The sequence below is a fragment of the Endozoicomonas sp. ALE010 genome, assembly GCF_049310165.1.
Taxonomy (GTDB): domain Bacteria; phylum Pseudomonadota; class Gammaproteobacteria; order Pseudomonadales; family Endozoicomonadaceae; genus Endozoicomonas.
The window spans coordinates 1-57,671 of sequence record NZ_JBLYNV010000023.1 but is presented as its reverse complement, the minus strand read 5'-3'; the positions used below and the strand labels follow the sequence as shown (position 1 = coordinate 57,671).

Below are 57,671 nucleotides of genomic sequence, written 5' to 3'. Positions count from 1 at the left end.
TGTTCAACTGACTTTTCTTCCACTTCAGTCGAATATAAAAATCGTCTCTTTCAGCCAACCAGCCGCCACGTTCAAAGTCCCTGCCAACCTCATCTGCACAGATCGCCTGGCGATTTAATGGCAGGCCGTTCAGGCAGCATTCCGCTTTGAAACGCACCAGCGCCAGCATTGCTTTCGCTGCCGTATAATCCTTGACCACATCATCCGGTGTGATCTCTTGGCCAGTCAACGGCGGTTGCCTCAGGCAACATGCCGCTTTGAAGTGCGCCATCTCAAGTTTGCCTCTCGCGCTATTCGGAAAAGCACTAAGCACATCGCCCGTTCTGAGCTGTTGGCCTCTGAACGGCATACGCCTCAGGCAACATTGCCCTATGAAGCGCGCTATCTCCAGTTGGCTTCCCGGACTATTCTGGAAAGCCCTGGTCACCATGTGTGGTAAGACCGGATTACCCAATGGCAGGCCTCTTAAGCAACATCCTTGCTTAAAGAACGCTATCTCCAGTTTGCCTTCCGGGCTATCCGGGAAAGTCTCAAGCACCTCTTTCAGTGAGATCCGCCGGCCGTGAGGCGGCGGTTCCCTCAGGTAACACTGTGCCTTGAAGATGGCCATCTCAAGTTTGCCTTCCGGACTATCCGGGAAAGCCTCGATCACAGCTTCCGGTGAAACCTGTCGGCCATGCAGCAGCAGTTCCTTCAGGCAACATTGAGCTTTGAAGAGCGCCATCTCAAGTCTGCCTTTCGGAGTATTCGGGAAAGCTTCGACCACAGCTTCCGTTGAGACCTTCTGGCCATGCAGCGGCATTTTTTTCAGGCAACAACGCGCTTTGAAGAACGCTAACCTCTCTTTGCCTTCCGTGCTATCCGGGAACGCCTCGACCACAGCTTCCGTTGAGACCTTCTGGCCATTCAGCGGCATGCCCCTGATGCAACAATTCGCTTTGAAGCGCGCTATCCCCAGTTTGCTTTCCGGCCTGTCCGGGAAAGCATTAACCACTTCATCTGGTGTGAGCTGAAGGTCATTCCATAGCAGGCCCCTCAGGTAACATTTCGCTTTGTTGTCCGCTCTTTCAAAAAGCAACAATGACATGCTTTTATCGCTGACCAACATTTTTTTAATAACATAGTCTGATCGAAGGCACGACACATGACGTGTATGAGTCGCACTGAAATGAACAAAATCAAAAAAAGATAAATTACTGGCAATGAGAACCAGTAGTTCATCAGGAAGTTTGTTCAAATAACAGCTATCAGGTTGGCAATGTACTTCTTTTACGGTTCTGATACCAAAAAACGCAAATGGAATTGACGAGTCAGGGGTTTGGGGATCAAGAATGTACGACTGTACTCGGGGTGATACAGCAGGGGCTGGAAACATAATATAGATCCTTGTTCACCTTTTTTTCTATGAGCCCGGAGTCTGAAAAAAGTTCCACTCATGACCGGCTTGATCCAGCCCTGAAACGTTTCAAGGCAGGGCTGGATCAAGCCGGTTGTGGATGGTTCGGATAAATAACCGGGCATCTGTAAGCTCAAGATCTGCAAGGGACAACGCCAGGTGGTTTTTGCTGCCATCGGTTATCAATCGCAGGCCGTCAAAGTTCAGCTCACCAAGCGTGCTTGGGATCCGCAGTCGAATCAGGCCATTGTGCCTGAATTCAATCGTTGACAAATCAGGGTTGAATTCAAGTGTGTCAGCGGAGCCTGCTATCAGCAGAGGCTTGAGCAGAGTTTCCAGCGTGCTATCAACCGGCTCCGCATGTTCTTTCGCAAGCAGTGGGTAAACCGGAGTGAGCAGAGCCATTGACAGGGAGGCGGATAAACGCAGCTGGCTCTGGCTGGAAAGTGCCCTGCGCAGTTGCCATCGTGACAGCATGCGCTGTTCTATCAGGTACTCTCCAAGCAGCTGCTCATGGCTTGCTGACTGGTGAATGGCGGCATCAAGCTGCTCTGGAGAGATATATCCTTTTTTTATCAGGATCTGGCCCAGCATTGAGTTGTGGTAAACTGCCTGCCGTTTTTGTTCTTCCATCATTAAAGTCCATGATCTTGCCGGGGCATTGCTTTCAATATCGGCCAACGGGATAATGGTTTGATCATTGCGGATGGTCGAAAGCGGTTGGTCAAACCAGTGCGAAAATCGTTTTCGCCAACTATTCTCGTCATGGCTCGTTGATAACGTGCCATGAATGTTTTCTTCAACAGGCTCATTCATGTCAAAAAATACCGTGGATACTGAGAGCTTTGCCTTTGAGCAGTCTTTGGTGGAGCTGGAGACATTGGTCCAGAAAATGGAGTCCGGCGACTTGAGCCTGGAAGAATCTCTGAAAGCCTTTGAACAGGGCATTAAACTGACCCGTGGCTGCCAGAAAGCATTGACCGATGCCGAGCAGAAAGTTCAGCAGCTGCTTGTGCAAAATGGTGAACTGACCACAGAGCCATTTGCTGCTGACGGTGCAGAGCCTTCAGCAGATAGAGGGCTGTGAAGATGGCAAGCCCTGTGCCGCTTTCAAAATTTATCGAGCAGTGTCGTTTACAGGTGGATCAGGCGCTCACTGAAGTCCTGCCTGATGACAGTAAGGTCAGCCCCCTGCTGCTGGAAGCGATGCGATACAGTGTTTTTAATGGTGGCAAAAGAGTGCGACCAACGCTGGTCTATGCTGCCTGTCATGCTTTGGGTGGGGATGTTAAGCAGGCCAACCCTGCCGCCTGTGCTGTGGAATTAATCCATGCCTACTCACTGGTTCATGATGATTTGCCGGCAATGGATGATGATGACCTGCGCAGGGGCAAGCCAACCTGTCACAAGGCATACGATGAGGCAACTGCGATTCTGGTAGGCGATACGCTGCAGAGTCAGGCCTTTGAGGTGTTGGGCAATGCCCGTTTATGTCCTGATTCAACCCTGACTGACAGTGTTCGATTGCAGCTGGTGACGATCCTCAGCCAGGCGTCGGGACTGGCTGGCATGGCCGGTGGTCAGGCGATGGACCAGTGCGCCGCAGGGACGGAGCTGAACCAGCAGCAGCTTGAGTTGATGCATACCCATAAAACCGGTGCTCTGATTCGGGCCGGTGTCCGTATGGGAGCATTGTGTGCCAGGCCGTTGCAGGGTGAGGAGTTGCAGTCACTGGATCATTATGCAAGAGCCATCGGTCTTGCCTTCCAGGTTCGGGACGATATTCTGGACGTTATTGCTGATACGGAGACGCTGGGCAAGCTTCAGGGAGCAGATATGGCTCTGGACAAACCAACGTATGTTTCCCTGATGGGGCTGGAGGCAGCGAAAGCTTATGCCAGAGAGCTTCACCATGCTGCGATCAGCGCCCTTTCCGGATTCGACCATCGTGCTGATTTTCTTCGCCAGATTGCCGATTACATCATTCGAAGAAGCTATTAGTGTTGTAGGTGGCTTCAGGAATCCAACCTATCTGATTTGTCAATTCTACGGGCTAGGCTGCACAACAAGATTGTGCGATGCTATTCCAGTCAGGTTGGGTGTACAATGCCAGCCAGCGGATCATCCCAGACGTTATTACGAGCACATGTTTCACGAGATACCCAAGACACTGCCTGATACTCCTTTACTGGATCAGGTAAATAACCCGGAACAGCTTCGCGCACTTGAAGAATCCCGTCTGCCACAACTGGCCCGGGAGCTGCGGGAGTTTTTATTGTATTCCGTTGGGCGGACAGGGGGGCATTTTGGTGCCGGGCTTGGTGTAGTGGAGCTGACCATTGCGCTGCACTATATGTTTAACACTCCGGAAGATCGTTTGGTCTGGGATGTGGGTCACCAGGCTTATCCGCATAAAATTCTGACGGGGCGCAGGGACAGAATGTCATCCCTGAGACAAAAGGATGGCCTCGCCGCTTTCCCGAAAAGAGATGAAAGTGAGTTCGATACGTTTGGTGTCGGGCATTCCAGTACGTCTATCAGTGCGGCGCTTGGCATGGCCATTGCCGCCCGGGCTAAAGGTGAAAAGAGGCGCGCTGTTGCAGTGATTGGCGATGGCTCCATGACGGCGGGTATGGCCTATGAAGCCATGAATCACGCAGCGGATGTAAAGGCCAATATGCTGGTGATTCTTAATGATAACGATATGTCCATTTCCAGAAGTGTTGGCGGGCTCTCCAACTATCTGGCCAAAATACTTGCCAGCCGGACTTACCACCATATTCGTGAAGGCAGTAAAAAGGTTCTGAATGTTATTCCCCATGCCTGGGAGCTGGCAAGACGAACCGAAGAACACGTCAAGGGAATGGTGGTTCCCGGAACGTTGTTTGAAGAGATGGGGTTCAACTATATCGGCCCTATTGATGGTCATGACCTGCCCATGCTGGTTCATACCCTGAGAAATATGAGAGACCTGGAGGGCCCTCAGTTTTTGCATGTGGTGACTCAGAAGGGGAAAGGGTTTAATCCGGCCGAGCAGGATCCGATTGGTTACCATGCCATTACCAAGCTGGAGCCACAGGCAACAGAGAATCTGAAGACGGTTGCCCCCAGAAAGCCCAAATACGCCAATGTTTTTGGACAGTGGTTGTATGATATGGCCGCAGCGGATGAGCGGTTGATGGGTATTACGCCGGCAATGAAAGAAGGCTCTGACCTGATTCGTTTTGCGGATCACTTTCCGGAGCGTTACTTCGATGCGGCGATTGCTGAACAGCACTGTGTCACCCTGGCGGCAGGCATGGCCTGTGAAGGCCTCAAGCCCGTTGTTGCGATCTACTCGACATTCCTGCAGCGTGCTTATGATCAGCTGATTCATGATGTCGCAGTGCAGAATCTGGATGTGCTGTTTGCCATCGATCGTGCCGGCATGGTGGGGGAAGATGGCCCAACCCACGGTGGCTGCTACGACATTGCCTATCTGCGTTGTATCCCCGATATGCTGGTGATGACGCCGGGTGATGAAAATGAAACCCGGCAGCTGTTGTCTACAGGTTTTCTTTATAAAGGGCCGGCATCGGTTCGTTATCCCCGGGGAACAGGACCAGGTGCTGAGATTTGCCTTGATCTTGCGCCTTTGCCTGTTGGTAAGGGGGAAATTCGTCGTAAAGGAAGCCGGGTAGCGCTGCTGGTGTTTGGCACCTTACTGGGGAATGCCCTGGCAGCTGCTGAGTCGCTGGATGCCACGGTTGCCAATATGCGGTTTGTTAAACCTCTGGATGAAGCGCTGGTCAAAGAGCTTGCTGCTAACCATGAGTTGTTGGTGACCCTGGAAGAAGGGTGTATTGCCGGTGGTGCGGGCTCAGGCGTGATGGAATATCTGCAGAAGCAGGAAATTACTGTGCCGGTGCTGAACCTTGGTATTCCTGATACTTACATTGAAGCGGCGAGCCATAAGGAGCAGTTGGCTCAGTGCGGGCTGGATCAGGAGGGCATTATTCGTTCGGTTCGTGACCGGATGGAGCGGATAGAGCGGAAGTCATTTCACCTTGGCAAAACGGCTACTCCGGCTTAGGAGCTGTCCTGAAATAATTTCCACATTTCTGGGTTTCAAAACTACGTTCGTCCTGAGCCTGTCGAAGGGCGTGAACTCCGGCCTCATGTATTGTGCCAATCACCCTTCGACAAGCTTGTATGTTTAACCTGTCTCTGATTACTTGTATAAGTGCAGAGACGGGGTGAGGGGCATCGACTGCTTACTGCCTTCAGGACAGACTGACTCAGGATGAACGGAGATCGAGTTCAAAATGTGGAAATTATTTCGGGGCATTCCTTAGGGGGGTTACCCTGAACAACTGTCTTTCACACGACAAAGTCGAGATGAAAAAAAGGGAGCCAGCTGGCTCCCTTTTTGATGTTATTGGATTTGTTCAGGCCATGTTATACATGTGCCCCAGCTTCCACACTTTAGTGGCCAGATAACGCTCGTTGTGAGGGTTTTGACCGGTCTGGTGCGGGATTCTTTCGGCAACCTGAATGCCCAGGTTGGTAAGGGATTCAACTTTGCGTGGATTGTTGGTCATCAGTTTCAGGCTGGAAACGCCAAGATGATCAAGCATGGTTTTGCACATGTCATACTTGCGCATATCCGGCTCAAAACCCAGTTCTTCGTTTGCCTGAACCGTATCCATGCCGCTGTCCTGAAGGTGATAGGCGCGAACCTTGTTCAGCAGACCAATGCCACGGCCTTCCTGGCGGAGATAAAGCAATACTCCCCGGCCTTCTTCAGCAATGCGCTCCAGGGCCGCCTGAAGCTGCGGGCCGCAGTCGCAGCGCATGCTGAACAGTGCATCACCCGTCAGACATTCGGAATGAACCCTGGCAAGTACCGGTCCCCCCTGACTGACATTCCCCATGGTTAATGCCAGATGCTCCTTGCCCGTACCACTGTCTTCGAAGCCATACATGATGAATTCGCCATAGGGCGTGGGTAAGCGAGACTCTGCAACAAAACTAACAGACACTCACTGCTCCTTATGTAGTTCGTGACCGGATTGTATCAGTCTGTGAGGCGTCAGGCGAGTATGGTAATAAGGCAGAAAAATAGAGAGAACTACCGGCTGACCCGGAACAATGGGTTAGTAATTTGCCTCAATCTGCATGACTCCACGATGCTCTGACAGTTTGACGTGTTTAAGAAAGCTCATGCCCAGTAATACGATATCAGGGTAGGAGCCTTCGATAACGGTTGCTTCTACGTGATTTACCCGAATGTTGCCTAGAATCACGCTCGATAAATTTACCTGGTAACCATCAACAAGATCGCTGGCGGTTGCTACTTTAATTGGGTTTCCTGCCTGATAATCGATGCCCAGACGTTTGGCGTCCAGTGAGTTAATGGCTAAAACATTAGCACCAGTGTCCACCAGAACATCAATGGCGCGGTCATTAATCCGTCCCCGGGTGATGTATTGTCCCCGGTTATTTCGGGATATTTTGATGATGGCTTGCTCAGGCTGTTGAATGCCACCGTTCATATCCCGGCTCATCTGGTAGGTTGCAGCTTTGCCATTGACTTCCAGGGTGGCACTGGTGCTGGTCGCTTTCAGCAGTTTTACGCCTGCCACCGATTTTCCATCTGTAGCCAGTAAATGCCGCTGACCGTCGATGATAACCAGTGCTTTATTGGAAAAAAGACCAACAACGTTGATATTGCTGGCATAGCTGTGGGTGCTTATGGCCAGGGCCAGAAGAAAGGTTGACAGTCTCATGATGTATTCTTTTCTTATACTTATTGCTTTTGATGATATCAGAGGCTTAAGCCAGGTTAACAATCTCTATGTAGGGTTATGTGAGAACTTCCTTCAGATAGACATAGTGAATGGCCTGCAGGCATAAAAATGCAAAGACGCCTGCCACCAGGTCATCAACCATAATGCCCATACCGCCGTGAACTTTTTTATCCAGCCAGCTGATCGGCCAGGGCTTCCAGATATCAAACAGCCTGAACAGGACAAAGCCCAGAAGAATCCAGGGCCATCCTGCCGGGGCAGCAATCATGGTTATCCAGAAGCCGCAGAATTCATCCCAGACGATCGCTGGATGGTCATGCACCCCCAGATCTTTTGCGGTCCGCCCGCAGAGCCAGAAACCCACCACGGAAGCGACAACTATAACCCCAAGGTATGTCCAGAGACTTAATCCCTGCAGTAGCAGGTAAAAGAACATGGCGGCAATGGTGCCGAAGGTACCGGGCGCTTTAGGAGCCAGCCCGCTGCCGCAGCCAAAGGCAAGAAAGTGAACAGGATTTTTCCAGCAGGTTTCTCTTGGTGCTATGCCTTGTCTGGTAGAGAGCGTCATGGGCTTTATATTCTTTCAGAAATCAAAAATGAGTGTAGGCTTTTTTGCTGAGCAGGTTGCCCTGTGGGTCTCTGATTATTCCAGACTCATCATTAATCTGGCCAATACAGGTAATGCGACAGCCATCTGAGAGTTTTGCTGGCAGCGTCTGAGCCAGGTGGCGGGGAATCGTGAAACAGAGTTCGTAATCGTCACCACCGGTCATGGCCAGGGTGAGGGCGGTATCCTGGTCATGGCAACGGCCAAGGGCCGCAGACCTGGGAACCAGATCGGGCTCGATTTCTGCGCCCACGTTGCTGGCTTCGAGGATATGGCCAAGATCACCCAGCAGCCCATCGGAAATATCCAGGGCCGAGGTAGCACCTGCCTGGCGCAGCCATTGCCCGGCGAATAGACGGGGGGATGGATACCAATAGCGATGTAACAGGTATTTCAGGCTTTCATCACCGCAGGTTTCCGGTGTCTCGCCGCTCAACACAGAAGGCAGAGCCCCGGCTGCATCACCCAGGGTGCCGGTAATACAGATAAGATCACCGGGCCGGGCACCACTGCGTAACAGGGCCTGTCCTTTGGGGACCAGCCCCTGGACCTGTAGCGAGAGGGTCAGTGGTCCTTTTGTGGTATCTCCACCAATCAGCGGGATTTTAAATCGCTGGGCAAGCTGGGCAAGACCTTCAGAGAACTCTTTCAGCCAGAGCTCGGAAACTCTGGGCAGGGTCAGGCCGAGGGTAAAACTGTGCGGATCTGCCCCCATGGCGGCAAGATCACTGAGGCTGACGGCCAGGGCACGGTAACCAAGGGCGAAAGGATCGCACTCACCGGGAAAGTGAACCCCTTCCACCAGAGTGTCCAGTGACTGGGCAAGCTGCATATCCGGGGGGATGTCAAAGAGCGCACAGTCATCACCAATGCCAAGAATGCTGCTGGTATATTGCCCTTGAATCTGTGCGATCTCAGGGCGAGCAAAATAGCGTTTGATCAGCTCGAATTCACCCATTACACCAGTGGCCATAAATCCCCGTTACATGGTCAAGTCGTCTTCTGTGCCTGACATCCGTCACGGCGTAAGCAGCTTATAATCAGCCTATTTTTTCCGGTAGGCTTGCACTTCCTCAGAACGCAGGCGTGGTGCCAGCTTGTCGAGGATGCCGTTAATATAGCGATGGGAGTCCTGGGCACCAAAGCGCTTGACCAGTTCAATGGCTTCATTGATCACCACCCGGTAAGGAACATCCTTCCGGTTGATCAGTTCAAAGCAGCCGATGCGCAGGGCTGACAGCTCCACCGGGTCAAGCTGGCTCAATGGGCGGTCCAGTACGGCGGTCATCGCTTCATCAAGCTGGTTGGTTTGATTGGGCACACCATGAATGATGGCACTGAAATAGTCGGCATCCACTTTGCTGAAATCGTTGTCCGTGCGGAATTGCGCTTCAATCTGGTTCAGTGGTGATTTGGCAATTTGCCACTGATACAGTGCCTGAAGGGCCAGCTGTCGTGCTCTTCTGCGAGCCGACGGGTTAAGCCGGTCTGCGCTCTTCTTTTGAACGGGGTTGCCTTGTGGGTTATTCATTGGCGAGGTGCTCACCTCAAGCCTCCAGATTCTATAAAAGGGATATCATTTGAAAGGCACAGGCCTTTCCGCCCTTGCTGCCAGATTTTGTCGGCCACCAGGTTTGTTACCGTCAGAGCATCAAGGGGAAGCACTTCATCTTCCAGATTAACCTGAGACGGCTTTTAAACACATTCGTTAGCAACGCAATCAAAGTGCGGTGTACCACCAGAAGGTGAACCAACCAAATAGTAATAGCAAAGGCAACTTCTGTATTAGGGCCTGTTGACGTTTCGTTGCGTGCTCAGGCTCAGAAAGGCGTCAGATGCGCGAAAGACTTGTGCAGCGCGTAGTTATCCTACGCCAAGCAAGTCTGACAAAGCAGATGGCGCCTTTCTGAGCCACCCTTCGGGCGTATCAGGGCGCCCCTATGACTTCGTTGCGGCATTTTGAAAGGCAACCAGCCTTCCTGCAATGCCGCGCCTCGTCATAGGAGCGCCCTGATACGCTGAGCACGCAACGAAACGTCAACAGGCCCTAAATACAGATGAACGATATCCGATCAGTTTACATGATCGGGTAACGTTCATTGTGATTTTTTTACGCTATTGAGGGGCTATTTCCTTCGGATGAGTTACTCACCAAATGGCAGATACTCCACAACTTCCAGGTCAAACCCGGAAAGAGCCGCAAAGCGGATGGGCGAGCTTAACAGGCGCATCTTGCCAACGCCCAGGTCGCGCAAAATCTGTGAGCCGGTGCCAATGGCCTGGTAGGCTCTGGACATCCCATCGGAAGACGAACGCTCATTGGCATCAACAAAGCGCTCCAAGGCCATTCCCAAGTCCTGGTGGCTGCCGGAATCCAGCAGTACCACAACCCCGCAGCCTTCTTCGGCGACCCTGGCCATGGCTTTATGCAGAGACCAGCTGGTGCGGGTAGCGTCACTGTGGGCTGCCAGCAGGTCACGGAACGGTTCCATGGCATGAACACGAACCATGGTTGGTGAGTCCGGCGTGATATAGCCTTTGCTGAGCGCCAGGTGTTTGCAGTCGCTGATGCTGTCCTGGTAAACCGAAAGATCAAACTGGCCAAAGTCGGTATTAATGACCCGTTGCTCAACCTTTTCTACGGTTTTTTCATGGACAATCCGGTAGTGGATCAGGTCGGCAATAGTACCGATTCTCAGGTCGTGCTTTTCTGCAAACGCTTCCAGGTCAGGGCGACGGGCCATTGAGCCATCTTCATTCATGATCTCAATAATGGCGGCTGCCGGTGTCAGTCCTGCCAGACGGGCAAGATCACAACCGGCTTCGGTGTGGCCAGCGCGGCTCAATACCCCGCCGGGTCTGGCACGAAGTGGGAAAATATGACCTGGCTGGACAATGTCGGCCGGGCGTGAAAGTGGGTCAACCGCCGTTAAAATGGTTCTGGCCCGGTCCTGAGCGGAAATACCCGTGGTCACCCCTTCTGCCGCTTCAATGGATACGGTGAATGGTGTGCCATAGCCAGACTGGTTGTCCGAAACCCCCACCATTGGTGGAAGGCCAAGGAAATCACAACGATCGCCGGTCAGTGTCAGGCACAGCAGCCCCCTGGCCTCACGGGTCATAAAGTTAACAATTTCCGGGGTGATTTTCTCCGCAGCGATGATCAGATCACCTTCGTTTTCACGGTCTTCATCATCCATCAGTATGACCGGCTTACCGAGGCGAATGTCCTCTAGAAGTTCTTCGATGGAGTTCAGCTGCATAATGTCCCTCTGATAACCGGTGGTTTCCGGTACGATTTCTTATCAGCTATAAGCGAAAAAATGTGTGGCGGCTATTTTACTCTTTTCGTCAGGGGTTAAAAGCGGTTTGTGGGGAATCTGTGCTTTGTTGTGATTTGCCTGTAATGTTTCTGGACGTATTAATGCTGTTTATCTGGCTGGTCACTATTCAATGGAATGATAAAGGGACTAATTATAATGTTTGGAAATGCATCGGATGTATTAAAGTCTTCTGCTGACGTTCTTGAAAATTGGAACAGTGAAGGTAACCACAGCCGCTGGCGATCCCTGGATATGCAAAAGGTGAATACGTCAGATGGACGACTGGTTTATAAGCTGGAGGTCAAGGAAGGTTTTTTTTCTTATCTGGTCAATCATGTCAAATGTTTCCTCCTCGCACCCCATTACAGGAAAACCATGGAGGAAGCGCTCCAGGCACCCACCATAGAGAAAAGCATAAAGGAGCGGTATGTTGCAGGGGTTAACAAGGGGGGGGGTGCCCTTTGTGAGTCACATACCATATCAGCAATCATTGCCAGCAATCGAGGGTGGCCAGAATGCAAATCGTCAGACAACCGGATCGACAGAGTCAGGCGATGATTCAGGTTATGAAACGGCCAGTAATCTGAGTGACATTCCTGACCCATTGGATGTAGATGACACGGAGCGTGTATATAGGCTTCCTGATGAAGCGCAGGATGAAGGTTATTCTGAGAGCCCTGTGAGCCATAACCATGCTGACGTATTTAATGATGATCTCCAGCAAGCAATAGAGCAGAGCATGGTGACTGAGGTCACGGATCAGTTGAGACGTGCTGACCGAGACCGGGAGGCCAGTGAGCTGTCAGAAGCTATACGTCGTAGCCTGGCTACTGCAACTGATGAGAATGATCCCGCTTTGGCCCGGGCGTTAGCGCTCAGCAGAAAGTCGCAGATACAGGATGAGCAAATGCGTAGTGACAGAGAGCGAGCAGATGTGGCAAAGGCTATTCAGCGTAGCCTGGACTCAGGCACTTCAAAGATTACTGAAAGTGATCCCGCTATGACGCAGGGTCTCGCTTCAAGTAAAGAATCGGACGCCGTTCGACGAGCAAAAGCTATCCGGAAAGAGCGAAAGGCGGCAGCCATACTCGAGAAATACCACCGGAAGTTTGTTAAGACGGTTCGCGATGGCAATTGTTTTTATGATGGTATGTCCAAAATTAGACGTGATGCCAGCATCACGGAATTAAGACAAAAATCCTACGATGAGGGAAAAAGGTGCCTGGATGGTAATGGTAAGCTGGAGTTTCACCCGGCACTCACTTCTTTATTTAAAAAACAAATTGAAAATTTAAAGGAGTCTTATAATTATGCCAAACAGATTGATCTTCGTCTGATGGCGTGTACACAAAATTGCAGGATCATTGTTTGCGATCTTGATGAAACGGTAATCAACGTTCTTGGCTCTAAAGGTGAGCTTGAAGAGTATCCAAAAAAAACATTGTCTGAAGTCATGGGGCAATACCCTGAGGCAGAATTATTTGTGTACGATGAAGAAGGCAAGCACTACATGACAGGCGAGAGATAGCTGTGTTGTGACGGCAGGCTTGCTTTTCATCTTTTGTTGGGAGCAGCTCATCAAGACAATGGTCGCGCTGTGATTTTCCAGTCATTACCTATTGCCCGGATATCCTTGATGACCAGCTCTTTTTTTTCAGACATGCTTTGCAGTGGTATGTTCAATAGGGGTCTTGCTGCTGAGCCCATCAGAATCGGAGCCATGAATACCACCAGCTCATCAATCAGGTTTTCAGCCATCATACTGCCAGCCAGTTGAGCGCCGGTTTCCAGTAGCACCTCGTTACACTCCCTGCGTCCCAGTTCTGCTAACACTGCCGGGAGGTTTACTCTGCCAGCCGTTTGGTCTTCGGCATTATCTAAAACCAGCACTTCTGCACCCGCTTGCTCCAGCTGGGCTTTTTTCTCAGGGCAGCATGGTGAGGTGGTAACGATCAGGCAATGCCCGGGGCCTGAAATAACTTTGGCATCAACGGGCGTTTGCAGTGTGGAGTCCAGAACCACCCGCAGAGGCTGGCGTTTGCAGATCGCTTCTGCATTGGCCAAACCCAGTTCATCGGGGCGAACCGTCAGTGACGAGTTGTCGTGAAGGATCGAACCTACCCCGGTGATAATTGCACAACTCTGTGCCCTGAGTTTTTGCACTTCACTGCGTGCCTTGGGGCCGGTAATCCATTGGGATTCACCGCTGGCCATGGCGGTTCTGCCATCCAGGCTCATGGCCAGTTTTGCTCTGACCAGTGGCATGCCCGTCGACATGCGCTTGAGAAAACCTTCATTCAGGGCCCGGGCATCATCGGCAAGAACACCGGATTGGATTTCTATCCCTGCTTGCTGAAGCAGGGCCATGCCTTTACCGGATACGGCCGGGTTGTCATCCTTTATTGCCGCAACCACCCGTGCGACACCGGCAGCCTTGAGGGCTTCTGCACAGGGCGGTGTTTTGCCAAAATGGCTGCAAGGCTCCAGGGTTACATAGGCTGTGGCACCTTTGGCCTTTGTGCCAGCCATGCGTAGTGCATGCACTTCGGCGTGAGGTTCTCCTGCCTTTTCGTGCCAGCCTTCTCCAACAATATGACCGTTGACGTCTACAATTAAACAGCCAACTCTCGGGTTGGGCATGGTTGTATACCAACCTGAGCGAGCCAGCTCGATAGCCTTAGCCATAAAGCCACTGTCTATCGCTTCTTGGGTCATTGGAACCTCGGTTATTACTTTTTCTTATCGATAACAATATGGCTGAAAGAGCCATCCGCATTGATTTTGAAAGCTTTGCCAAAACCAACGGTATACTGGCCATTTTCAGGCGTCAGGGCAAAGAGGTGAAAGTCCGGCAGATTGCGCAAGACTTCCACCGTATTGCCAAATTTTTCCTGAATCAGGTCCAGCCAGTGGTCACAGCGTTCGGTGCCTCTTGCCAGCTCATCGGCCTGGCAGTGGAAAAAGGCGCGCTCGCGGGCAAACAGGTTTTTGGTTTCTGACTCAGGGGCTGCAAACAGGATTGAGCACACAGGGTTAGCCAGCAGATTGGGAGTGTGGTGAGTCAGCTCGCTGACGAATATATAAAAAGTACCGTCTTCCCCCCGCAGGTAGGGAGTGTAGCTGATTTCCGGTCTCCCTTGTGGAGAAAGTGTGGAAAGCGTTAACGTTTGATGGCTGTTTACCAGCTTCTCGCAGCGTTCAGCGATGGCCGCAAGTTCTTCACCTTCTATAACTGCTACTTTCTTGCTCATGACTACCTTGGATGAGAATCAGCATCATTAGCGGAGTAATATAACCTATTGCGAGCTTTATTGTCTCTTCGTATAGATGGCGTGCCCAAAGGAGTAGGATAATGGCATCATTGATGCCGGATTATCGATTCAAACAGGCTTTTTCGTAGGGGTGTGACTAACCGATGTGTCCCAGTAGGCTACTTTCTCTTTTCTCTGATTGGTTGCTACAACGATTCTGGTGATTTGACCAGTTCGGGCAAATACTTTTCAAGAAAAATTTGTAATCTGACCCGTATTCATAATCATTATTTCCAAAGTTTTATGAATTAAATTTAATGGATTTGGAGTGAATCCATTTTCAGGAATCAGAACTTAGAATATCCGTAAGGTTAAAAAGTTCAGTTTTAAAGTATCTGTGCTTCCCGAATCATCACAGAGAGGGTTTTCACAATGACCATGGCCATAAACAGCCTTGGAGCCCAATGCATCTCCCGAACGTCTTGCACAAACTGTCTGATCATCATTGCACCTGTAACTTTCACGAAGTGGGGGCAGGTTATCGTTTTTTCCTTAAAAAATAAAAGCCGGATTGCTGTTTTTCCTGCCCTGCTTGCTGTTTGTGGGTAGTCCGATAGACTACGAGGGATTTTTGCAACCGATTAAAATGCCAGAGGGAGTGTGACGTGACCAGAGTTGCCATTGTAGGTGCCGCTGGAAGAATGGGGCGAATGCTGGTGGAGGCCGTTGCCGCTGATCAGCAGTGCCAGCTGGGAGCAGCAATTATCAAGCCTGGCGACAGTCTGTTGGGGGTGGATGCAGGAGACCTGGCAGGGGTTGGCTCACTGAGTGTGCCATTAACAGATAGCCTGTTGGCAGCTGTTAATGACTTTGATGTTTTGATTGATTTTACCACCCCGGAATTGACCATGCAGAATGTTGCCCTGTGCCAGCAGTATGGTAAAGGCATTGTGATTGGCACCACTGGCTTAAGCAATGATCAGAAGGCAGAGCTCGCCAAAGCGGCAGAGGATACCGCCATCGTTTTTGCGCCTAATATGAGTATCGGGGTCAATCTGGTGTTCAAGCTGCTGGAGATGGCTGCCAGGGTACTGGGTGATGATGCAGATATTGAAGTTATTGAGGCGCACCATCGTCATAAGGTGGACTCACCCTCCGGAACGGCGCTGAAAATGGGTGAAGTGGTGGCAGATACCCTGGGGCGTGATCTGCAAAAGTGCGCTGTTTACGGTCGCGAAGGGTATACCGGGCCAAGAGATCGGGAAACCATTGGCTTTGCCACTGTTCGAGCCGGAGATGTGGTTGGTGACCATACGGTGCTGTTTGCCTGTGAAGGTGAGCGCGTGGAGGTAACCCATAAAGCCAGCAGCCGGTTGATCTATGCCCGGGGCTCATTGCGGGCGGTTCGATTTATTTCTGATAAAAAGTCCGGCCTGTTCGATATGCAGGATGTTTTGGGGCTGAAAACCTGAATCCACTGGATTTCAATGAATGATTGCAGTTCAAGGGGCTCTCATGCTTGACCTGTCATCATCATTACAATTCCCTGGGGTATAACAATACCCTTCGTTTTTGCACAGATGGCGTTGTAGTAACTGATTAAACGGGAAGTGATGAACCTGAGATCAACTGTCTGGCTGCATGGTTGATTACTGAAGAGAGCTTAAATCACTGCCCGGTGCGCTGATAATGCGGAAAATGGGTGAAAAAGGAGGTTGATAGTGATGATAGTATCCGGCGTTGTTACCCCTCAGGGGTGGGGGGATTGGTTGGCGAATGAGAGTCTTGATGCCATTCTTGATGGCATTGAAGGTTTCCCGAGGACAGCTGAAGGACAGAAAAAAATGCTTCCGGGCAGTAATACAGCTTGCGACAGAACTGCCCACAGCCTTTGTTCCCGTCATATTGCGCCTTATAATGGCTCTGTTCCAGCGGGAAGCATGGGTAAATCGATGAAAAGGCCGTTGCCTGCATGCACGGACCTTGAAGTGGTGTCTCAGAAATTAGCAAGAAATGAGCTACCCACTTTGAGTAAAAACAACGCGCCCGGGTCAGCAAATAACCACAGGGAGAGCCGTAACTCTGATTTATTCAGGATATGCTTTGAGCATCGGATGGAGGGAATCATCAAAAAAAACAGATTACAGCTCTTGATCGAAACACAGAAAAAAAAGAGTGAGCTGAAAAGCAAAGAAAACAAGGCGAAGAGAGTTTTGGAAAATCTAGGTTTCTGCAGACGCAGTCTGGGTAATTTAATGCATCCTATGGAGTATGCATTCAAGGTACTTTTACACGATGAATCTTCAAGAAAACTGATTAAATTGGAAATAGAGATTCAACAACTGACGCTTGAACTTAAGCAGGAGGAGTTGCAGAAGAAGTTTAGGGCGTGTGTGTATAATCAGGCGATTCGGGAGATGTCCAATTGTGCAGGGTTGGCCGGAGGGGCGGGAAGAGCGGTTAAAGAATATATGAATAAACAAGACTGGGTTGAGTTGCTGCCTCTTGATGCTCTGAATCAAAAATCACCTGGCGACCAAAAAAGTAGTGGACAAGTTAGCTGATTTATAGTCTAATAGCTGAAATTTGCCTTGAATTTATGGTGTTTGCGACAGGGTGCAAGATCAAAAGCGAGATAGTTTTTTAAAACATCTCGCTTTTTTTGGGTCTTCAAACTGGAGGACTTAAAGCATCATAGCGTTCGGGCTTAAGGCGCTCAGGTTCAAGTTCGGGAGGATCCTTTGACTAAGACGGCTGTTTTAGCTCTGGAAGATGGCAGTATTTTCCGGGGAATTGCCATCGGTATTGATGGTGAGACCAGTGGTGAGGTGGTTTTTAACACGGCAATGACCGGTTATCAGGAAATTCTCACCGACCCTTCCTATTCCCGCCAAATCGTTACGCTCACCTATCCCCATATTGGTAATACCGGTATTACTCCGGAAGACGAAGAATCCCCACAAATCCAGGCCGCCGGTCTGATCATCAAGGACCTGCCACTGCTGGCCAGCAACTGGCGCAGCAAAATGTCTCTGGATGATTATCTGAAATCCCGCAATATTGTCGCCATCGCTGGTATTGATACCCGCCGCCTGACTCGAATTCTCCGGGAAAAAGGTGCGCAGAACGGCTGTATCCTGGCGGGAGACGCCCTGACCGGAAAAGCGGCTGAAGCCAAAGCACTGGCCAGGGCCCGTGAATTTCCGGGCCTGAAAGGGATGGACCTGGCAAAAGAAGTCACCACTGACCAGCCCTACACCTGGACAGAAGGCGTCTGGAATCTGGAGACCGACAGTCATGCCGACGTGACGGACCTGCCGTTTCACGTCGTGGCTTACGATTTTGGTGTTAAAAGAAACATTCTGCGCATGCTGGCTCAGCGAGGCTGTCGTCTTACCGTTGTGCCAGCCAAAACACCGGCCGAAGAGGTTCTGGCCATGAATCCGGATGGTATTTTCCTCTCTAACGGCCCCGGTGATCCTGAGCCCTGTGATTACGCCATCGCCGCCATTAAAGAAATTCTGGACACTTCTCTGCCGGTGTTTGGTATCTGTCTGGGACATCAGCTGCTGGCTCTGGCCAGTGGTGCCAGGACCGAGAAGATGAAGTTTGGTCACCACGGTGGCAATCACCCGGTTCAGGATCTCAAGACCGGACAGGTCATGATCACCAGCCAGAACCATGGTTTTGCAGTAGCGGAAGACTCGTTGCCAGAGCACCTGCAGGCAACCCATAAGTCACTGTTTGATGGCAGCCTCCAGGGTATTGAGCGGACTGATCGTCCTGCTTTCAGCTTTCAGGGGCACCCTGAAGCAAGCCCTGGCCCACACGATGTGGCCGGGCTGTTTGACCGTTTTGTTGAGATGCTGAAGGCAGCAAAGTAACCAACCCCGTTTTGATGTGAGAACAAGATGCCAAAACGTACTGATATTGAAAGTATTCTGATACTCGGGGCTGGTCCAATTATTATCGGCCAGGCCTGTGAGTTTGACTATTCCGGAGCGCAGGCCTGTAAGGCGCTGAAGGAAGAGGGGTTTCGGGTCATCCTGGTCAACTCCAACCCGGCGACCATTATGACCGACCCGGCCATGGCGGACTCAACCTATATTGAGCCAATCCGCTGGGAGACCGTCGAGAAGATTATCGAAAAAGAGCGCCCGGATGCGATTCTTCCCACCATGGGCGGTCAGACCGCGCTGAACTGTGCCCTGGATCTGTTCCATAAAGGTGTGCTGGAAAAGTACGGCGTGGCCATGATTGGTGCCAACCAGCAGGCCATCGACAAAGCCGAAGATCGCCAGCTGTTTGACCAGGCCATGAAAAATATCGGTCTGGCAACGCCGCGCTCCGGTATTGCCCATACCATGGAAGAAGCCCGTGCCGTTCTCGATCAGGTTGGCTTCCCCTGTATTATTCGTCCGTCGTTTACCATGGGCGGCACCGGGGGGGGTATTGCCTATAACAAAGCTGAGTTTGAAGAGATCTGCTTCCGTGGCCTCGACCTTTCGCCCACCAATGAGCTGCTGATTGATGAGTCGCTGATTGGCTGGAAAGAGTACGAGATGGAAGTGGTTCGTGACCGCAATGATAACTGCATCATTGTCTGCGCCATCGAAAACTTTGATCCCATGGGGGTTCACACCGGAGATTCCATTACCGTCGCGCCAGCCCAGACGCTGACCGATAAGGAATACCAGATCATGCGTAACGCCTCCATTGCGGTACTGCGTGAGATTGGTGTGGAAACCGGCGGTTCCAACGTGCAGTTTGGTATCTGCCCGGACACCGGTCGTATGGTGGTCATTGAGATGAACCCCCGGGTATCCCGTTCTTCTGCCCTGGCTTCCAAGGCCACCGGTTTCCCCATTGCCCGTGTTGCTGCCAAGCTGGCGGTGGGTTACACCCTGGATGAGTTGAGCAATGAGATCACCGGTGGTGTGGTTCCCGCCTCTTTTGAACCATCCATTGATTACGTGGTGACCAAAATCCCCCGCTTTGCCTTTGAGAAGTTCCCTCAGGCAGATGACCGTCTGACCACTCAGATGAAATCGGTGGGTGAGGTAATGGCCATTGGTCGTTCATTCCAGGAGTCTGTGCAGAAAGCACTGCGTGGCCTGGAAACCGGTGCCACGGGCTTTAACTCCATGTTTGATATCAAACTGGATGCCTGCTCTGATGCAGAACGTGAAGATGCACTGGCCAGAATCCGTCGTGAACTGGTGACACCGAAAGCTGACCGTATCTACTACGTTGCTGATGCCTTCCGTGCCGGTATGACCCTGGAAGCGATCTTTGCTGAGTGCATGATTGATCCATGGTTCCTGGTGCAGATCCAGGATCTGGTGAATGAGGAAGCGTTACTGGCTAATGACGCGGTTAATGACAAAGGTCTGACCTCTCTGTCGAAAGAGCGCCTGTTCCGTCTGAAGCAGAAAGGCTTCAGCGATGCCCGTATGGCTGAGCTGCTGGGTATTCAAGAAGCCGAAGTACGCAACTATCGTCGTAAACAACAGGTCAAGCCCGTCTACAAGCGCGTGGATACCTGTGCAGCTGAATTCCGGTCTACGACAGCGTACATGTACTCTTCCTATGACGAGGAGTGTGAAGCCGAGCCTTCTGGCAGTGAAAAAATCATGGTGATTGGCGGTGGGCCAAACCGTATCGGTCAGGGGATCGAGTTTGACTACTGCTGTGTCCATGCGGCACTGGCGGCGCGGGAAGATGGTTACGAAACCATTATGGTTAACTGTAATCCGGAGACCGTTTCTACCGATTACGACACCTCTGACCGACTCTACTTTGAGCCGGTAACCCTGGAGGACGTGCTGGCCATCATCGATGTTGAGAAACCCACCGGGGTTATTGTTCAGTACGGTGGCCAGACGCCGCTGAAACTGGCCCGTGCCCTTGAAGCCGAAGGTGTGCCGATTATCGGTACCAGCCCTGAAGCCATTGACCGTGCCGAAGACCGTGAGCGCTTCCAGCAGATGATCCAGAAACTGGGTCTGTTGCAGCCCGCTAATGCCACGGTTCGCAGTGAGCAGGAAGCGGTGGCCAAAGCGGCGGAGATTGGCTATCCACTGGTGGTTCGTCCCTCCTATGTTCTGGGTGGCCGTGCCATGGAAATTGTCGCCGGCGAAGATGAGCTGGTGCGTTATATGAAAGACGCTGTTCAGGTATCGAACGACAGCCCGGTGCTATTGGACTACTTCCTGAACCGTGCGGTAGAAGTGGACGTCGATGCGGTGTGTGATGGTGAGCGTGTGGTGATTGGCGCGATCATGCAGCACATCGAGCAGGCGGGTATTCACTCCGGTGACTCCAGCTGCTCGCTGCCGCCTTACAGCCTGAACCGTCGTCATCAGGATGAAATCCGTGAGCAGGTTCGTGCCATGGCGCTGGAATTGGGTGTTGTGGGTCTGATGAACGTGCAGCTGGCCATTCAGGATGACCAGATCTACGTGATTGAGGTGAACCCCAGGGCTTCCCGTACCGTGCCATTTGTCTCCAAGTGCATTGGCCACTCCCTGGCCAAGATTGCGGCACGGGTGATGATGGGCAAAACCCTGGATGAGCTGAACTTTACTGCTGAGATTGTGCCCCCATACTACAGTGTCAAAGAGGCGGTTTTCCCATTCAATAAGTTCCCCGGCGTGGATCCGATTCTTGGCCCGGAGATGAAATCCACCGGCGAAGTGATGGGCGTTGGGGCTACCTTCCCGGAAGCCTTCCACAAGGCGCAGCTGGCTGAGAACATGCAGCTGCCACAGGGGGGTAAGGTCATTCTCTCTGTCCGGGACTTTGACAAACCGGAAGTGCCAATGGTGGCTCGTCTGCTGATGGATATCGGCTTTGAGTTGCTGGCCACATCCGGCACGGCGAAAGTGATTGAAGAAGCCGGTTTGCCGGTCATCACTATCAACAAAGTGCATCAGGGAAGACCGCATTTGGTGGACATGATCGTCAATGGTGATATAGCCTTCGTCATCAATACGACTGAAGGTCGTCAGGCAATTGCTGATTCTTACCTGATCCGTCGCTCTGCATTGACCAATAAGGTGCTATATACAACCACCATGGCGGGAGCAGAAGCGATTGCACGTTCGATCGCCTTTGGATCTGAAAGATTGGTCAGACGGCTTCAGGATCTACACGAAGGTAACGTTGGATGAAAAGAATTCCCATGACGGTGGAGGGTGAAAAAGCCCTCCGTGAGGAACTGGCTCATTTGAAGGGGGTGGAACGTCCTCGTATTTCTGCGGCTATTGCTGAAGCACGTGAGCTCGGAGACCTTAAGGAGAATGCTGAATACCATGCCGCCCGTGAGCAGCAGAGCTTTGCCGAAGGTCGCATCAACGAGATTGAAGCCAAGCTCTCCAATGCCCAGGTAATTGATATTACCACCATCACCAAGACCGGCAAGGTGCTGTTCGGTACCACGATTGTACTGATCAACCTGGATGATGACCGGAAAGTCACTTACAAGATTGTGGGTGATGATGAAGCGGATATCAAAGTGAACAAGATCTCTGTCAACTCACCCATTGCCCGGGCCCTGATCGGCAAGGAAGAAGGGGATGTGGTTGTGGTTAACACGCCTTCTGGCGGTGTTGAATATGAGATCGATGAAGTGCAGCATATTTGATTAACGCATCACTGAGCGCGGTATCTTTTTCCATACTTATTGAAGCCCTGTGTTGTCTGAGGCAGCACAGGGCTTTATTTTTGCTAACGAATTTGTACTGCACTCTTTTTGCGCTTTGAGTAATTGGGATCTTTTCCTGCGATCCATAACGAGTCTCCTTTTTCTCGCTCCAGGTAAGCAGGATCCTGGCGACGATTCCTCTGCCACTCACGGCTGAGCGCCTTTTGGCAGTTTGCGTAATCAGGATTTTTGTAACGTTGTCTGCCAAGCGCCCTTTCGCGCTCAGAGAATGCGGGGTCTTTACGGAGCTCCCTTTGGCGCAGTTTGAGGTACTCCAGGTAAGCAGGATCTTTGCGACGCTCCCTTTGATACTCCCTTTGATACTTCTTCAGGTGCTCTGCGAAATCGGGATCATTCATGTAACGCTTCTTTTTGTACACCCTTTGGCGCATCCTTTGGCGCTCTGCGTATGAAGAATCATTCTTGTGGCACTTCCTTTGGAGCCCCCTTTGGTTCCCCGGGCAAGCAGGATTATTTTGAAGCGCCTTCTTGTGCTTAACGATTGAAGAGTTACCATCAACTATTCCTTGTGCCCGGGTTGTTTGGTTCAGGCTGAGTGGGTTAGCTACAGCAGTTGGTTGTAAATCCTCTGGATTGTCGGGTATGACAGGAAAATGAGTTAACTTATTATCTGGATTCAAATAGCTTACTGATGCTGGTTCCCTGATCTCAGGCTCGCTTCCCGATAAGCATAATTGCTGAATAAAGGGAATATCTGATGTCGATGGCAACGTATAATGAAACTGTTGGTCATCAGAATTCCAGGGTACATATTGGTCAAGAGCTGATTGAGGTATCTCGGGAATATCATTTGCGAAAGTGTTTGCTGAAGCGGCAAGGGTTGAAGAATTAATAGTATATTTATTCAATGAATTAATAGAACCAGCAAAATTTTTATGTGTATCTGACGGATTATGGTAAACCGGAAAAGGAGCGTTCAGTGTCTGAACAGACATGCCCTGGTATTCAGGCTGTTGTCCACTGACACTGAATTTATACGTTTGCTCTGGCAAATCTAACGAGCCGCAATAAAGGCCGGTAAAATAAGAATCGAATGAAGGTATGTTATTAAGGTGATTCATTGAATTGTATTATTACTGACTTACAGCTAGAGATTACTCTTTCTTATAAAAGTTCCTTTCTGACACGGTTTCAATGTAATTGATGGGTTCCTTCTATCATGCAATTCGTTTAATTGCTCATTCCAAGAGGTTGTTACTATGCAGGCTTCAGGTGTAAACCAGGTTCAACAAGGTGCCCACGATGCAGTTGACAATCTGCCATCGGCTGGTGTTTCACGCCATATAAGGAAAAAAGCAACAGATTTTGGCCGATGCGTTGCCATTATTACTGCGGCAGTACCTTTTTGTGTAGGCTGTATCGGACATCATTACCTGTTGTCCAGTACCGAGCTAGGACGTCGGTTAATAGCACGTGAATCAGAAACTGCGATGAAGGTGGTAACTGTTCTAGAGGCATTTTGTATATCTCCTGTGATTGTGACCGTTACGAAAATTGCCGAACAGGTATGTATGCGCCCTGGTGGCTTTATTTTCGAGCGAGTCTGTACTTTGTTGGATGCGTGTGAGCGACAAGCAGCCGGGGATGACGTACCAGATCGACCAGAATGAAGTAGATAGGGATGCTCTTCTCAATAGGTGCAGATTTGGCTTCTTTTCTGCACCTTAAGATAGTCGCGTGTCAAGCAAGCATTGGTTTCAGGAAGCGGCCGGTATGAGACTCTGGAACATCCGATACGGCTTCCGGGGTGCCAGTGGCAATAATCTGCCCGCCGCCATCACCACCCTCCGGGCCCAGGTCAATAATCCAGTCTGCCGTTTTAATCACATCCAGATTGTGCTCAATGACGACCACGCTGTTGCCATGATCCCGCAAACGATGAAGGACAGTGAGTAGCTGTTCAATGTCATGAAAATGGAGCCCGGTGGTGGGCTCGTCCAGTATATAGAGTGTTTTACCGGTATCCCGTTTGGACAGCTCTTTCGCCAGTTTCACCCGCTGGGCTTCACCACCCGACAAGGTGGTAGCGTTCTGCCCGAGATGAATATAGGAAAGCCCTACATCCATCAGGGTTTGCAGTTTGCGCTTGATCGCGGGTATTGGATCGAAATATTGCAGTGCTTCTTCCACGGTCATTTCAAGTACTTCGTGGATGTTCTTGCCTTTGTATTTTACTTCCAGTGTTTCGCGGTTATAACGTTTGCCCTTACAGACATCGCAGGCAACGTAGATATCTGGCAGAAAGTGCATTTCTACTTTGATAACACCGTCTCCCTGGCAGGCCTCGCATCGGCCACCCTTGACATTGAAGCTGAATCGGCCGGGTTTATAGCCCCGTGAACGAGCCTCCTGAGTGCCGGCGAAGAGTTCACGAATGGCGGTAAAAATCCCGGTGTAGGTGGCCGGGTTAGAGCGTGGTGTCCGGCCAATGGGACTCTGGTCAATATCAATGCATTTATCAAAGTGTTGAATGCCAGTCAGCTTTTTATAGGGCGCAGCGGTTAATGTCGTTGCTTTATTGAGCGCTGTGGCGGCCAGTGGATACAGTGTGCCATTGATTAAGGTGGACTTGCCAGAGCCCGAAACGCCGGTAACACAGGTCATTAAACCCACTGGAATTTCCAGTGTGACATGTTTCAGGTTATTGCCGCTGCAACCACTGAGTTTCAGGGTTTTCTTTGCGTCTGCGGATGTTCTGTTGGATGGCACATTGATCCTGCGAATACCTGAGAGGTATTGACCCGTTAAAGAATCCGGGGAGTCCATGATCTGTCCGGGGGTTCCCTGGGCAACGATGGCGCCACCATGAACACCGGCACCGGGGCCAATATCGATCACATGATCTGCGCTGCGAATGGCATCTTCATCATGTTCAACGACGATCACCGTATTACCCAGGTCTCGCAAACGGGTCAGCGTATTCAGAAGACGTTCATTGTCCCGTTGATGCAGCCCGATACTGGGTTCATCAAGAATATACATTACCCCAACCAGACCTGCGCCAATCTGGCTGGCCAGTCGTATTCTCTGGGCCTCACCACCGGAAAGGGTATCCGCACTGCGCTCCAGGGTAAGATAGTTCAGGCCGACATTGACCAGAAAGCTCAGTCGATCGCAGATTTCCTTAAGTACTTTTCTGGCAATCTCGCCACGGCGACCGGGCAGGTCAAGATCCTGAAAATAGACCAGCGCTTTTTCAACGGGTAATTTAACCAGGTCCGGCAGGGTTTCATTCTGGACAAATACATTCCGGGCTTCTTTGCGTAAACGGGTGCCTTTACAGGATGGGCATGGCTGGGTACTGAGGTATTTGGCCAGCTCTTCCCGGACGGACTGGGAGTCGGTGTCCCTGAAACGTCGCTCAAAGTTGGGAATAATGCCTTCAAAAATATGTCGTTTTTTATAGACATCCCCCCGGTCATTGACGTAACTGAAATTGACCTCTTCATCACCGGACCCATGAAGAATAATGGTCTGCTGTTCCGGGCTTAAGTCATCAAACGGGGTGTCAATACTGAAGCCGTAGTGAGTGGCCAGTGATTTCAGCAGGTGAAAGTAGTAAACGCTGCGCCGGTCCCAGCCACGGATTGCGCCTTCTGCCAGGGTCAATTCAGGGTGCTGTACTATACGATCCTGGTCGAAGAACTGTTTAACGCCCAGCCCATCACAAGTGGCGCATGCTCCGGCCGGATTGTTAAAGGAAAAAAGCCGTGGTTCCAGCTCATTGAGGCTGTAACCACATTCCGGGCAGGCAAACCTGGAAGAAAAGACAATGTCGTCTTTAGCGTCATCATCCATGTAGCTGACAGTAGCAAGACCATCGGTCAACTCAAGGGCCGTTTCAAACGACTCGGAGAGGCGCAGTTGTAAATCATCACGCACCTTGAAGCGGTCTATGACCACTTCGATGGTGTGCTTCTTCTTTTTATCCAGTTTTGGTGGTGTATCAAGATCCGTAACAATCCCGTTGATTCTGGCACGGATAAAACCGTTGCTTCTCAGTTCGTTGAATACATGGAGGTGTTCACCCTTGCGCCCCCTGACCACCGGGGCCAGCAGCATCAGTTTGGTGCCTTCGGGCAGTGCCAGAACCTGGTCTACCATCTGACTGACGGTTTGAGCTTCCAGGTGCAGGTGGTGTGTCGGGCAGTGTGGAATGCCGACGCGGGCAAACAGCAAGCGGAGATAGTCATAGATTTCTGTGATCGTACCGACGGTGGAGCGCGGGTTATGGCTGGTGGATTTCTGCTCAATGGAGATAGCCGGCGAGAGTCCTTCGATATGGTCTACATCGGGCTTTTCCATCATGGATAGAAACTGGCGGGCATAGGCTGACAGGGACTCAACATAACGACGCTGGCCTTCTGCATACAGCGTGTCAAAGGCCAGGGAAGATTTACCGGAACCCGATAGGCCGGTGATTACTATCAGGCTGTCACGGGGCATCTCCAGGTTGATGTTTTTCAGATTGTGTGTACGTGCGCCCTGTACGGTAATCTTTTCCACAGCCTTTTCTCCGTGCCAGTGAGAGAGCCTGTTGGTGGCCTTTCTGCAAGCTGAAAAAGGTCACCAACAGGCTCTGAGAGCAAACGGAGTATTATAAGTAGTCGATCGCCAAGTCTGTAGTAAAAATTGCGACATTCAGCAAAAGCATCCAGAGGTGGCCGTTGAAGTAAAGGCCACCTTTGCTGTTGGTAAAATAGCCGGGGCATCGACAGTCCCATTTCAGTGCGGCTGAATCCAGAGCCAAGGTCAGAATTTGACCGGCATAAGGGTACTCTGAAACTCTGGATATGACGTTGTTCAGTGTGTCGGACCATGCAGTTTCATCATTCTTGAACTCAGATGTTTTGTTGTCAGGGGCTGCGGCACCAGGATTTATATAGGATTGAATATAACGCCAGCCATGATATCCGAGGCTCAGGAGGTAGTAGGTAAAAAAGAAACCTTTGGTCATTAACCTGTCCGGTTTATTGCTGATATCCATTAATTTCCCGCTGCAGGGGCAGGCTTCCTGCTGAGTCCAGAGGATATTTCCCGAGTCCAGGAGTTTGTAGACGTGCACTGCCATATAGGACCACATCAGCAGGTTGCGGGTAGTGAGTAATATCTGCCTGGTTTCATGGTAGGGGCTATGGGAGATCAGAATGACTGACTGATCATTAGGGGCATTTGACATGGGGAGCTTACAGTCTGTGCTTTTCAACGCTTGCAATTTTTCAATGTGGTCGATACTTGAGATTGTGCAAAGGGTTTCTTTTCCGTGTTCATTAATTGTCATGTAGCTGGCTGACATCGAGAAGCCTGTGGTTTCTTCTTTGATAGTGTCGGACAGACATGGGAGAGAAATGGTAAGCAGCATGGCCGGGATGCATTGAAACCAAAAATTAAACAAATGCCGTGTTATTTTGATAGTTTTATTATTCTTGGCAACGGTGTAGGTGCTTTTTGACATGGATAACGTTTATCCCTCTGGTTTACTCTCCAACCAACGTGCTGGTTTTGAATAGCGTTCTAAAAGGGTACCAACCAAAAGATTAATTTATTTGATTTTGCAGGCTCCTGCGTCAGTCAGGCACTTTAAGTAGTTAACCAAATGAAATCATATTTTCTGACTAAGTGGACAGTCACTCTGCGGCGTTACAACTCCGGTCACATAGCTACGGCTATGCTCCCTGCGTTGTGCCTTGCATAGTAACTGTCCACTTAGCCAGAAATATACGATTCCATTTGGCCAACTACTTATAGAAAATGCCTTGTCCGGTTTAAATTGCCATATCAAGGGCAAAGTGAAATAAATCCAGACCGAGCATCAGACTGTTTATGTTAAAGCCAAAGTTAGGGGCCTCCAGCCACCACATAATAAGATCTGCGCTGATGACCAGGATGTGGCCTCCAAGGCCAAGGCTTTCAGGTTCATCGTTATTACGGTTATCCCGGCCATCAGGATAAAAGTAAGATGAGAGGTGTTTACCAAGGAATGGGTAGAGTGTCTGGTTGGCATTACGGGACAAGCCTACATTATATAGTGCCGAAAAACCCAGGTATTTCAGTGCTTCACCAGGATGAAAAACCACCAGATTGAGGACAGCAAAAGGTAAGGTGCGAGAGATATTGACGGCATGGAGGCCGCTGTTTAACCACATTAAATAGTATTTGGATGTCATCAGGATCGATCTGGGACCAGTGTTTGTTTTTAATGTGACCTCAACATCAATATCAGGGTTATTTCGAAGTGTTTCCAGAGTACAGCCAGCTTTGTGCAGTCTTTCTCGTTCTTCTTGAGTTTCATTCCCGGTCACAATGCAGCTGGTTTCTGTGCCATCACTATTTTGCTTTTTGTAATGTGCCGAAATAGGGGGTTCTGAAACTGATGTATCAGCAGGAAATGCTGTAGTTGCAGCAAGTAAGGGAAAACAAATGACCAATATAAGAAAGATGTTTTTTTTTAAAATATCACTCATTAATTAATCTACTCACGTGAGGATAGCGTACTTATTCCTGATAGTTTCGATGTCAGGCTGCTGCCGCCAGCGGTAAACCAGATCCTGATACGTGTGCTCGGCTGTTGTTTTTGATGATTTTGATGTTTTTGATAGGCACACAACGAATTTTCAAGAGGCTTTGACTTGTATTTATAGTCAGCATGTTAAGGTAGCAACAGTGACATTTTGTCGCAGACGCAAGAGAGTGTTTTTGCCTGACCACCTGACCTGGCGACGATTGCCTGAGTGCCGGGTAAAGCATCAACGGGTCTCATCATCACTGATGATGATTACCCCTGGGCTATAATCCGTGAGCATGCTTTCTGCATAGCATCCGGGATCTGAATCCTGATAGACTTGCGGCGACACTGTTTATCAGTAATTTTATCAGTTATAACCACCAAAAAAATTCAGGACTTTGCTGTTATCCCATGTCATTTGTTGAATTAAAAGCGGCTGTATCCCTTACCCTGGTCTTTGTCTTTCGGATGCTTGGACTGTTTATGGTACTGCCTGTTCTGGCTCTTTTTGCTGACGATCTTCAGGGAGCTTCGCCCAGTTTGATCGGGGTGGCCATTGGTGCCTATGGGTTCAGCCAGGCCATATTACAGATTCCGTTTGGCTGGCTCTCTGATCGCTGGGGCAGGAAGCCCGTTATTCTGCTGGGACTGTTTATTTTTCTGTTGGGAAGCCTGCTGGCGGCACAGGCTACCACCATCGAGGGGGTGATTGCCGGGCGTATTTTACAGGGGTGTGGTGCCATTGCCGGTGCGGTGACAGCGTTGATGGCTGACCTTACCCGGGATCAGCATCGAACCAAGGCCATGGCCATGATTGGCATGGGCATTGGCCTTGCCTTTGCCATTGCCATGGTACTGGGGCCGGTGGTCAGTGATATCTGGGGGCTGTCCGGACTCTTTATCGCTAATGCCCTGATGGCGGTGGCAGCGATGCTGGTGATTATCCTGCTGGTGCCAACGCCGGTCATTAAACGGCGGGACTTAAACAGTTCTGTTGATCGTCAGGTGTTGCATCAGGTCTTCACTAACCCGGAGTTGCTGAGGCACATTATTGGCATTTTTACCCTCCATTTTGTGTTGATGGCTTTATTTATTTTTATTCCCGAGCTGTTGAGCAAAGATTTTGATCGCTCTGCCCATGGCGGTATTTATCTGGCCGTCCTGGGCCTGTCATTTGTTATGATGATCCCCCTTATTATTTTCAGTGAGCGTCAGCGACTGCTCAAGCAGTGCTACAGCTTCAGCATTGTCATTCTGTTCGTGGCTTTTGCGCTGTTTTATCAAGGCATGCTCAGTGCCACGATGTTGTTGGCTGGCTTATTGATTTTCTTTTTTGGTTTTAATTTTCTGGAAGCCACGCTGCCATCCCTGGTCAGCAAACTCGCACCTGTGGGAACCCGTGGCACTGTCATGGGAGGCTACTCAACCAGTCAGTTTCTGGGGGCTGCCCTGGGCGGCAGCCTTGGGGGCGTTGCCATGGAGTATGGCGGTGTTCCCGCTGTCATAATGCTTTGTACAATTCCCACTGCCCTGTGGTGCTGGTTGTCTGTTACTATGAAGCAACCACCTTATGTGAGTACTATGGTAATGGCCCTGAATCCTGAGCTTGGTGATGTCAGTTCGGTGGGAGAGCGACTTGCTGGTATTGACGGTGTTCAGGAAGTGACTGTGCTTGCCGCTGAGAAAACAGCTTATCTGAAAGTTGATAAGCAGGTACTGAACTGGTCCGAGTTAAGGCAGTTTGGGCAGTGCTAGGAGGCTGACCAAGAATAGCGCCCGTAGCGAGGATGGCAGAAAATTGAGGATAAAAAGTCGGAAATTTTTAGTGAATAGTGGTTCTATTTGCTAAAAATTTCCGACTTTTTAGACCAATTTGCTGCCACCGCAGTAGGGCAGTCTATTCTCGGTCAGCCTCCTAGGTTCAGATATTAAACCTGCGGGTTGATACAGAATAAAAACGGGGAACCAGATACAGGGCCTTTGTTTTAATAGAGAATTTTTAATATGGAGTGGTCCTGTAAGGTCACTCCATGGTGTCTTCAATGAATGGACTCTGTTCTTGGAGGCTGTTTGAGTTTGAGTGAATATGGCGGAGAAGCTAAATGGCTCGAGGCGTTAATAAAGTAATACTGATTGGTAATCTGGGTAACGATCCGGATGTACGTTTTACTCCCAATGGCAGTGCCGTTGCCAACCTGAGTCTGGCAACCAGTGAGTCCTGGAAAGATCGTAATACCGGTCAGCAACAGGAGAAAACGGAGTGGCACCGGGTGGTTATTTTCGGCAAGCTGGCTGAGATCGCCCAGCAGTACCTTCGTAAGGGATCAAAAGTCTATATCGAAGGTAAGCTGCAGACACGCAAGTGGCAGGGTCAGGACGGTCAGGATCGGTATACTACCGAGATTGTTGTTGATGGATTCAGTGGCCAGCTGCAGATGCTGGATGGCCGCCAGGAAGGCGCTATGGGTGCTCCGATGGGAGGTGGCTACCAGCAGCAGGCACCGCAACAGCAGCAGTCTTATGCTCCGCAGCAGCCTCAGCAATACGGATCACCACCACAACAACAGCAACAGCATCAACCAGCGCAGTCGCAGCAACCGCAATCAACTCCCCAGCCACAGCCCGCTGGTGGTTTTGACGATTTTGATGATGATATCCCGTTCTGAGTTAAGAACCTCTCTCCGCGAACGCCGCCGGGCATTAAGCGCTGACCAGCAGGTCAGCGCTGGTGTAATGTTGTGTGATATTCTCAGTGCCCGGCCTGAGCTTGCAGATAGCCAGCACATTGCAATTTATATAGCCAGTGATGGCGAAATAAATCCGGACGTTCTCCGTGATTTTCTCTGGAGTTCTGGCAAACAATGTTATCTGCCAGTGATTGGGAGCAATAACAACCTTCTGTTTATTGAATACCTGCCCAACACTCATCTGGTTTTGAATCGTTTTGGAATCCCTGAGCCTTCCTTGCAGGAGGTAGAACCGATTTCACCGGAAAAGCTGGATGTTGTCCTTGTACCTTTAACCGGTTTTGATGAAGCTGGCAGAAGGCTAGGCATGGGAGGAGGCTTCTATGACAGAACGTTTGCTTTTACCCGGACTGCGAAAAAGCCGATACTTATTGGTCTGGCCCATGAGTGTCAGAAAGTTGAATCGATCCCTGTAGAACATTGGGATATAGACATGTCTGGTATTGCAACGGACAGTCGCTATTATCCGGTATAATTTGTTCAGGTAAAAACCACCCTGTTTTACTCAGAGGGTGGTGCTGTTTGAATATTGTCAGAGATTAACATTAATCATTTAGAATATCGCGGACTAATAGCTTTCGCAGGCTTCCCCGGGAATACGCATAAGAGCTGGTTTGCCGTAGGCAGATGTTAGTGCAGTAATCGTTGATACTTTTGAGTCGGTTCCAGAATTTGTCAGACAGAAAGATACATCATCACCCTTTATGATAGAGGCTTGAGCTTTTCCATAACTGTACAATGTGCATGAGCTTTTCTGGACATTGATAGTAGACGTTTGTCGACCATCAGAAACAGTGACGAATAAGTCAATTGGGTTTTCAGTGATGTATGCGCTTCCTGCCGTTGACCACCCGGTCATCTGCTTAACTAATAACAGGTTGGTGATACCTCTGTTTTTTGGCACAAAAAGATTGTCGCCAATATGCTCAAATTGTGAGTCGTTCTGTATTGATCCCTGATTTACCAGAACGCTGTCGATATAATAGCCATCCTCGGTCGTCAGTGTCATCATGCCACAGACGTAGTCGTTGGCAACGGGCAGTAATCTTAATAGCTGGCTCAGGAAGACGTTGTGGGCAACACGGTTGGAAAGAACGTTGGTAGCACCGAAGTCATAAACCTTTTGCGGGATGTATGACAATACTTTTGTAAAGGGGCTTTCCGGAGCATAGTTTCCGCCACCTATAAGAATGGTCGCATGAGCAGCCAGTTCAAGGAAAGAGAAAGTACCGCTACTGAGAATGGCTGACAAAGAACTCCCGCCTGAATACCCATCCTCAACCCCGACTCTGGTATCGGAAGGGGCTCCCCATGTTGCCGATGTGATTGATAACAATAAAACGATGAATAAACACTTTCCTCTAAACATGCTAACCCCTTATCCGGATGGCTGTTTTTAATTAAGAAAAACGGTTCTCTCTAAATAAAGATCAGAACCGAACGGTTGGACAGTAAGCGAGCCTTATTATTCCTAGCTTTAAATATATTTTTTTGAAATATTTCATGACTGTTTATTAATTTAAGCTCGGTAATGGAACTCGCTTACTGCATGGAGAGATACTAAAAGGGATTCTAGAGTAATATTTTATTTCCGCAAAATGGTATGGCTATATAAAAAAATAGATAAATGTTTTTTTTTCATATAAGGGGGTTTTCATAATCAATATATATAAAGCAGTAGTTGTTATATTTCTTGTCAGGTTGTTTTTAATTAGTACTATGGTTTTTATCTTGTGGTTAATAAATGGTTTTTCTGCGAATCGTTATATAATTTTGCAAATAATCTTTGAGTGATTTTTAATTTATGCGATTTAACCATTATGCAAAAGCAGGCGTGCTTTCTGTTGATGTGGCAAGGCATGCGTTCATGGATCGTCCCGGACTGTTGGCATTGATTCGCCATGTAGCTGGTGGCTTCTTTTATTCCATGGATGAAATTGTCCTGATGGAACACCAGATTAAAGATGCAGCCATGGCAGGTGCCGATGCTATGGAAACGTCAGCTCTGTGAAGGTTGGTCAGATGAAGTCTAAGTAGTTGGCCAAATGGAATCGTATATTTCTGGCTAAGTGGGCAGTTGCTATGCAAGGCGCAACGTAGGGAGCATAGCCGTAGCTATGTGACCGGAGTTGCAACGCCGCAGAGTGACTGACAACTTAGTCAGAAATATATGATTTCATTTGGTTAACTACTTATGATGGCACCAACATAAGATCTACCCCTGTTCTTAATCGCTAACCTTCGTTATCTTAAAGATATTGTCAGGGTGATCGTTCGTTCTTTGGGGCAATTCAGGAGTTGTTGCATTTGAAGAACCGTTGGTTTTGGGATTGCCCTCTGCTCGCATGGCCGGTCGATGCGTGCGACAGTGGATGTTAAAACTCATACAGGGAAGCTAATGATGAAATGGATGACCATCATTGTTTTTATGGTGTTGTTTCTTGTTCCCACAGGAAGGTCAGGAGCGAATTACCCGGGCAAGTTTGCCCAGGTTTCACCGAGAGAGGCCTTGAGTGGTAGAGCAAACGATGCGGTTATCGTCGATAGTCAAAATAGCTGGCTAACCGGGATATTGGTTGGCATCCCTGGCTCCAGAGAATGGGTTAATGGGGTTTTGTGGAGTTCCGGGGAGTTGGCGGTGCATGCAAGTAAAGCGTCGCAGCTTTCGCAGTACCCTTCATTTCAATATTTACTTTCTGTCGAAGCATCGGGTTGGGAGCTTTGGAAGGATCTGGTTGCTACACCAGATGCAGATGTGCTGATTTTTTTCTTTAGAAGTAAAGCTTTCTGGAGCAGTCCTTTCAGTTCCGAAAGTGACTTCATTCTTACGGATATTTCCTCTCTGGCAGAGGATTTTTCCGCTTCTCACTCTTTTAAAACATTCCCGGAAGGGGCTGAAGTTGATTGGGATTATCACAGCAACTGGTTTTATCGTGAGAAAGTCGACAGTGGGCTGGTCACCAGAGTTCAGCGGATAAACAGACGTTTGTTAAGTGATCTTTGTATTATTGATATTCATTTAGGCGGCTATCGACGTATTATCAGTTATCGGGATGAGTGGATATCCGAACAGAGTTTCCTCCATGAATCAGGTGAGAAAACTGTAAGTTTGCCCGTAAAAAAACGTGGGGCAGGTAACGACCATCCGTTGGTCCCTGATGTTGGACAGTTTACCACTTATCAGGAAAGTCTTTGCCGCTATGCAGAAGATGCTGCTGCTGCGAATCAGGAGGTGAATATTCTCTATTCGGATTTTTGGGACTCCAGTGAGCACCTGGTCGAAGCAGAGGTTTATAAAATATGGGTTGAAACGACAGAGTAGCTGTTTCGATACCGCCTGTTCAAAGCATAACGTCAGACTGTCAATTTATGCGGGTTTTGCAGCAACAAGCTGAGATTATAAGTTCATTGCTCGCGGGGCTTGTTCAGCCAGATCAATTTAACCCGAGTTAAGTTATCAGTTATACATTTGAACCTTTTTGAGGAATGAGTGTCATAGGGAATAAAAAAGATTTCATGCAGCATGCAGAAGCAATCCGATGCAAAGCCGTTTCAGTCATGGCACAGGCAGTGACACTAGTCCAATTACCAATACTCCGGCAGTTGATCGTGGCAGTGATGGTCAGCGTAATCGCCCCGATCCTGACTCTGGTGAGCGCAGCACCCAGCGACAGGAGCGTACTGAAAACCGTTGTCGTTTAAACGTGTGGCTGGTCGACAGAGTCGCTAATACCCGTCATGAGGTTGCCTCGGCGTCGATTTGCCTGGATGGGGCTGCTGCTGATCAGATTCGCAGCCGTGGTATTAGCATTGTTGCAAGAGTGGTGAATTATTCTGAGCCACCCGGTACTGAAAATGCGGCTTCTGCAACAGCTACGCCACAAGAATCACAGACCGATGTCGTGCAAGCGGCAACAAATCAGGGTAGTGATGGCAATTCTGGGCTTGTATACTGGCTTGACCGCTTTCTGGATATTCCCCTGGATCGGTTTGCGGTACCCGGTAACGACGTTTTGGACATGTTTGCCAACATTAACCTGCAGGTAGATGGTAGCAGGTTGACCGCTGAGGAATTGCGGTCTGCTGGTTTGAAGCGGGTGTTGAACAGGCATGTGGCTGCCTGGCTGGAGAAGAAGCAAGATCGGACCCAGACAACAGGAAAACTGCTGGGCTTGCAAAAACTGATGCATGAGGATATGGCCACCTATTTCCGAAACTGGGTGCTGTTGAAGTGTTATAGCGATATGCTTCGGGGTGAGCCGGTGTCTGAAACTGACCGTCAGCATCTGATACAGGCCCTGAATCAAAGTGTGTTGAATGATTTTGCTGAGTTGACCCGTCAAGCCAGCATGATGATGGATTTTTATTCATTAAGTCTGCTCTATTTTATGGGCGGGTTGCCGTTCTTTGAGGATGGCGCTAACTACCACAAGGGCATTACCTTGCTCGCCTATTGCCCGACAATCATCAAGGAAATGTTTTTTTATTTGTCCCCGGTCAGCTTCTCTCCCTACGATTATGTGCGTTTTGCCCCGGTGAGCTTCACGTCATTGTTTGTCGATCAGCCTAATGTGCCACCACAAACCAAGCTTGGTGCTGCAATGCAGATAATGGTGATGTCTTATTTACAGCAGTTGAACGCTCACTTTCTGGTAGACGAGCGGTATAAAGGCTCACACTGGTTCTCTGACTCAGAGTTAAGTTCTGAACTCTTTCATATAGTCAGGGAATTGATTACAGAATGTCTGTTGTATGCCGGAGGTATGAACGGAAGAAATAAGCCATGCAGGCGTAAAATACTGGAGGTTGACAGGAGGTTTCAATCAGCCGTCGCTCGTGCCCGAAAAGACTACATTCAAGGAGAGGGCGACATTCATGCTTTAGTCACCTGTCTTCTGGCAAGCATCCATCAGCGAGCACATTCTGCATCACCAATGTATAGCTGGAAAGTAGCCAACTTATATCGCAAAGCCGCACAAATGTCCCCTAATCACTGGTCAAGTGCCTATATTTTTTTCCTTAAAGCCCGTAAGTGGGAGTTGGCTGCCGATGCAGCAACTGAATATGCCAGATATTATCTGAAGAAAAGCCCTCTGCTGGCTGAGTATTGGAGGGATACCAGTGAGCGGACCATGGAGTTGTCTGCCTTTTCGGAATCACCAACAGGGCAGGCAGTGGCTTCAGATAAAGACTACGATTTTGACGCAGTTTTACGACAGTTTTCTGAAGAGGTACCAAAGTTTGCCAACCTGCCGGTGGGGCTTGCCCGAAATAAAGGCAGGAAGCGCAATGGTCAAAAAAATGAGTCTGTTAACAAGTCAGAGCATGATGTCATTGAATCCCCGAAGGTGAGTGGAGCTGAGGGGCGCGAGCCGGAGGTGAGCAAGCCAGGTCACCAGGAGGTTGCGCCAGTGATCAGGGTGGTTCGATCCGGCAGACATCATGCTGCCTGTCCATCGTCTGATTCTCAGGGTTTCCAGGTACAGTCGGCCAGGGGGGCCATAAAGCCATTTGAAAAACTGCTCTCCCGACACTGGAATCCGGTTATTCTGCAAACACTCCGGTGTATCCGGGCGGCCAGGGCCCGTTCGGATATCACCGGCGAGCGGGAGATATACCAGAAGTTGTTGAATCAGCCTCTTTTAAAAACCTGTATTGGCATTGAGCGAATCTGGGAGGAGTGTGCCTGGACGGAGCTACATCAGTTTGATGATTTTTTCCGCTCGGCTATCATTCCCGATGCACCGATGAGACAGAAGGCCAGGCAATGGGTGCTGGATGCCAGAAATAAATTTATTTTGCCGTCACTGATGCATTGTCTGGAACTGGATCAGATTGACCCTGACATCAACCCTGAAGTCATCTGGAATGCTGTGCAGGCAATGCTGAAACAACCGGAAATCGCCGACGACCCTCAGGTCGATGCTGAAATCAGATTCAGACTGCGTTGTCTGTTCAGCTCCATGGGGCATACTTTCAGTCTCTGGGCTATGACTGATTTATCCAAGGCTAACCAACACCGGCAAAGGGCGCAGACATGGTATGGATACAAAAAAATCGATCCGGGTTATGTATGGCTCCTAGAAACAGGCTCAGAGTAAAAGCCTCAAGTCGTTTCTACAGCTACAAAGCAGCAGAAGCAGGGAACCTTGCCCTTCACTTCTGCTTATTTCGGCTATACGCCGATAGACTTGTAAAGCGCATCCAGTCCCATCTTACCCGCCATTTTTTTGGTTTCCTGGCGGGACGATTCATCAAAGCCGGTATACACCAGGTCTTCCTGTGGCAACTCATCCAGGAAGCGGCTGGGCAGCGTATCAATGATCTCGCCAAACTGCTTTCTTTGCCCGGCCAGTGTCATGGTCAGTGATTTCCGGGCCCGGGTAATGCCGACATAAGTAAGGCGACGCTCTTCCTCAATATTATCTTCTTCAATACTGGTTCGGTGAGGCAGCAGCTCTTCCTCCATCCCCATCATAAAAACATGGGGGTACTCAAGACCTTTGGAGGCATGGAGAGTCAGTAACTGAACACGGTCGGCATCTTCCTCTTCCTCATTGCGCTCCAGCATATCCCGCAGAATCAGCCGGGCAATGGCATCGGCAACCGTTCTGTCTTCATCACCCCGTTCCAGGGTTTGCTGCAGGGCATCCACCAGAAACCAGACATTGGCCATGCGCTTTTCAGCCTGTGCTGGCGTTGAGGAGTGCTGCATCAGCCAGTTTTCATAATCGCTATCAGCAATCATTTCACGAACCACCTGCATAGGGTCTTCGCTGGTTTGCAGCCGTCGTGAAACGTCGTCCATCCACCCGGTAAAGCGTCGCAGCCTGTCGACATACTGTGGTGCCAGGTCCTCTGCAAGGGCAGCTTCTTCACAGGCTTTGTACATACTGATGTGGTGTTTGTTGGCGTAGTTGCCCAGTTTCTCCAGTGTCGATGGCCCAATCTCCCGTTTGGGGGTATTCACCACCCGTAGAAAGGCGTTGTCATCATCCTGATTAATCAGCAGGCGAAGGTAGGCCATGATGTCTTTCACTTCTGCCCGGGCAAAGAACGAGGTGCCGCCATTAATGTGGTAAGGAATACCATGGTGCTGAAGTTTCAGCTCCAGCAGCCGCGACTGAAAATTTCCCCGGTAGAGAACAGCATAATCTTTATAGCTGTTATCGTGGCGAAGTTTGTGGGCGATGATCTCTGTGGCAATCCGCTCACACTCCATTTCGTCGTTTCGGCATTTAATCACGCGAATTTCATCCCCAACGCCCATTTCACTCCATAATGTTTTTTCAAACACATGTGGGTTATTGGCAATCAGGGTGTTTGCTGCTTTCAGGATCCGGCTGGTGGAACGGTAATTCTGTTCCAGTTTGATCACCTTTAAGCTGGGATAGTCTTCTTTCAGTTGCGCCAGATTTTCCGGTTTGGCTCCGCGCCAGGCATAAATTGACTGGTCATCATCACCCACGACGGTTAACTTACGACGGTCGCCCACCAGTCGCCTGACCAGCTCATACTGGGCACCATTGGTGTCCTGGTACTCATCCACCAGCATATAGTGAACTTTGTCCTGCCAGCGTTGCTGGACCTCCGGATAATGTCTGAATAACTCCACCGGTTTCATGATCAGGTCATCAAAGTCCACTGAGTTATAGGCTTTCAGCATGCGATTGTAGTGCTCATAAACAATCGCTGCCGTCTGCTCCCAGGGCTGTCTGGCCATTTGTAACGCCTGGGCCGGGGAGACCAGATCATTCTTCCAGTTGGAGATACAGTGCTGGATCTGATCCACACCATTATCATCTGCAGACGTGTCCCGCTGCATCAGGTCGGTAATCAGTGATCGGGCATCCTGCTGATCAAAAATCGAAAACCCTGGTTTATAGCCCAGAATCTGGTACTCACGACGGATAATATTCAGGCCGAGATTATGGAACGTAGAAACCGTCAGTCCGGAAGAGGCTTTGCCTTTCACCAGCTTGCCAACCCGCTCTTTCATTTCCCGGGCGGCTTTATTGGTAAAGGTAACGGCCACAATGTTTTTGGCGCTGATACCACACTGTTGAATCAGATAGGCAATTTTGGTGGTAATAACACTGGTTTTACCACTGCCGGCACCGGCCAGTACCAGCAGGGGAGTATCGATGTATTTTACGGCCTCAGCCTGTCGATCATTGAGTCTTTGCACGCGTTCTGTTTCAGGCAAGTCATGGAAATTAAGGATCTCAGTATAACAAGGTTAGGGGAGTGGACGATATGTCTGGTCTTCAGACCAATGCATGGAGGGATTTACTTAACCCGGATATTTCATAAACTGCCCCGAATGTTCAGAGTTTTAACCCACCATCCAGCTCTAAAACCCGCCCATTGTAATAATCATTTTCAAAAATAAAACCAACGGTCCGGGCAATCTCTTCCGGGGTACCCATGCGTCCAACAGGAATGCCCGCGGTTAACCGGGCTTTGGCTTCTGGCTTCATGCCGCCGGTCATTGCGGTTTCAATAACGCCCGGAGCGACAGCTGCACAACGGATGCCGTATTTGGCCAGCTCTTTGGACCAGGTCACGGTCATGGCTGAGACACCGGCTTTGGCTGCGGAGTAGTTGCTTTGTCCAAAGTTCCCTTCACGGGCAATGCTGGCGATATTGACGATGACGCCCTTTGAGCCACTGTCGATCATGCTGGCGGCCACTTCACGGCCGCAGAGGAAGACGCCGGTCAGGTTAACATTGATTACGGACTGCCATTTGTCAAAGGAGAGTTTCTCGGTCACTTTGCCATCTTTGGCTTTGATCAGCAGACCATCTCTGAGAATACCGGCGTTGTTGACCAGGCCATTCAATGGGCCGAGTTCTGCATAGGCTTTCTGAACAGCTGCTTCAACCTGAGCTTCTTCAGCAACATTGGCTGGCAATGCTATCGCGTTAACCCCTTTTGAACGACAGAGTTCCTCTGCCTGATAAAGTTCGGGAGTATCAAGGTCCATAAGACCCATATTGGCACCACGTTCTGCAAACCAGTTGGCTATTGCCAGACCAAGTCCTCTGGCAGCACCGGTGATCAGGATATTTTTATTTTTGATGTTCATTGTTCTTATGCTTTATTGGTAGAAGGTACACTGATTATCCTGAAACGGATGTGAATAAAAGACAATAATTTATCATAAGAGAATCCTCTCTTTGGAGAGCGGGCAGGCTGTACAGAGACCGACTTACCGGTTGCTTTTGATTTATTTGCGAGGCTGGTGTACCCGGGTAAGAAGTTTTTTTCATTAAGGGGCGAGTACAACCTTCCTGCTTCCTGACAACCCTTGAAAAAAAACGACACTGCCTTTATATAAGAGGCTCCAATGATTAACGGGGCCTCTTATGCGCTTCCTCTCTGTGCTATTTATACTTTTACCCATTCTGGAAATGGTGGTGCTGATTAAAGTGGGCAGTATCATCGGAGCCTGGAATGCGGTTGCCCTGGTTATTCTGTCGGTATTTATTGGCATCGAAGTGATTCGCCGCCAGGGCTTCAGAACCACATTAAGAGCCCGGCAGAAGATGGCGGCAGGCGAACTGCCCGCTATGGAAATGCTGGAAAACCTGGCTATTGCCCTGGGTGGCCTGCTGCTGTTGATCCCCGGTTTTATCACTGATTTTCTGGGGGTATTCCTGTTGATTCCACCGGTTCGTCAGCTGCTGATCCGGCGCTGGCTGAAAGTGAGCGGGGTCAATGTGCAGCAAACCAATATTTATGAGGCTGAGTATCGTCGTGAGCCATCAGGGCATCATGATCAAACCCATCTCAACCACACCATTGATGGGGACTATACCCGGGAAAATGATGATGGCCGTTCCGGAAGCCAAAAGCGCCATTAATTGATAAGCCTTGATTTGCGGGCATATAACGAATTTTTCACTCTTTCTTGAGTTTAGAGCCTCAGTTTTGTGGAAAAGTCAGTTTTTTTTTCATCTGCCTCTTGAAAACTGCGCCAGCTACCCATACTAAGGGGAACACCTGATAAGACTTCGGTAAGGCCTTGAACTTTTAGTTAAGGCCTGTGCCAAAGTAAACTTCATCCCGGGTGCATACCAGGGAGGTTCGGGTAAACCGGGCCATAGTGAAGCGATAGTGCATCGTTTTACTGCCATTACGTTGATAGCGAGCAGCCTGTAAAAGGTTGCACGGCATAAGCAAACTGTTGGAGAAAGAATCGATGAAAATCCGTCCGTTGCGTGATCGCGTGGTCGTTCGTCGTGTCGAAGAAGAAACTACCTCTGCTGGTGGCATCGTACTGCCAGGTTCTGCCGCTGAAAAGCCTAACCAGGGCATTGTAGTTGCAGTCGGCGATGGCGTGTTTCTGGACAATGGTGAAAAGCGTCCTGTTGGCGTTAACGTTGGTGACAAGGTTATCTTCGGCAAGTATGCAGACTCAAACACCGTGAAGATTGACGGTGAAGAGCTGATCATTCTGTCTGAAAGTGACATTTCCGCCGTTCTGGAAGGCTGATTGTCAGGCAATCACACGGTATTTTTCCGATTTCACAAAATAGTGCACAGGGTCACCAACCATGGCAGCTAAACAAGTTAAATTTGGCGACGAAGCTCGCAAAGAAATGCTCAAGGGCGTCAACATCCTGGCTGACGCTGTAAAAGCTACTCTGGGTCCCAAGGGCCGTAACGTTCTGCTGGAGAAGTCTTTTGGCGCGCCTACCATCACTAAAGATGGTGTGTCTGTTGCCAAGGAAATCGAACTGAAAGACAAGTTCCAGAACATGGGTGCCCAGCTGGTTAAGGAAGTGGCTTCCCAGGCTAACGATCAGGCCGGTGACGGTACGACTACGGCGACCGTTCTGGCCCAGTCTATTCTGAACGAAGGTCTTAAGTACGTTGCGGCCGGCATGAATCCAATGGATCTCAAGCGCGGTATCGACAAGGCGGTCATTGCTGTCGTTGAGCAGCTGAAGGCTATGTCTACTCCTTGTGCCGACAGCAAATCCATCGCACAGGTTGGTACTATCTCTGCCAACTCCGATGAACTGGTTGGCCAGATCATCGCCGAAGCCATGGAAAAAGTTGGCAAAGAAGGCGTTATCACTGTTGAAGAAGGCAGCGGTCTGGAAAACGAACTGGAAGTGGTTGAAGGCATGCAGTTCGACCGTGGCTACCTGTCTCCATACTTCATCAACAACCAGGAAAGAATGTCCGCTGAACTGGAAAGCCCATTCATCCTGCTGGTTGACAAGAAAATCTCCAACATCCGCGAACTGCTGCCGGTGCTGGAATCCGTTGCCAAAGCTGGCAAGCCACTGATGATCATCGCAGAAGACGTTGAAGGCGAAGCCCTGGCGACTCTGGTGGTGAACAACATGCGCGGTATCGTGAAAGTCACTGCTGTCAAAGCACCGGGCTTCGGTGACCGTCGCAAGGCCATGCTGCAGGATATCGCTATCCTGACTGGCGCTACGGTTATCTCTGAAGAGGTAGGCCTGTCCCTGGAAACGGCAACTCTGGATGATCTGGGTACTGCCAAGCGTGTACAGATTACCAAAGAAGACACCACCATCGTTGACGGCGCTGGCGTTCAGGCTGACATCGTTGCCCGTGTTGAGCAGATCCGTGCCGAGATCGAAAACTCTTCTTCTGACTACGACAAAGAGAAGCTGCAAGAGCGCGTAGCCAAGCTGGCTGGCGGTGTTGCCGTTGTTAAGGTAGGTGCCGCTACCGAAGTTGAGATGAAAGAGAAGAAAGCCCGCGTTGAAGATGCCCTGCACGCTACCCGTGCTGCGGTTGAAGAAGGCGTGGTTGCCGGTGGTGGTGTAGCCCTGGTTCGCGCCCTGTCTGCCATCAACGTTGAAACCATTAACGCTGAGCAGCGTGCCGGTGTTGAGCTGATCCTGCGTGCCCTTGAAGGCCCGATCCGTCAGATCGCTACCAACTCTGGTGATGAAGCTTCTGTGGTTGTTGACAAGGTTAAGGCGGGTTCTGGTAACTTCGGTTACAACGCTGCTACCGGTGAATACGGCGACATGATCGAAATGGGTATCCTGGATCCAGCGAAGGTTACCCGTTCTGCCCTGCAGGCTGCAGCTTCTGTTGCAGGCTTGATGATCACTACTGCTGCCATGGTTGCTGATGAGCCACAGGACGACGCGCCAGCTATGCCTGATATGGGCGGCATGGGCGGTATGGGTGGCATGGGCGGCATGATGTGATACGACGAGAGTCGTGCAGGTAGCTAGCCTGACTGGGTTACACCGCAAGCGACCACTCACTTGTCGAGTGTTTGGTCGTTCCACCTCCAGTAGAAAATAGCATGTCAACCTAACCGGTATCCGGTCTGAATCATGACCGGATAGCGGCCTCTCTCTTATAAAAAACCTGTCCTCAGAGTTCATGCACTCACTGGGTTGTTTCGGGTACTGAATGAATTGCGACGCGTTGAAGCAGAACCGAATTTACCAAATTAGTAGTCAGTTGTAATTCACCTGAGTTTCCCGGTAACTCGGAATGGTTTTCTCTTTCGCGATTATAGTTTTCTTTATGCGGTACTTCCTACAGTTTTCCTTTTGTCGTGCTGCGTAATCAGGATTATTTTGATATTGCTCCCTCTGGCGCTTCTTCTGACGCTCTGCGAAATCGGGATCATTCCGGTAGCGCTCTCTTTGGTGCTGCCTCTGGTGCTCCATGTAAGCGGGATTTTTGTGACGCTCCCTCAGGCGCTCCCTTTCGCGTTTTAGGAGAGCGGGGTTATTGTAGAGTTCTCTTCGACGTTTTCTTTGGCGCTCCCTTGCGCCATCCCTTATCTTCTTTGCGTAAGCAGGATCATTCTTGTAGCGTTCCCTTCTGCGCTCATTCTCCCGTTGTGTGTAAGCAGGATTCTTGCGAAGCTCTCTTTGGCGTTTTCTATTACGCTCCTTCTTGTAGTGCTGTGCGTATGTGGGATCTTTGTGAAGTTCCTTGTGGTATTCGTTAGCATGAAAAGAGGGTTCCGTTGCACAGTCAATCTCTGCTGGGGGAGTGGGTTGTTGATGCTGTACACTTTCTGGTTGAGGGTTAATAATTGCAACGGGTATTGCTGACTCAAAAAAAGCATCAGCAGATTCTTGGTTATACATTTTTTCTGTCGGATGAAGGCTGTTATCAACAACTGATGAGCTTTGCAGGGATAAGGGACTTAAACCTAAAATTGACTGGATCGAAAAACGTTCATTATCAGGAGTATATGTAGGAGCAGGTTTATCATTCAGTGCTTCTGTTCTGACTGGTAAGTGAAGTGGTTGATCTTTTATAGTATTGCTGAAAACGATTACTACTGATCTTTTTTTAAAACGGTAATCATTGAATGGATTATTAAAAGGCACCGTTGGCTGCTGAAGGTGGTTTTTAGTCATCTCATCAGTACACATGGAACACAGAGTAGAGTCTGCTTCTTGAACTCCACGGGAGAAGGCCTGCCCTGATGCACCAGGCTCAGAAATAGTAACATCCTGAACAGAAAGAAATTGATCAGAATCTGCTGGTAATTGAAAGTAAGTAATAAGGCTATGCATTGAAGTATTGAATAACTGAACTAAAGCATAAGATCACGTCCTCTTGTAAAAGTTCCTCCTTGATATTACCCATTCAATATTTATTTGTAACCTTGCATAATTCATGATTAAAAGGATTGGTACATGCGATAGCTACGCAAGCGGGGTCTTTGCGAAGCTCGCTACGGCGCTTCCTTCGGTATTCCCTGAGGTACTCTCTCTGGCGCTCCCTTTTGCGTATCTTATCGTTCTCCAGCTTGGCAGGATCTTTCATACCCGACCTTCACCACCCCTTGGTAATATTTTGATTTTAAACGATTAAATATCGTGCCAACCATATATTCGAATAGAATATATGCTTCAAAATCAAATGATTACGCTATTTTGGTGGTGAAAGTGGGTTCATACGCTCCTTCATGCGCTTTTTCATGCGTTCTGAGTAACCGGGATCATTCTGGTAACGCTTCCGCATGTTCTCTCTCATGCGCTTCCTCATGCGTTCTGCGAAATCGGGATCATTCTGGTAACGCTCCTTCTGCCGCCTGTTATTGTGTTCAACATAAACGGGATCTTTGAGACGCTCCCTTTGGCGCTCCCTTATGCGTTCTGCGTAATCGGGATCATTGCGATAACGCTCCCTTTGTTTCTCCCTCTGGCGTTTTGCGTAAGCTGAATTATTCCGAAAATGACTCCTTCTTTGGTATGCCCTGATGCGCTTTGAGTGATCAGGATGATTCTGATAGCTCTTTTGGTGCTCAACTGCTGAAGTGTTATTACTAACATCTTCTACTGCCTGGGGCGTTTGATTATCAATTGTCGTCTGGTTCTGGTTTTGCAGGTTAACTACAGTAACTGTCCCTGAATTTTGTGGGTTAGAGAGCATATCAGGAAGATTAGTTAACTGATAATCCGAGGCAGAATGGCTCGCTGGCATTGGCTCGTTAACCTCAAGCTCGCTCCCCAATATGCACAGCAGCTGAGTAAGGTGGGTGTCTGGCGTTGAAAGTGGCGCATCCTCTAAAGGGGTAGTGTCAGAATGACAAAAAGAATATTCATTTCGTCCTGACTGTGGAACCTCAGCAATATCAGTTCCATGAGGGGCTTCCTGATCGGCATGAGTTAGAAAGGCAATATTATATTTATCCAATGAACCAAACGGGCCAGGGTTATTGTTGTCTTTGTCTGATTGACTATGGTACACCTGAAAAGGAGTACTCAGCACCTGAACTGGTATCCCTTGATACGTCGGCTGTTGTTCATTTTGGGCATCCTGGTGCTTTGGTTCTTGTGAGCTGGAATAAGGCTCGCCAAAAGCAATCTCGAATGGAAGTAATTGAGTAAAGTGATCCATTGAATTATAAAATTATTGAATTCTGTTTTAAGACATTTTCTTTTTGTATTAGTTTCTCTCATAAACACTCTATCCAATAATTATTTCAGCCAAACATAATTTTTTTATAGCTATTAGTAATATCTTCAATGCGGATAGCTTCTCTCATATCGTGGAAAGCTTTACGATCATTGATCTTGTTTATGGGCACCTCAAAAACTGAGGCACCGTATTAAGAAATGTTGTGATGGAGAGTAATAGTTCGTATCGGGTATCAGTATCACGTTAAGGTGGGCTTTTTTATCTGGCCTTAATCGATTTAATGCGATGCAGCTTAATGGGCATTGTGATGCTGCCCCCGGCAGATCGCACCTTCAGTAACAGTCTTTCGCGTTCGACGCCAAGCAGTTCTCCGCTGAAACGTTTCGACGGTTCGACATAAACCTCTAACCAGGCACCAATATGATTTGGTAACTCATAGATTGGAATGTCCCTGGACTGCTGGTTCAGTAATTCCGGTTCCTGATTGGTTGCAGGCACTTCATCAACAAAGAAGTAGGTTTTGGATGCTTCTCCATGGGCAGGCTGAGATTGCCACTCCTTCTTGACATTTGGGTTGGTATTCCTGGAAGAGGGTTCCGTCATGTCCATATCATCTGAATCCTTTGCCGGGCCAAATTGCCCCGGGGTGATGATTTCAAAGGGAGAGACAGGGCTGTTGTTCACCAGCAGAGTGAGACCAAATGATGAAACCCAGAGCTCAGTGTCATAGACAGAAAAGGCCTGAGGATGGAAGTTGGGGGGGAAATGCGCCTTGATGGTCACTGTGTCAGGATTCTTCAGAAAGTTGATGTAGGCATTTTTCATCGCTTCATTCGGAGCAATGCCTGCTTTATAGAAGTAAAAGCTGTCTGGCAGATTGGTTAGACGGTTAATGTATGCGTCTTTGGAAATACCTGAGCTATTAGCACAATGCTGGCTGCTCATTCTGATCAGGCCCTCGTCCTGGTAGGTCAGTTCAGCATTGGTCAGGGAGGGTAATTGCATAAAGTCGTTGATGACAGGAGACCCTTTTTTGTAAAAGCTTGCCTGTAGTGATGCCTTGTATAGATTTGTGGCGCTGATACCAAATCGAACAAACAGTTTCTGATTTTCAGGGGTGTATTTATATTCCCAGAAATGTCTGTCAATGAGTGTATCAATGCCCATCTGTTGAAATTCATTCAGGCCGACAATATATTCAATACCACAGGTAGGTTCTACTATGCTGCCCAGCTCTTGTTTGAGTCGTAACTGGCGTTGATCATTGAATAAGGTATAAAACTCTTCATTACCCTCCAGTGGTAGTTGAATTCCATCATACTGGACGCGCAGGGAATCGGGCAGCTCTGATAGTTCTCCATTGCTGACATCATACACTGTCTTCATCATTGTCAAAGTGCTTGGGAAAACAACGGTTAATCTTTTTATAGTGATTGGGCTTTTGAACGTTTTTTTAGGCGTTAAAGTTATTTTTGTTATTGATACTTTGCCATTTATATGAACATTAACGGTATCAAATTTAACTTCTGCGTAATCAGATGTTACAGGTTTGTATTTGTCTATTGCTTGTATTAACTGGGTTTCAGCATAAAATTTAAATCCAAACCATGCGGCAGGAGCAACAAGAAAAAAAGGTATTAAGAATGATTTGATCAAGAAGTTAATCATAGGCTTACCTGAATACGGTATTGCTGCGCAAGGTGATCATCTGATGATGATTCACTCCTTTATAAAAATATGTTCTTGATTTTTTTGTTTATCAAGTAATGGGTGTTTTATTTTTAATTGGCTGTATATGGTGCTGAGCAAGTGTCACATTTTGAATTTTTTCTGGTTTCTGTGCGTTGCTTGTCAAAAAAACAAGCGATTCTAATATTTTGTTTTTTCTAATATTGTTATATTCATCGTAAAGGGCTGGCATGTTTTAAACTAACTTATTAATGGACTCTTAACTGAATCAACGTTGATTGAAAAGGATTTTCTATGAACCCTCCAGGCTCGCCGCCATCTGGAACACCCGTTGGTCCTTCAGTGCTTCCACCTCATTCCGGTGCTGGAGAAACAGCCCAGACAGGTCAAACGTCCACCAGTCAAACCGTCTCTCCTCATCATCCAGTCGAAAAGCGCATTCCCACAAATGATAACCCTGTCAGGAGTAGTGGGCTACCTGACAATATTCAGCCAGCAAATGCTCCCGGAGGTACGGTTTCCCAAAATAGACCGGGGGGGGCAGAAGGAATCAAACGTGATCTGAATAGGCTTTTGGCCGATGATAAGCCACTGGAACAAGGCTTCCGAAAAAAGGAGGAGATGAAATACATAGATGCATCAATAACTGCACTGGAAAAAATCAAGGAAGAAATGAATGGCAAATGGGATCTTTCAAATGACGATTTAAAGGCTGCATTTAAAAAAGCGCACAAGAAGGCCATTAAAAAACTGAAAGAAAATAATTCCAATGATGTCAAAGTAACCTTTAATTTACCCGGTGGGCAACGGGTTCGTTTAATTCCACCTGAGCTGGATAATCTGGATTTATCTGACTTGAAGTCATGGCTGCAGGGATCTCTGGGGTTAGTAAATGAGCTGAAATCAGAAAAGCAGTCTGCTTATGATGCTGGTCTTATCGAGCAGGCAATTACTGATGGTGCCCGGGAATTGAATACTCTTCTTTCCCAGCTGGCGCAGACCGGCTCATCCGAGCAAGAGCTTCTGGGCTTCCAGGCTCGCTATCATGCCATACAATACCCGATTATCAGCCTTTCTTTTGATGGCAGCAGCCAGCATTCTTCCGATAGACCAGAGCACCATAGTACTCCCGAGGCTGTGAAACCAAGTCCTTCTATTAAAATTACCAATGATCCTGAGAGGGCATTGACAGTTCCTGACGAGGGGGATTCAGCTTTTGGGGATGAAAGTCTTGTTGACGCTGATCACTTGAAACGGGTTGAAAGAGCCAGAAAAGCATACAGAGACCTCGGTTATGCCTGGTATCAGCAAGAAAAAAACACCAGTGAAGAAATTCTTGATGACAAAGCGATGTTAATGGCGGAGTTGGAACAACGTTTACAAGGCAAGCCTGAGAGTGATGATGATTCTGGTGTCTCGGTATCTTCCCTGACCAGCCCGCAACGCTCAAATCCTCGCAGACGTTCTGGTGATAAAACGGGAGAACCACCATCATCCGCCCGCAAGTTACAGGTGAAGGATGATGATGGTGTCGGCTTATTCCGTGCATTGTTTGCCTGTTATACCGGAAACGGTGATTGGCAGAATGCGTCGAAAGATCAGGTACGTAAAGAGATAAGAGACGAAACTATGGCTCAACCGATAAAACTGGCCATTGACGTTGCTACCCATAAGTACCTTGAGCTGGATCCTTACAACAATGACGTGATGGACGTTCAAAACTTGTCACAGCGTGCCGTGGCTCAGAAGATCAAAGCGTTGGACGATCAGGGGCTTTTAGTCCAGAAAATTTTTGCCCAGGTGATTCTGGATGGCACGTTCTCTGAACACTCTTTCCGCCGTCTTCCAGAGGTGCTGGGTGTTACCGATTTAATGACCAATGATCCTGATGACCCCTATGCTTTTGAAATGATAGTTTTTTCACAGCTTATTATGAGTGAACTCTGCACGACGCTGGGCGTGCCTGAATCCAATGGTAATGAACGAGGATTTCATAGGCTGAATAGAGGCTTTGGTGTAGTGTTAGACGCTGAAAAAAAGAAGGATGACGATAAGAGAAATAGTGTCAAAGAAGCTGATAGAGCTTCCGGTTTATCTCCAGCGCGGGAAGATACGAAGGTTATGGCCCCGTCAGAGGATAGCATGATACCTGAAACGTCAGGGGATGACGCTTCGAGTGCAGTTAGTCAACCACCTCCACCACCTCCGCCCGGGAGTCTTGCTGAATCGTTTGAAGATAAAAAATCTACTGACAGTAGATAGACACTCTTTAGCAAAAGAGTTTTGCGCCTGTTAACCCGGATATTTCATAAACAGCGATCCTTGATCTGACCCTGAAACTACATCCGCCTTGGAAATGTCGTGTTCATGGATATCCATATCCTCAGACGAAGTAACCGCAATAATGAATCGCCGTTGAACTATTTCCAGGAAAAAATGTCCAGATGAAAAAGCGTCTGGATACCAGTGGCCAATTTACCCAGTGAATGTGCAACGACGTGCGGCCAACCAAAGCAGGAAAATAGACATGGAAATAAGCTCTGTTCCAGCCAATCACAGTGCGAGTCACTGTTTGATTTGCATGGAAGATTTTACCAGCCAGCCTGGCCATGAAGCAGTTAACCTGAGTTGTCATCATGTCTTTGGCCGATCGTGCATCATTCGCTGGGGAAGCAACAACCCGACCTGCCCTGCCTGCCGGGCACCGCTGGACCTTGATCACATACATGGCAGGAGTATCACCATAACCAGGCGTTTAATCAGAACAGTACCAGCTGCTGCCTCATACCTCAGGACTAACTTTCTGGACAGCCCCTTCGCACTTGGCAGCATGGTCTTTACCACTGGAGGGGGATTGATTAACACCTTTGCTCGATTTCTCCCTTATCAGCCGGACGCTGCCTATATGGTCGCGGGTTATTCCATTGGTGGCATCGGCATTTCTCATGTTTTAGCTGGTGCTTCTGCATTAGCCTGTGGTTATACTGCCCTGCCCGTAAACGGTCATCACAGTCTGGCCATTTCCTTGAGCAAGGGCGGAGTCCTTGGCATTGGTGCTGCTGGCCTTGCCGGCTTCTTTGTTGGTGTCTTGGTGCGTTCTGATCATTCCAGCCTTCTTGCCTCTGGTATTAATTCAGGCATCCATGGCATGGCCGGGGGGGTGATGGTCGCAGCCTCTATTAGCACAGTTGCCCTGACAACAGCCATCTACCTGGACTCTTAATTCCTCTCCTGTCTACTGAAAAAGCTGTCTGGAATGAAGCTTTTTGATGTTTTGTTCACTATGCAGAGACTCGTTTTATAAGGGCGGGAAGGGTTCCGGTTTTCTGGATATTGCAAAGGCTGGAGTAAAAGGTAGGATAGCGGTTGGTTGAAAACAATAATTATAGAGGATGTGACCATGAATAAGCTTTATGGGGTGCCACTGTCACCCATGGTTCGAAAAGTACTGCTGGCTCTCGAAATAAAACAACTTGACTATGAGTTGGTGCCGGTTACCCCGTTTATGAAACCGGCAGGCTTTGAAAAAATCAGTCCCCTGAAAAAAATTCCTGCCTGGGAAGATGACAAGGTGACGATTGCCGACTCTTCGGTGATCTGTGAGTACCTTGAGGACCGTTATCCGGAACAGGCTCTCTACCCAAAGACACCTGAGGAAAAAGCCAGGGCCCGCTGGTTTGAAGAGTATGCCGATACGGCGATGCTCCAGGTACTGGGAACGGTCTTTTTTGAGCGAGTTGCCAAGAAGCTGATTAACCAGCCTGCTGACGAAGGCAAAGTGCAGGAAGTTTTACAAACCAAACTGCCAGAGATTTGTGCTTATCTGGAATCTCAGGTTCCGGAAACTGACTTTCTGTTTGGAGGGAAGGTTCAATTGGCTGATATTGCCCTGGCCAGCCACTTTATTAATCTCGTCCATGCTGGAGTCCAGATTGACTCTGCTGAGTATCCTGGGCTGGCGGCGTATATTGACAGGATTTTCCAGCATCCAGCCGTGGCGCACCGGATTGCAGAAGATAAAAAAGTGTTTGGCGGTAAGTAAAAAAGATCGCCACCCGTTGCCCGTAAAAGCACAAGCGGTTCTGGCTTTTCGGGCAGCGTCTATAGAAATGTGGAAGTTATTTCAGAGCTGTTTCTTACATACGTTTGAAGGCTATTAATTCTGGAATGGATAGACTGAACCCAGATTAAGAATGTGTGTCAGTTCATCCAGGGCCGTTCGGGATTCCGTCAGTAAAAGCGGGTCGGCCAGGTCTTTTTCAGATAACTGGTCACGATAGTGCTTTTTGACCCAGCGGCTGAGGGTGGCAAAGCGCTGGTTGTTGATCAGACAATGTTGATTGGTCGCTGCCAGTTCCTGGTCGTTTAATACGACTCTCAGTCGCAGGCAGGCCGGTCCTCCGCCGTTATTCATACTTTGGCGCAGATCAAAAACCTTCAGATCCGTAATTGGGCAACTTGCGTCGTTGAGTATGGTTTGCAGGTAATCCCAGACAGCGGGTTCATTTTCACACTCAGAGGGGACAACGATCATTGTCCCGCCATGGTCCAGCGACAGCAGTTGGCTATTGAATAGATAAGTCCCAACTGCCTGTGCTACAGAAACCTGTTGATCCGCCACCTCAACAATATGGAAGTCCTGCGCCCCATAAGCCTTTCTTAATGACTCATAGACACCAGCCTGCTCCACAAATGCCTGTTCATGGCAGAACAGCAGGTTGCGGTTGCCCACAGCGATAACATCATTATGAAAAACGCCCTGATCAATAACCGCCGGGTTTTGCTGGGCAAATACCACTTTGTCCGTATCAAGCTGATGCAGACGGGCGACAGCCTGACTGGCTTCAAGACTCTGGCGGGCAGGGTATTTCTGTGGCGAGGTACTTTGCGGGTTAAATGCTTCCCGGCCATAAACGAAAAATTCAACGCCCTGTTCGCCATATTCATGGCAAAAACGGGTGTGGTTTGCGGCCCCTTCATCACCAAAGTATTCGGTGGATGGCAGAGCCTGGTGGTGAACAAAGTGGTCAGGGTTATTAAATGTCGATTTTAGTATTTTTCCGGTAACGTCATGCTCAATAGAGCGGTGGAATTTATTGATTAAGTTAGCGGGCGTGAAATGTACTTTACCATCAGCACAGTCCGCACTGGGGGAGACTGTCGCTGCATTAGCGGTCCACATACTGGAAGCAGAGCAGCAGGCTACCAGAACTGCCGGCATCTGTTGTGCCGCGTCAGACAGAACCCGTGAATCACTGCCGGTGAAACCGAGCCTTCGCAGTGTGGCAATATCCGGCCGCTCATGGGGGGCTAACACACCCTGGATAAAGCCCAGTTCACTGAGCGCCTTCATTTTCTCCAGACCCTGGAGAGCGGCTTCCCTTGGGTTTGCTACTTTGCCCGCATAATGGATTGAGGCCTTGTTACCCTGGGATAACCCTGCATAGTTGTGGGTAGGGCCCACCAGTCCGTCAAAGTTGGCTTCTATTGTTTTCATTATTGACTACTTCACCATTGGTTCAACGCGAAGGTACCGTTTACAAATCAAGCCCGGGTGCGAGTTCTTTGGGCATACTCAGTGACTCCGACTCAACACTGGCCACCGGGTAGGCGCAGTAATCGGCAGCAAAATAGGCACTGGGGCGGTGGTTGCCACTGTCTCCTGGGCCGCCAAAAGGTGCAGCACTGCTGGCACCGGTGATTGGCCGGTTCCAGTTAACGATACCTGCACGTATTCTCTGCAAAAAGAACTGGTACTGCTCTGGTGCTTCACTGAACAATCCGGCGGAGAGACCAAAACGGGTGTTATTGGCGTCTGCAACGGCATCTTCAAAACGATCATAACGAATAATTTGCAACAGTGGTCCAAAGTACTCTTCATCGGGGCGGTCTTTGATATTGGTCACATCAATAATACCCGGAGAGACTAACCCGGTTCCTGCTTGAAGATGTGTTGATAAAAGCAGGCTGTTGCCGCCCAGCTTTTGCAGCGTTTCCTGGGCTGACAATATCTGTTTGGCCGCTGCTTCAGAGATAAGCGCTCCCATAAACGGTGCTTCCTGATCATCCCATTGACCTACTTTGATATTGGCTGCCGCTACAGTCAGCGCATCAACAAACTGATCCCCCCAGGGCGTTGTGGGAACAAAAAGTCGGCGGGCACAGGTACAGCGTTGACCGGCGGTGATAAATGCTGAATGAATAGTGTCGTGTACTGCGGCTTTGATATCTGCCATCTCGGTGACAATCAGCGGATTGTTGCCGCCCATTTCCAACGCCAGAATTTTACCCGGCTGTCCGCCGTACTGCTGGTGGATCATCTTGCCGGTGTTTGAGCTGCCGGTGAAAAACAGACCATCAAGACCGGGGTGCCCGGCCAGAGCGATGCCAGTTTCTTTTTCTCCCTGAACCAGATTGATAACTCCGTCGGGTATTCCCACCTGCTGCCAGAGTTTTATCGTGTATTCCGCAACGGCCGGTGTTAACTCGCTGGGCTTGAAAACCACGGTGTTGCCAGCCAGCAGTGCGGGAACAATATGTCCATTGGGAAGGTGGCCCGGAAAGTTGTAGGGGCCAAATACCGCAACAACTCCATGTGGCTTGTGACGAATCACGGCTTTCCCTACGGGCATGGCATTTTCAACGGTCCCCGTTCGCTCATGGTAGGCTTTTATTGAAATGGCAATTTTCCCGGCCATAGCAGCCGCTTCCGTTTTGGCTTCCCAGAGCGGCTTACCGGTTTCTCTGGCAATGATTTCTGCCAAGCCCTCTTTATTCTGCTCCAGCTCATTGGCAAACGCCTTAATGAATGCCTCTCGTTCTTGAAATGGGCGAAACGCCCAATGATGACTGGCTTCCCGGGCGGAACTTATTGCCTGGTCTACTTGCTTTGCGGTGGCACTGGCTCCTTGCCAGAGCACATTGCCTGTTCCCGGATTTTCGGATGAAAAGGGTTTGCCATTTGCCTTAAGCCACTGTCCATTGATAAACAGGCATTGTTGTTCATTTGTGTCTGCCATGGTCGTAATCCTCTCAATTCGTTGACTAGCTGGATAAGGGCACCACCCGAAGCAATTGGCCTTCTTCAACGTTAAGTGCTGATGCCTGCTCTTTACTGATCATGACAAACTCCAGTCCTTCGTAGGAAAGATTACCCATGATGCAGCGAAAATCGTTCAACTCACTATTGGCCATCAGCCAGTGGCGCTGATCCGTTGTGTTGTTCTCAACAATTTTAACTTTGTACTGTCGTGAATCTCTTACTGAGCGTACTTCTTTGACTCTGGCTTCCAGTAGCGGACCTCCATCAAAAATATCCACATAGCCAGTGTAGTAGAAGCCTTCAGATTCCAGCAGATGTCGGGCAGGCGTTGTGCTTTCGTGGGTAACACCAATGACCTCCCTGGCTTCATCCGGCAGCAAATTGGTGTAGATTGGGTGGCGAGGCATCAGCTCGGCAATAAACGCTTTATCGACGGTGGATTGGCGATCAGCTTCGGCAAAGTCCACTGCAAAGAAGTGCCGACCCAGGGCTTCCCAGAAAGGAGACACTTCCTGATCATCACAGTAGCCACGCATTTCTGCAAAGAGGCCTTCAGCAAACAGTTCCGGAAAGGCCGCCATAAACAACATTCGACTCTTGGAAAGAAACGTACCGTTTTTGGAATGACGATAATCCGGCAGCAAAAAGAGCGTACAAAGTTCTGAGAAGCCGGTATGGTCACTGCAGAGCATCAGGGTGTCCACCATGGTGTAGACATCCAGTTGTTGTGAGGCATGAACCTGTTTACTCACCTTGTAATTATACCAGGGAGCCTCAAGCCCGACGGCGGACTCGATACCCGCAGTGCCCATAACCTGACCGGTTTCGGTATCTTCCATCACAAACAGATAGAGATTATTTTTCGGTTCTGCGGCAGAAGTACCTGTTTCCTGCGATGCAGCCAGCGAAGCCTGCTTAAAGGAGGTGAGTGCCCATGCCAGTTTATTATCAACCATGGGGCGGTGAGGTTGCAGGGAGGTGAATCCGGCACCCGTCTGGTTGGCAATTTGCCATAGGGCCTCACGATCCTGCTCATGAATGGGACGAATAACAATCATAGTCAGACTTTGCCTTTGTTTTAATAGTCAGTTAGTTATCGCGACATAAAGAGACCTGGAAATGTTACCTCAACTTTTATTGATGGAAAGACCCTGCAAAGAGAAAAAATGCACCTATAGTTTAGCTTCAATAATTCAGGAAATGATACCGTTTCGCTCACTTTGTCAGTGGTAAAAACAGTTCACCAAAAACACCTATGATTCAGTCACCCGTTCTTTTGCCTGTGGTTCCGCAGCCTCGTGAGCCGAGTGAACCCTCTTCTGTGCAGCCTGCAATTGCCAGTAGCCATATTGCACCTGGCGAGCCTGATGGAACCTATATAACAAAAGAACCCTTCTCTTTTACTGAGCGCTGTAAGTCGCTGTTCAGCAGGGTTGTCTGTGCCGTAGAAACGAGCATGTGGCATATTATGGACGCATTCAACTGGGCCGGCTATCTCGCTGTCTGGGCCATGGCTGGCGCTACCTTTATGGTTGGTATGATGGCCTTGCCGATCATTCTTAAATCAGCCCTGACCGGCATCATTATTATGGCTTGTGAAGCGATAGGGGAGGCCGTACTGCGATATTATTCAAGTGATCAGTTCCCAACGGATCGCCTGCCCGTACTATTAGACAGACTCCCGATAGAGGATCTGCCTGTTCTTGGGGATTTTCTGAGCTTTCGCTGGCTGAGACACTTGCCGTTTCAGGGGGAACGCTGTGATGAAAATAAACTGACGTATTTTGGCAGTCGCATGGTGGTTGGTGGGGTCTATGGCAGCTTACTTGGTTTTTTCACGTCGTTAATCACTCTGTCTCCCTACAGTATTCTGGCTACGGGAGCAGTAGCTGCAGGCACTGCTTTTGGCCTGAGGTTTCTGGGATGCGCCAAGGTAGCCCTGGATTTTGTATTTCTTTCCAATCATGAAATGAATGAGGGGCGTCTTTACCATAAAGATAGCTTTATTAATCGCCCTATCAGAGACAGGTTGGTTGGGAATACAGAGTCGTCGAATTATTTTCCCATGCCACCTCCTGAGAATATCGGTGCAGCAATACAGCTGCTGAGAATTCATCAGAATATAGAGGCAGTTACCAAAGACGATATTTATCAGGCTGCAGAAGCCCGTTGCAATGAGAAAGCGCAGTCAGGACTACCAAATGAGCTCTTTGACCGGGAGGTGAGTCTGGTCAAACACGCTCAGGAACAATTATATCGATTTGTCACACAACGGGATTTGCAAGAGGCAAAAAGGCGGGAGTTACAGGCCAGGCTGGTTCATCAGGCCCGGGAGCAAGACAAAATAGACCGGAATTTGCTGGGTTTACCGGCGGAGGTAGAATTGACGCCTGAGCAGATTGAAGCTGGCTACCGACAGGCGCTGAATGATTATGAGCGCTACAGGGATCAGGATATCAATGAGATTGATCGAGCGGCGGCACGTTTGAGAAGAGCCAATGACAATATGGATGCTGTCTCTGTGGCTTGATGTGATGTCAAACTGAGACTCACCTCCGATAGATGCTTTTCAAACGATTTACAGGGATGAAGATGCAGAGTGTGAATGTGTCTCTAAGTAGTTGGCCAAATGGAATCGTATATTTCTGGCTAAGTGGGCAGTTGCTATGCAAGGCGCAACGTAGGGAGCATAGCCGTAGCTAT

At 49.2% G+C, this 57,671-nt stretch carries 50 protein-coding genes (1 of these 50 running past the window's edge); 25 read left to right on the top strand and 25 right to left on the bottom strand.

All coding sequences use genetic code 11. The features are described 5' to 3' along the window. Positions 1-1,237, bottom strand: the 5' portion of a protein-coding gene (locus tag ACO6UY_RS11560; protein WP_422489990.1) for a hypothetical protein. Its footprint begins 17 nt before the window's first position; only the first 1,237 of its 1,254 coding nucleotides appear in the window; its start codon is at positions 1,235-1,237; the stop codon falls past the left edge of the window. A 228-nt stretch (positions 1,238-1,465) separates the two neighbouring features. Further along, a complete protein-coding gene (locus ACO6UY_RS11555; protein ID WP_422450182.1) occupies positions 1,466-2,212 on the bottom strand; it encodes a hypothetical protein in 747 nt (248 codons plus the stop codon). Between ACO6UY_RS11555 and ACO6UY_RS11550 the strand changes: the two genes are divergently transcribed. The 3 genes from ACO6UY_RS11550 to dxs all read left to right on the top strand — a co-directional run bounded on the left by ACO6UY_RS11550 (position 2,211) and on the right by dxs (position 5,468). Continuing rightward, entirely contained in the window at positions 2,211-2,483 is a 273-nt protein-coding gene (locus ACO6UY_RS11550) for an exodeoxyribonuclease VII small subunit (protein WP_422450183.1), read from the top strand. The genes ACO6UY_RS11555 and ACO6UY_RS11550 overlap by 2 nt on opposite strands. A gap of 2 nt (positions 2,484-2,485) precedes the next feature. Next, the gene (locus ACO6UY_RS11545; protein ID WP_422489988.1) at positions 2,486-3,397 is read left to right on the top strand and encodes a polyprenyl synthetase family protein; all 912 of its coding nucleotides are present in this window, start codon (positions 2,486-2,488) and stop codon (positions 3,395-3,397) included. 145 nt (positions 3,398-3,542) lie between these two features. Beyond that, entirely contained in the window at positions 3,543-5,468 is a 1,926-nt protein-coding gene (dxs, locus tag ACO6UY_RS11540; RefSeq protein ID WP_422450559.1) for a 1-deoxy-D-xylulose-5-phosphate synthase, read from the top strand. Positions 5,469-5,823: 355 nt separating this feature from the next. Here dxs and ribA read toward each other — a convergent pair whose 3' ends face one another. The 6 genes from ribA to ribBA all read right to left on the bottom strand — a co-directional run bounded on the left by ribA (position 5,824) and on the right by ribBA (position 11,055). Beyond that, positions 5,824-6,417: a GTP cyclohydrolase II gene (gene ribA / locus ACO6UY_RS11535; protein WP_101748396.1), complete on the bottom strand. Its 594-nt coding sequence runs from the start codon at positions 6,415-6,417 to the stop codon at positions 5,824-5,826. 114 nt (positions 6,418-6,531) lie between these two features. Then, positions 6,532-7,164, bottom strand: a complete 633-nt coding sequence (locus ACO6UY_RS11530; protein ID WP_422450185.1) for a retropepsin-like aspartic protease family protein — start codon at positions 7,162-7,164, stop codon at positions 6,532-6,534. Positions 7,165-7,240: 76 nt separating this feature from the next. After that, the gene (locus tag ACO6UY_RS11525) at positions 7,241-7,753 is read right to left on the bottom strand and encodes a phosphatidylglycerophosphatase A (protein ID WP_422489986.1); all 513 of its coding nucleotides are present in this window, start codon (positions 7,751-7,753) and stop codon (positions 7,241-7,243) included. 22 nt (positions 7,754-7,775) lie between these two features. Next, entirely contained in the window at positions 7,776-8,765 is a 990-nt protein-coding gene (gene thiL / locus ACO6UY_RS11520; protein WP_422450187.1) for a thiamine-phosphate kinase, read from the bottom strand. Between the two features lie 72 nt (positions 8,766-8,837). Continuing rightward, positions 8,838-9,323 (bottom strand): transcription antitermination factor NusB, encoded by a 486-nt coding sequence (nusB, locus tag ACO6UY_RS11515; protein WP_422450560.1) that lies wholly within the window; start codon positions 9,321-9,323, stop codon positions 8,838-8,840. A gap of 613 nt (positions 9,324-9,936) precedes the next feature. Beyond that, positions 9,937-11,055: a bifunctional 3,4-dihydroxy-2-butanone-4-phosphate synthase/GTP cyclohydrolase II gene (ribBA, locus tag ACO6UY_RS11510; protein ID WP_422450188.1), complete on the bottom strand. Its 1,119-nt coding sequence runs from the start codon at positions 11,053-11,055 to the stop codon at positions 9,937-9,939. A gap of 216 nt (positions 11,056-11,271) precedes the next feature. Between ribBA and ACO6UY_RS11505 the strand changes: the two genes are divergently transcribed. Beyond that, positions 11,272-11,673 (top strand): hypothetical protein, encoded by a 402-nt coding sequence (locus ACO6UY_RS11505; RefSeq protein ID WP_422466979.1) that lies wholly within the window; start codon positions 11,272-11,274, stop codon positions 11,671-11,673. A 46-nt stretch (positions 11,674-11,719) separates the two neighbouring features. After that, a complete protein-coding gene (locus tag ACO6UY_RS11500) occupies positions 11,720-12,643 on the top strand; it encodes a hypothetical protein (RefSeq protein WP_422489984.1) in 924 nt (307 codons plus the stop codon). Between the two features lie 50 nt (positions 12,644-12,693). Here the strand turns inward: ACO6UY_RS11500 and ribD are convergent, their stop codons facing one another. From ribD to ACO6UY_RS11485, 3 genes are all read right to left on the bottom strand, one after another. Continuing rightward, positions 12,694-13,830 carry a bifunctional diaminohydroxyphosphoribosylaminopyrimidine deaminase/5-amino-6-(5-phosphoribosylamino)uracil reductase RibD gene (ribD, locus tag ACO6UY_RS11495; RefSeq protein WP_422450190.1) on the bottom strand — a complete coding sequence of 379 codons (1,137 nt, stop codon included), beginning with the start codon at positions 13,828-13,830 and terminating at the stop codon, positions 12,694-12,696. A 14-nt stretch (positions 13,831-13,844) separates the two neighbouring features. Continuing rightward, positions 13,845-14,366, bottom strand: a complete 522-nt coding sequence (locus ACO6UY_RS11490; protein ID WP_422450191.1) for a HugZ family protein — start codon at positions 14,364-14,366, stop codon at positions 13,845-13,847. Positions 14,367-14,752: 386 nt separating this feature from the next. Beyond that, on the bottom strand, positions 14,753-14,890 hold the full coding sequence (locus tag ACO6UY_RS11485; protein ID WP_422489982.1) for a hypothetical protein: 138 nt from the start codon (positions 14,888-14,890) through the stop codon (positions 14,753-14,755). Between the two features lie 141 nt (positions 14,891-15,031). Here ACO6UY_RS11485 and dapB point away from each other — a divergent pair, with 141 nt between their 5' ends. From dapB to greA, 5 genes are all read left to right on the top strand, one after another. After that, positions 15,032-15,838: a 4-hydroxy-tetrahydrodipicolinate reductase gene (gene dapB / locus ACO6UY_RS11480; protein WP_422450192.1), complete on the top strand. Its 807-nt coding sequence runs from the start codon at positions 15,032-15,034 to the stop codon at positions 15,836-15,838. 249 nt (positions 15,839-16,087) lie between these two features. Continuing rightward, a complete protein-coding gene (locus tag ACO6UY_RS11475) occupies positions 16,088-16,930 on the top strand; it encodes a hypothetical protein (RefSeq protein WP_422450193.1) in 843 nt (280 codons plus the stop codon). Between the two features lie 177 nt (positions 16,931-17,107). Next, entirely contained in the window at positions 17,108-18,250 is a 1,143-nt protein-coding gene (carA, locus tag ACO6UY_RS11470; RefSeq protein WP_422450194.1) for a glutamine-hydrolyzing carbamoyl-phosphate synthase small subunit, read from the top strand. Positions 18,251-18,277: 27 nt separating this feature from the next. Further along, the gene (carB, locus tag ACO6UY_RS11465) at positions 18,278-21,538 is read left to right on the top strand and encodes a carbamoyl-phosphate synthase large subunit (RefSeq protein WP_422489980.1); all 3,261 of its coding nucleotides are present in this window, start codon (positions 18,278-18,280) and stop codon (positions 21,536-21,538) included. Further along, positions 21,535-22,011 (top strand): transcription elongation factor GreA, encoded by a 477-nt coding sequence (gene greA / locus ACO6UY_RS11460; RefSeq protein ID WP_422450196.1) that lies wholly within the window; start codon positions 21,535-21,537, stop codon positions 22,009-22,011. Before carB ends, greA begins: the two co-directional genes overlap by 4 nt. A gap of 83 nt (positions 22,012-22,094) precedes the next feature. Here the strand turns inward: greA and ACO6UY_RS11455 are convergent, their stop codons facing one another. Then, entirely contained in the window at positions 22,095-23,153 is a 1,059-nt protein-coding gene (locus ACO6UY_RS11455; RefSeq protein ID WP_422489978.1) for a hypothetical protein, read from the bottom strand. Between the two features lie 138 nt (positions 23,154-23,291). Here ACO6UY_RS11455 and ACO6UY_RS11450 point away from each other — a divergent pair, with 138 nt between their 5' ends. Continuing rightward, positions 23,292-23,702: a hypothetical protein gene (locus ACO6UY_RS11450; RefSeq protein WP_422489976.1), complete on the top strand. Its 411-nt coding sequence runs from the start codon at positions 23,292-23,294 to the stop codon at positions 23,700-23,702. Between the two features lie 70 nt (positions 23,703-23,772). On the opposite strand, the gene uvrA is transcribed toward ACO6UY_RS11450, so the two are convergent. The 3 genes from uvrA to ACO6UY_RS11435 all read right to left on the bottom strand — a co-directional run bounded on the left by uvrA (position 23,773) and on the right by ACO6UY_RS11435 (position 28,394). Beyond that, complete coding sequence (gene uvrA / locus ACO6UY_RS11445; protein WP_422489974.1) at positions 23,773-26,598, bottom strand: excinuclease ABC subunit UvrA; 2,826 nt, start codon at positions 26,596-26,598, stop codon at positions 23,773-23,775. A gap of 91 nt (positions 26,599-26,689) precedes the next feature. Continuing rightward, a complete protein-coding gene (locus ACO6UY_RS11440) occupies positions 26,690-27,271 on the bottom strand; it encodes a hypothetical protein (RefSeq protein WP_422450200.1) in 582 nt (193 codons plus the stop codon). A 586-nt stretch (positions 27,272-27,857) separates the two neighbouring features. Beyond that, positions 27,858-28,394 carry a hypothetical protein gene (locus ACO6UY_RS11435; RefSeq protein WP_422462506.1) on the bottom strand — a complete coding sequence of 179 codons (537 nt, stop codon included), beginning with the start codon at positions 28,392-28,394 and terminating at the stop codon, positions 27,858-27,860. Between the two features lie 614 nt (positions 28,395-29,008). Here ACO6UY_RS11435 and ACO6UY_RS11430 point away from each other — a divergent pair. The 3 genes from ACO6UY_RS11430 to ACO6UY_RS11420 all read left to right on the top strand — a co-directional run bounded on the left by ACO6UY_RS11430 (position 29,009) and on the right by ACO6UY_RS11420 (position 31,819). Beyond that, positions 29,009-30,352 carry an MFS transporter gene (locus ACO6UY_RS11430; protein WP_422450202.1) on the top strand — a complete coding sequence of 448 codons (1,344 nt, stop codon included), beginning with the start codon at positions 29,009-29,011 and terminating at the stop codon, positions 30,350-30,352. A 347-nt stretch (positions 30,353-30,699) separates the two neighbouring features. Next, on the top strand, positions 30,700-31,263 hold the full coding sequence (gene ssb / locus ACO6UY_RS11425; protein ID WP_422450203.1) for a single-stranded DNA-binding protein: 564 nt from the start codon (positions 30,700-30,702) through the stop codon (positions 31,261-31,263). Beyond that, on the top strand, positions 31,244-31,819 hold the full coding sequence (locus ACO6UY_RS11420) for a 5-formyltetrahydrofolate cyclo-ligase (RefSeq protein WP_422462510.1): 576 nt from the start codon (positions 31,244-31,246) through the stop codon (positions 31,817-31,819). The genes ssb and ACO6UY_RS11420 overlap by 20 nt, the downstream gene beginning before the upstream one ends. Positions 31,820-31,912: 93 nt before the next feature. Here ACO6UY_RS11420 and ACO6UY_RS11415 read toward each other — a convergent pair whose 3' ends face one another. After that, complete coding sequence (locus tag ACO6UY_RS11415) at positions 31,913-32,596, bottom strand: hypothetical protein (protein WP_269676477.1); 684 nt, start codon at positions 32,594-32,596, stop codon at positions 31,913-31,915. Here ACO6UY_RS11415 and ACO6UY_RS11410 point away from each other — a divergent pair. The 4 genes from ACO6UY_RS11410 to ACO6UY_RS11395 all read left to right on the top strand — a co-directional run bounded on the left by ACO6UY_RS11410 (position 32,586) and on the right by ACO6UY_RS11395 (position 37,445). Continuing rightward, positions 32,586-32,744, top strand: coding sequence for a hypothetical protein (locus ACO6UY_RS11410; protein ID WP_163369558.1), 159 nt, complete (start codon positions 32,586-32,588; stop codon positions 32,742-32,744). The two genes, ACO6UY_RS11415 and ACO6UY_RS11410, sit on opposite strands and share 11 nt — an antisense overlap. A gap of 404 nt (positions 32,745-33,148) precedes the next feature. Beyond that, positions 33,149-33,355, top strand: coding sequence for a hypothetical protein (locus tag ACO6UY_RS11405; protein ID WP_422462512.1), 207 nt, complete (start codon positions 33,149-33,151; stop codon positions 33,353-33,355). Between the two features lie 357 nt (positions 33,356-33,712). After that, on the top strand, positions 33,713-34,666 hold the full coding sequence (locus tag ACO6UY_RS11400) for a hypothetical protein (protein ID WP_422489971.1): 954 nt from the start codon (positions 33,713-33,715) through the stop codon (positions 34,664-34,666). Positions 34,667-34,883: 217 nt separating this feature from the next. Further along, positions 34,884-37,445 carry a hypothetical protein gene (locus tag ACO6UY_RS11395; RefSeq protein ID WP_422489969.1) on the top strand — a complete coding sequence of 854 codons (2,562 nt, stop codon included), beginning with the start codon at positions 34,884-34,886 and terminating at the stop codon, positions 37,443-37,445. Between the two features lie 74 nt (positions 37,446-37,519). Here ACO6UY_RS11395 and rep read toward each other — a convergent pair whose 3' ends face one another. Next, positions 37,520-39,532 carry a DNA helicase Rep gene (gene rep, locus ACO6UY_RS11390; RefSeq protein WP_422450208.1) on the bottom strand — a complete coding sequence of 671 codons (2,013 nt, stop codon included), beginning with the start codon at positions 39,530-39,532 and terminating at the stop codon, positions 37,520-37,522. A 139-nt stretch (positions 39,533-39,671) separates the two neighbouring features. Next, a complete protein-coding gene (locus tag ACO6UY_RS11385; RefSeq protein ID WP_422450209.1) occupies positions 39,672-40,433 on the bottom strand; it encodes an SDR family oxidoreductase in 762 nt (253 codons plus the stop codon). Between the two features lie 280 nt (positions 40,434-40,713). Here ACO6UY_RS11385 and ACO6UY_RS11380 point away from each other — a divergent pair, with 280 nt between their 5' ends. Beyond that, a complete protein-coding gene (locus ACO6UY_RS11380; RefSeq protein ID WP_422450210.1) occupies positions 40,714-41,211 on the top strand; it encodes an FxsA family protein in 498 nt (165 codons plus the stop codon). A gap of 169 nt (positions 41,212-41,380) precedes the next feature. On the opposite strand, the gene ACO6UY_RS11375 is transcribed toward ACO6UY_RS11380, so the two are convergent. Continuing rightward, on the bottom strand, positions 41,381-41,524 hold the full coding sequence (locus ACO6UY_RS11375) for a hypothetical protein (RefSeq protein ID WP_422450211.1): 144 nt from the start codon (positions 41,522-41,524) through the stop codon (positions 41,381-41,383). A gap of 25 nt (positions 41,525-41,549) precedes the next feature. Here ACO6UY_RS11375 and ACO6UY_RS11370 point away from each other — a divergent pair, with 25 nt between their 5' ends. Together ACO6UY_RS11370 and groL are read left to right on the top strand one after the other, a co-directional pair. Next, positions 41,550-41,843, top strand: a complete 294-nt coding sequence (locus ACO6UY_RS11370) for a co-chaperone GroES (protein WP_101744992.1) — start codon at positions 41,550-41,552, stop codon at positions 41,841-41,843. A gap of 61 nt (positions 41,844-41,904) precedes the next feature. Continuing rightward, the gene (gene groL / locus ACO6UY_RS11365) at positions 41,905-43,548 is read left to right on the top strand and encodes a chaperonin GroEL (protein ID WP_101744973.1); all 1,644 of its coding nucleotides are present in this window, start codon (positions 41,905-41,907) and stop codon (positions 43,546-43,548) included. Between the two features lie 258 nt (positions 43,549-43,806). Here the strand turns inward: groL and ACO6UY_RS11360 are convergent, their stop codons facing one another. The 3 genes from ACO6UY_RS11360 to ACO6UY_RS11350 form a co-directional block, all read right to left on the bottom strand. Beyond that, positions 43,807-44,886: a hypothetical protein gene (locus ACO6UY_RS11360; RefSeq protein WP_422450216.1), complete on the bottom strand. Its 1,080-nt coding sequence runs from the start codon at positions 44,884-44,886 to the stop codon at positions 43,807-43,809. Positions 44,887-45,244: 358 nt separating this feature from the next. Next, positions 45,245-46,216 carry a hypothetical protein gene (locus ACO6UY_RS11355; RefSeq protein WP_422489967.1) on the bottom strand — a complete coding sequence of 324 codons (972 nt, stop codon included), beginning with the start codon at positions 46,214-46,216 and terminating at the stop codon, positions 45,245-45,247. 279 nt (positions 46,217-46,495) lie between these two features. After that, complete coding sequence (locus tag ACO6UY_RS11350; RefSeq protein WP_422462328.1) at positions 46,496-47,626, bottom strand: hypothetical protein; 1,131 nt, start codon at positions 47,624-47,626, stop codon at positions 46,496-46,498. 873 nt (positions 47,627-48,499) lie between these two features. On the opposite strand from ACO6UY_RS11350, the gene ACO6UY_RS11345 reads away from it, so the two are divergent. The 3 genes from ACO6UY_RS11345 (at position 48,500) to ACO6UY_RS11335 (ending at position 51,968) form a co-directional block, all read left to right on the top strand. Then, positions 48,500-50,188: a hypothetical protein gene (locus ACO6UY_RS11345; RefSeq protein ID WP_422489965.1), complete on the top strand. Its 1,689-nt coding sequence runs from the start codon at positions 48,500-48,502 to the stop codon at positions 50,186-50,188. 265 nt (positions 50,189-50,453) lie between these two features. Next, positions 50,454-51,149 (top strand): RING finger domain-containing protein, encoded by a 696-nt coding sequence (locus ACO6UY_RS11340; RefSeq protein ID WP_422450221.1) that lies wholly within the window; start codon positions 50,454-50,456, stop codon positions 51,147-51,149. Between the two features lie 177 nt (positions 51,150-51,326). After that, positions 51,327-51,968, top strand: coding sequence for a glutathione S-transferase family protein (locus ACO6UY_RS11335; protein ID WP_422462332.1), 642 nt, complete (start codon positions 51,327-51,329; stop codon positions 51,966-51,968). A 114-nt stretch (positions 51,969-52,082) separates the two neighbouring features. Here ACO6UY_RS11335 and astB read toward each other — a convergent pair whose 3' ends face one another. Genes astB through astA form a run of 3 tightly spaced genes read right to left on the bottom strand, consistent with a single transcriptional unit; the run spans position 52,083 to position 56,026 of the window. Next, positions 52,083-53,423, bottom strand: a complete 1,341-nt coding sequence (gene astB, locus ACO6UY_RS11330; protein ID WP_422450223.1) for an N-succinylarginine dihydrolase — start codon at positions 53,421-53,423, stop codon at positions 52,083-52,085. Positions 53,424-53,463: 40 nt separating this feature from the next. Continuing rightward, a complete protein-coding gene (astD, locus tag ACO6UY_RS11325) occupies positions 53,464-54,945 on the bottom strand; it encodes a succinylglutamate-semialdehyde dehydrogenase (protein WP_422468066.1) in 1,482 nt (493 codons plus the stop codon). Between the two features lie 25 nt (positions 54,946-54,970). After that, positions 54,971-56,026 (bottom strand): arginine N-succinyltransferase, encoded by a 1,056-nt coding sequence (gene astA / locus ACO6UY_RS11320; RefSeq protein ID WP_422450225.1) that lies wholly within the window; start codon positions 56,024-56,026, stop codon positions 54,971-54,973. Between the two features lie 410 nt (positions 56,027-56,436). On the opposite strand from astA, the gene ACO6UY_RS11315 reads away from it, so the two are divergent. After that, positions 56,437-57,498: a hypothetical protein gene (locus tag ACO6UY_RS11315; RefSeq protein ID WP_422450226.1), complete on the top strand. Its 1,062-nt coding sequence runs from the start codon at positions 56,437-56,439 to the stop codon at positions 57,496-57,498. The last annotated feature ends 173 nt before the right edge of the window (positions 57,499-57,671 follow it).

Bases quoted from the DNA above. Each gene is read 5' to 3' on its own strand.
- ACO6UY_RS11550 (WP_422450183.1), top strand. From the start codon at position 2,211: ATGTCAAAAAATACCGTGGATACTGAGAGCTTTGCCTTTGAGCAGTCT.
- ACO6UY_RS11555 (WP_422450182.1), bottom strand. From the start codon at position 2,212: ATGAATGAGCCTGTTGAAGAAAACATTCATGGCACGTTATCAACGAGC.
- ACO6UY_RS11545 (WP_422489988.1), top strand. From the start codon at position 2,486: ATGGCAAGCCCTGTGCCGCTTTCAAAATTTATCGAGCAGTGTCGTTTA.
- dxs (WP_422450559.1), top strand. From the start codon at position 3,543: ATGTTTCACGAGATACCCAAGACACTGCCTGATACTCCTTTACTGGAT.
- ACO6UY_RS11530 (WP_422450185.1), bottom strand. From the start codon at position 7,164: ATGAGACTGTCAACCTTTCTTCTGGCCCTGGCCATAAGCACCCACAGC.
- ACO6UY_RS11525 (WP_422489986.1), bottom strand. From the start codon at position 7,753: ATGACGCTCTCTACCAGACAAGGCATAGCACCAAGAGAAACCTGCTGG.
- thiL (WP_422450187.1), bottom strand. From the start codon at position 8,765: ATGGCCACTGGTGTAATGGGTGAATTCGAGCTGATCAAACGCTATTTT.
- nusB (WP_422450560.1), bottom strand. From the start codon at position 9,323: ATGAATAACCCACAAGGCAACCCCGTTCAAAAGAAGAGCGCAGACCGG.
- ribBA (WP_422450188.1), bottom strand. From the start codon at position 11,055: ATGCAGCTGAACTCCATCGAAGAACTTCTAGAGGACATTCGCCTCGGT.
- ACO6UY_RS11505 (WP_422466979.1), top strand. From the start codon at position 11,272: ATGTTTGGAAATGCATCGGATGTATTAAAGTCTTCTGCTGACGTTCTT.
- ribD (WP_422450190.1), bottom strand. From the start codon at position 13,830: ATGACCCAAGAAGCGATAGACAGTGGCTTTATGGCTAAGGCTATCGAG.
- ACO6UY_RS11490 (WP_422450191.1), bottom strand. From the start codon at position 14,366: ATGAGCAAGAAAGTAGCAGTTATAGAAGGTGAAGAACTTGCGGCCATC.
- carB (WP_422489980.1), top strand. From the start codon at position 18,278: ATGCCAAAACGTACTGATATTGAAAGTATTCTGATACTCGGGGCTGGT.
- greA (WP_422450196.1), top strand. From the start codon at position 21,535: ATGAAAAGAATTCCCATGACGGTGGAGGGTGAAAAAGCCCTCCGTGAG.
- ACO6UY_RS11455 (WP_422489978.1), bottom strand. From the start codon at position 23,153: ATGAATCACCTTAATAACATACCTTCATTCGATTCTTATTTTACCGGC.
- ACO6UY_RS11450 (WP_422489976.1), top strand. From the start codon at position 23,292: ATGCAGGCTTCAGGTGTAAACCAGGTTCAACAAGGTGCCCACGATGCA.
- ACO6UY_RS11440 (WP_422450200.1), bottom strand. From the start codon at position 27,271: ATGTCAAATGCCCCTAATGATCAGTCAGTCATTCTGATCTCCCATAGC.
- ACO6UY_RS11430 (WP_422450202.1), top strand. From the start codon at position 29,009: ATGTCATTTGTTGAATTAAAAGCGGCTGTATCCCTTACCCTGGTCTTT.
- ssb (WP_422450203.1), top strand. From the start codon at position 30,700: ATGGCTCGAGGCGTTAATAAAGTAATACTGATTGGTAATCTGGGTAAC.
- ACO6UY_RS11420 (WP_422462510.1), top strand. From the start codon at position 31,244: ATGATGATATCCCGTTCTGAGTTAAGAACCTCTCTCCGCGAACGCCGC.
- ACO6UY_RS11410 (WP_163369558.1), top strand. From the start codon at position 32,586: ATGGCTGACAAAGAACTCCCGCCTGAATACCCATCCTCAACCCCGACT.
- ACO6UY_RS11405 (WP_422462512.1), top strand. From the start codon at position 33,149: ATGCGATTTAACCATTATGCAAAAGCAGGCGTGCTTTCTGTTGATGTG.
- ACO6UY_RS11395 (WP_422489969.1), top strand. From the start codon at position 34,884: ATGCAAAGCCGTTTCAGTCATGGCACAGGCAGTGACACTAGTCCAATT.
- ACO6UY_RS11385 (WP_422450209.1), bottom strand. From the start codon at position 40,433: ATGAACATCAAAAATAAAAATATCCTGATCACCGGTGCTGCCAGAGGA.
- ACO6UY_RS11380 (WP_422450210.1), top strand. From the start codon at position 40,714: ATGCGCTTCCTCTCTGTGCTATTTATACTTTTACCCATTCTGGAAATG.
- ACO6UY_RS11375 (WP_422450211.1), bottom strand. From the start codon at position 41,524: ATGCCGTGCAACCTTTTACAGGCTGCTCGCTATCAACGTAATGGCAGT.
- ACO6UY_RS11370 (WP_101744992.1), top strand. From the start codon at position 41,550: ATGAAAATCCGTCCGTTGCGTGATCGCGTGGTCGTTCGTCGTGTCGAA.
- groL (WP_101744973.1), top strand. From the start codon at position 41,905: ATGGCAGCTAAACAAGTTAAATTTGGCGACGAAGCTCGCAAAGAAATG.
- ACO6UY_RS11360 (WP_422450216.1), bottom strand. From the start codon at position 44,886: ATGCATAGCCTTATTACTTACTTTCAATTACCAGCAGATTCTGATCAA.
- ACO6UY_RS11355 (WP_422489967.1), bottom strand. From the start codon at position 46,216: ATGGATCACTTTACTCAATTACTTCCATTCGAGATTGCTTTTGGCGAG.
- ACO6UY_RS11350 (WP_422462328.1), bottom strand. From the start codon at position 47,626: ATGATGAAGACAGTGTATGATGTCAGCAATGGAGAACTATCAGAGCTG.
- ACO6UY_RS11340 (WP_422450221.1), top strand. From the start codon at position 50,454: ATGGAAATAAGCTCTGTTCCAGCCAATCACAGTGCGAGTCACTGTTTG.
- ACO6UY_RS11335 (WP_422462332.1), top strand. From the start codon at position 51,327: ATGAATAAGCTTTATGGGGTGCCACTGTCACCCATGGTTCGAAAAGTA.
- astB (WP_422450223.1), bottom strand. From the start codon at position 53,423: ATGAAAACAATAGAAGCCAACTTTGACGGACTGGTGGGCCCTACCCAC.
- astD (WP_422468066.1), bottom strand. From the start codon at position 54,945: ATGGCAGACACAAATGAACAACAATGCCTGTTTATCAATGGACAGTGG.
- astA (WP_422450225.1), bottom strand. From the start codon at position 56,026: ATGATTGTTATTCGTCCCATTCATGAGCAGGATCGTGAGGCCCTATGG.
- ACO6UY_RS11315 (WP_422450226.1), top strand. From the start codon at position 56,437: ATGGACGCATTCAACTGGGCCGGCTATCTCGCTGTCTGGGCCATGGCT.